Here is a 49,025-nt window from a genome sequence, read left to right on the forward strand (position 1 = left end):
TTCCCGGGCGAGGCCTCGGTGATCACGCAGGCGATCTCTGAGGGGTGGGCTTCGAACGCGGCGCGGACGGCGTCCAGGTCGTTGTAGGGCAGGACGATGGTGTCGCCGGCCTGGGCGCCGGTGACGCCCGGGGTGTCGGGCAGCGCGAACGTCGCGACCCCGGACCCGGCGGCAGCGAGCAGGGAGTCCACGTGCCCGTGATAACAACCGGCGAACTTGATCACCTTGGACCGCCGGGTGAACCCGCGTGCGAGCCGGATCGCCGACATGGTGGCTTCCGTCCCACTGGAGACGAGGCGCACCTGCTCGACGGGCTCGACCCGTGCGACGATCTCCTCGGCGAGCGCGACCTCGCCCTCACCGGGCGTACCGAAGGAGGTACCGCGCGAGACGGCCTCCTGGACGGCGGCGATCACCTCAGGGTGGGAATGCCCGAGAATCATGGGCCCCCACGAACAAACAAGATCAACATATTCGCGTCCGTCGGCATCGGTCAGATAGGGACCGTTCCCGGACACCATGAACCGGGGCGTACCGCCCACGGCGCGGAAGGCGCGCACCGGAGAGTTCACGCCGCCGGGCGTGACGGCCGCCGCGCGCTCGAAAAGAGTCTGCGAAACTGGGGCTTCGTACGGATAGCTCACACTAGCCATGGTGTCAGAGGCTGCGAAGATCCTGCGGACAGGTGTTTCAACGCACGTTTCGGCGGGCGGCCGTGGGGGAGGTCACTGGCACGATGATCGGGTTGCGCGGCGGGGGCCACGCGTCCTAGAAAAGCAGTCGGGTGGAGATATGCATCGCGGTGGCGGACTGGGCGAGGGGACCGATGATCTGGGTCCTCGGCGTGCCCGGCGGGGAAGGCACCGGCGCGACGCGGAGGAGACGACCGAGACACGTCGGGCGCCGGCGCCGCACGAGGCGCAGGGCTCGGCCTCTCAGGGTTCACAGCTTTCGCAGGGTGAGCCTGAGCGGATCGACCGTGCAGCGCGTATGGACCGTGGAGATCGTACGATCGACCGACTCGGGGCGGGGAGCGGGAATGGTGGTCGGGTGGGGGTGACGTACAAATACTTCGGCGCGCCGGACGGCGCCACGGCAGCCCGCGTCCCGATCTCGATGCGGCCCGAGGAACTCGGCGGCGACGAGCTCGGCATGGGCGGCATGTTCACCAAGATCAAGCCGGAGACGGTGGCGGCGATGGTCCTCACGGGCATCGAGGGCGTCCCGCTGCACAAGGTCCCGCCGCTGGAACTGGTGGTCCTGCACCCCGACTACGCGGTGGTCAAGCTCCCCATGACGGTCGTGGACCCCCTGCGCGGCATCGGCGAGGAGGCGGTGGGCGCGGCGGCGTTCATCTGGTCGACGGTGCCGGACCGGGGCGGTCCGCGGGACGCATTCAACGTGTACCAGCTGCTGCACGAGTGGCAGGACTTCAGTCACCGGCTGCATGAGGCGGGGCATCAGCCTTATTGCTTGGTGTGGCCCTGAGCTGAGGTCTCTCGGGCGTCGGGCGAGGCTTTCGAGTCCCGCCCTCACCAGTGCCCGAGAAAGTGCGACACCGCTGCCGGGTAAGCAATACGCCGTCACATGTCCGGAATGCCTTGGAGATTCTCCAGGATGCGCTGAAATAGGACCACTTGCTCCCAAAGGCCTCTGTTTCGAGGCAGGGCTCCGCCTTCTTTCTGCTTCCGGCGAGGAACAGGCTGTGCACGGCCATCTCCCGAGGGTGCGTCAGCAGCGAAGTGCCCGGCCCGATCCGGGCCGGGCAGCAGGGGAAGTGCCGGCGGGTGCCGCACGCCGTGACTGGTACCGAACCGTGGTGCCAGTGGGACGTCTGTGGCTCCGGTGGACATGCCAGGCGGCGCGGCGGAGCATGGGAGAGACGGCACACGTGATCAAGGGTGACCACGTGTGGATCGTGCGGCGGCAGACGCGTATCGCCCCGCGCGACCATCACGTCCGGTGCCCCGAGCCGAGGCGTGGAGCGTGGCGGAGTCCCGCCGCGGCTCCGGTCCGCGGATCGGTGGCGAGCCCCGCGAGGGTGCCCGGAGCCGCGGCACTGCTCGCGTTCGTCTCACTTCACTCGGCTCAGTGCGTAGTGCCTTCTGCAAGCAGGGCACGCCGCCCCGTCGGCCTGCCCCTTCCCGCTCACGGGAGGAAGAACATGATCCGCACTCGTCGTCTCGCGATGATCGCCCCGCTGGTCGTCTCCTCACTGGTCCTCGGACCTGCCGTCGCCGCGCACGGAGCGGCGGGGCACTCACCCGCCCTCGTCCCCGCCAAGGCGAGGTGTCTGCTCACCCAGGACAAGGCCAACTCCAAGCCGGACGCCCCGAAGTTCACCCTCCACGGGTCCGGTTTCGAACCCGGTTCCGTGTCGTTCTCCGGAGGCGGCGGAGGCGGGTCCGTGAAGACGGACGACGGATCGTTCGCCGTCAACGACCTGGGTCCCGGAAAGTACCGCGCCTCCACCGACGAGGACGGGACGGTGAACTGCGGTAGCACGCCGAAGGCCACGGAACCGAAGGAGTCAAAGGACGCGAAGGCCCAGTACAAGAAGGGCTTCGCGGACGGATTCGCACTGGTCAAGAAGGCGTGCGGCGCCAAGCAGCCGCAGGGCATCACCGTCGTGGACCCGAACTACGAGAAGGGCTTCAAGGACGGAGCAGCCTTGGCGACCAAGCGGTTCTGCAGCGAGGATTAGGAGTCGGGCACGAGAAGGGGCGCCCCGGATCCGGGGCGCCCCTCAGCCTCGTGGCGTCAGCCTCGCGGCGTCACCTCACGGTGACGATCACCGTCGGCGACATCGCGTTCTGGTGGCTCACCCGGAACCTCTCGGTGCCCTTGTTGTTGAGCTTGACGGCCGAGAAGGTGTAGGTGTCACCCGACACCACCTTGACGGACTTCACGGTGACCCACTGGCTGCCGTTGTACCGCTGGAGCGTCAGCGTGTCGCCTATCTTCAGGCCCTTGGTGTGACCCGTGAACGTCACGGACTGACCGGCCTGCAGCTCGTTCTGGGACGGCTGGACGGTGATCGAGGCCGCCGTCACGGTCGTGCGCTGCGTCGTCGAGGCGGGGTCGGCGGCGAAGGCGCCGGCCGCCCCGGTCGTCGCCAGCGCAACGGCGAGCGCACCGACGGAGAGGACACGGGCGGAGCGGGTACGAAGCGAGGATTTCACGTTTGTCTCCTGTGCTGTGACAGATCCCCCACTGACGGATTCCCCCAACTGCGCGCACCTCCGAGGCTTCCACGGAGCTGACCCGGCTGCGACCCGGCTGTCACTGGATTGCAGCAACGAGTGAGACGAAAAGCCCGCTACTCCGTGTGATTCATGCAGGTACGCGGGGTAATCGTGAGACCAGACTTCTTACCTTGTCTTCATTTCGTTCCGACCGTCCGCAACACCGTCAGCGCGAGCGTGCGCGTCACGGTGGCGACGACCGACACCCGTTCGCCGCGCCGGCGGCCGTCGACGAGGCGTCCATCGCCGGGCCCCGCAACCCATCACCCCACACCCCTGTCACCCCGGGCACCGCCCCACGACGCCCAGCACCACCCACCGACAAGTTCGGCCCCACCCGGCGACGTCCCGCCTCCAAGCGTGGCGGTCCGGTTTTCCTCCGCCGGTAGCGACGCATCCGGTCGTTGTTCCACAGGCCCCCGGATCGCCCTCTGCCTACGCTGGAATGACGGTCTCCTCGATGGCCGGGGCCGTTCGAACAGCCGTACGCCAGGAGAGCACGCCGATGGCCGCTACGGAGCACGCTCGCCCGAGCCGGTTGCGGGCGTGGATGCTGGAGGGGCTGTCCGACATGGGCAAGGGTGCCCCGGAGGGTCCCGACGCCGAGCCCGAACCCCCGCACAAGGGCCAGCGCTGGTGGCGGGTGATGTGCCTGACCGGCGTCGACTACTTCTCGACCCTCGGCTACCAGCCCGGCATCGCCGCCCTGGCCGCCGGGCTGCTCTCCCCCATCGCCACCATCGTCCTCGTGATCGTCACCCTGGCCGGCGCTCTGCCGGTCTACCGGCGGGTGGCCGAGGAGAGCCCGCACGGCCAAGGCTCCGTCGCGATGCTGGAGCGACTGCTCTCCTTCTGGAAGGGCAAGCTCTTCGTCCTGACCCTGCTGGGCTTCGCCGCCACCGACTTCCTGATCACCATCACCCTCTCGGCCGCCGACGCCTCCACCCACCTGATCGAGAACCCCCACCTCACCGGCACCCTGCACGGCCACCAGGTGCTCATCACCCTGCTCCTGATCGCCCTGCTGGGCGCGGTGTTCCTCAAGGGCTTCCTGGAGGCGATCGGTGTCGCGTTCGCCCTGGTCGGCGTCTATCTCGCGTTGAATGCCGTGGTCGTGGTCGTCGGCTTGTGGCATGTGCTGACGGCCACGCACGTGGTGACCGACTGGACCAGCGCCCTGACCACCGAGCACGGAAACGTCTTCGTCATGATCGGCCTGGCGCTGATCGTCTTCCCGAAACTGGCGCTCGGCCTGTCCGGCTTCGAGACCGGCGTCGCCGTCATGCCCCATGTGCAGGGCGACCCGCGCGACACCGAGGAGAAGCCGATCGGCCGGATCCGGGGCACCAAGAAGCTGCTGACCACCGCCGCGGTCATCATGAGCGGGTTTCTGATCACCACCAGCTTCATCACCACCCTGCTGATCCCAAAGAAGGAGTTCCAGACGGGCGGGCAGGCCAACGGCCGCGCGCTGGCCTATCTGGCGCACGAGTACCTGGGCAACGCCTTCGGCTCGGTCTACGACGTCTCGACGATCGCGATCCTGTGGTTCGCGGGCGCCTCCGCAATGGCCGGGCTGCTCAACCTGATGCCCCGCTACCTGCCCCGCTACGGCATGGCCCCGCACTGGGCCCGCGCCGTGCGGCCCATGGTCATCGTCTTCACCCTGGTCGCCTTCCTGGTCACCTGGATCTTCGACGCCAACGTCGACGCCCAGGGCGGCGCCTACGCCACCGGGGTGCTGGTGCTGATCAGCTCCGCGGCGATCGCCGTGACCATCGCCGCCCGCAAGGCCGGACAGCACAACTGGACCATCGCGTTCGCGGTGATCGCCACGGTGTTCCTGTACACGACGGTCGCGAACGTGATCGAGCGGCCGGACGGTGTGAAGATCGGTGCCTGCTTCATCGCCGGCATCATCCTTCTCTCGCTGCTGTCCCGGCTCGCCCGCGCCTTCGAACTCCGCGTGACCAGCGTGACCCTGGACACCATGGCCGAACGTTTCGTCCGGGACATCGCCAGCCGCCGCATCCGCTTCATCGCCAACGAACCCGACAGCCGGGACTTCGATGAGTACCACGACAAGATCGAGCAGATCCGGAACGACAACGACCTGCCCCCACAGGAGGACTTCGTCTTCGTGGAGGTGACGGTCCGAGACCCGTCGGAGTTCGAGTCGGGCATGAACGTACGCGGCGAGGTCATGCACGGCCGCTACCGCGTGCTCACCCTGGAGTCGTCCTCGATCCCCAACGCCCTCGCGGCCCTGCTGCTGCACGTCCGGGAGAGCACCGGCTGCATTCCGCACATCTACTTCGAATGGACCGAGGGCAACCCGTTCGCCAACTTCCTGCGTTTCTTCCTCTTCGGCCAGGGAGAGGTGGCACCGGTGACGCGGGAGGTGCTGCGGGAGGCCGAGCCCCACCGGGATCGGCGGCCACGCGTGCACGTGGGCTGAGGGAGTTCAGGCAACCATGGCCACCGCCTTGAACAGCCGCTTCGTCATGCCGATGCGCTCATAGGCGGCGACGGCCGGGGCATTGCCGGCGTCCACCATGAGGGCCGCGCGGCCGTGCTCCTGGACGAGGGCGTCGACCACGAACCGGGATACGGCGGTGCCGAGGCCGCGTCCGCGGCCCTCGGGGGCGGTGACCACCCCGGCGAGGAATCCGCACCCGGCGGCGGACCAGGCATCGGCGGCCACGGCGAGCGGTCCGGTCCCGCCCTGTACCCCGGGTCCGGTCCCCGCCCTGTACCCCGGCCCAGCGGCGCACCCCCGGCCGCCCCGGCTGGGCGTACGAATGGGGGAACCAGCGGTGGAAAAGGGGTGCCGCCTCACGCTCCTCGACCGCGTCCAGCCACCGCGCGCCTGAGGCACCGGACGCGCGGCCCGGGGCCACGGTCTCCATCCGGCACGCGCGACCGAAGGCCGCCGTCTCCATCCAGTAGGCCGTCTCCATCCAGTAGAAGGGGTCGGTGGGGACGAGCCCGGGGATCCGCCGGGCAAGCGTTTCGATCAGGTCCGCGTCCCCGAAGGGGCGGTGGCCCGACCCCAGCTCGGCGAGCAGATCCCGTACGAGGGGTACGGCGTCGTCGGCGTCCCCGCCGACCGCGATCCGGTCCCGCCCGGAGAGCCCGGTGGCGGCGACGGCAACGGCGGAGCCGTACCGTCGCACCCGGTTCCACCGCCCCTGCGCGGCCCAGGTGAGGTGGGAGTCGGCGTGGCCCGCCCGCCCGGTCACCTGCCCCCGGCCCGCGTCCCGCCGCCGACCGTGAACCCGATGACCGCTCCGCCGCCCTCGCGCTGGTACGCGAACGCCGCTCCCCCGTGTGACGTCGCCACCTCCTGAACGATCGACAGGCCGAGCCCCGAGCCGGGCAGGCTCCTCGCGTCCGCGGCGCGGTAGAAGCGGTCGAAGATGCGCATGAGGTCGCTCTCCTCGACGCCGGGCCCGCGGTCGAGGACCTCCACGCGCACGCTGCCCAGCGGCGGCCCGGTGTCCGGCTCGTCGGAGTCCTCCAGCCGGGGCGGGTGCTCCGGCCCCGTGACGGCGACCTCGATCAGCGCCTCGCCGTCGCGGTCGAACTTCGCCGCGTTCTCCAGCAGGTTGGACACCGCCCGCTGCAACGCCGAGACCCGTCCGTCGACCGTCGTGTCGCCGGTCACACGGACGACGATCTCGCGGCCCGTGCGGCGCCGAGCGATCGTCGCGGCGTCCTCGGCGATGTCCGCGAGTGTCAGCCGCTGCACCGGTTCCGTGTCCGACTGGCCGGCCGCCAGGGCGACCAGCTCGTTGACCAGGTCGGTCAGCTCGCGGGACTCCTGTGCCAGGTCGGCTACCAGTTCCTCGCGGGCGGCGGACGGCAGCTCGTCTATACGGCGCAGCAGCGAGATGTTCGTCCGCAGGGACGTCAGCGGCGTACGCAGTTCATGGCCCGCGTCCTGCACCAGTCGCCGCTGGTCCTCCTCGGACTGGGCCAGGCGCCCGAGCATACGGTCGAAGGAACGGCCCAGGCGGGCCACCTCGTCGTTGCCGGTGACCGGCACCTGGATGCCGAGCCGCCGGGTGCGCGCCACGTCCTCGGCGGCACCGGCCAGCCGCACGAGCCGCCGGGTGATCCGCCTTGCCAGCCACCAGCCGAACAGCCCGGCGGCTATCACCACCGCACCCATCAGCAGGGCCGTGCGCTGCTGGAGGCTGCGCAGCAGGTCCTCGGTACTGCTGAGTTCCTGGGCTACCTGCACCGCGCCCTGACCGTGGCCGAGCGCGACGGTCGCGACCCGGTAGACGTCACCGCCGACGTCGACGTTCTTGTGCTCCACCAGCTTGGCCGCGGTGGTGGTTTCGGCGATCTCGCGGTCGTCGGCGCCGACGGGCAGGGCCGGGTTGGAGTGGTCGACGACCGTGCCGCCGGGGCCGAGCACCTGCACGACCGTGCGGCTGGGCCGGATGATGTCGTCGCGCGGGGTGTCGTGGTCCTTGTCGGAGATGGCGAAGTCGTCCGGCATCAGCTGTTTCTGGCTGACCTGGTCCCGCAGATCGGCCACGACCTGGGCGAAGACGGTCTGCTGGTCCACGCGCACCAGGCGGGCGGCGGCGTCGTAGCTGAGGAAGCCGACGAGGACGGTGACGCCGGCGGCCACGGCCGCGAACGACACGGTGAAGGTGGTCCGTAGCGACGACATCTGCCGCAGCCTGGACCGCAGCCGCAGCCGGCGGCGCAGCCCGCGCGGCAGCCGCTGCCACAGGCGCATCCCCGGTCCGACGTCGGCCTCGGCAGCGGGAGGCGGTGACTGAGGCACTAGTCCTCCCTCAGCACGTACCCCACGCCGCGCACCGTGTGGATGAGCGCCGGGGCCCCCGGCTCGTCGAGCTTGCGCCGCAGATAGCCCACGTAGACGGCGAGGTTCTTGGATCCGGGGCCGAAGTCATAGCCCCAGATGCGGTCGTAGATGGTGGCGTGGTCGAGAACGATGCCGGAGTTGCGCACGAGCAGTTCCAGGAGGTCGAACTCGGTCCTGGTGAGCTCGAGCTCGCGCTCGCCGCGCCAGGCGCGGCGCGCGTGCACGTCCATGCGCAGCCCGGCGACGACCACCTGGCCGCTGGGGATCTTCTCCTCCTCCTTGGGGCCGTCGAGGGTGGAGGAGGTGTTGGTGCGGCGCAGCAGGGCCCGCAGCCGGGCGAAGACCTCCTCCACGTCGAACGGCTTCACGACGTAGTCGTCGGCGCCCGCGTCCAGGCCCGCGATGCGGTCCGCGGTCTCCACCAGCGCGGTGAGCATCAGGATCGGGGTCCGGTCGCCCTCGGCGCGCAGCACGCGGCACACCTGGAGGCCGTCGATGCCGGGCATCATCACATCGAGAACGAGCACGTCGGGCTGGTTGCGGTGGGCCTGGGCGAGGGCCTCCACCCCGTCGGCCACGGCGGTCACCTCGTAACCCTCCAGCGTCAGCGCGCGTTCCAGGGCATGACGGATGGCGCGGTCGTCCTCGGCGAGCAGCACTGTCTGGGTCACCCCACCAGTCTGCCAAGGCCGAAGCGGTGCACCACCGGGTGGGCCGAGCCGCAGGCGGGCTTCTTACCCGCCTCTCACCGCTCCGCACGTGGCGGTTTACCTGGTGGGGACAGTCTGTCGGCTATGTCACGTCGCCGCGCTCCCTTCCGGGGGACGCCACGGAGAGCCACGGAGGCGGGGCCGGGGACGGAGCGGTCGGGGGCACCGGCCGACGGGTTGGGGCCCGTCGCCGCGTGGTACGGACCGCCCACCGGTCCCGCCGACTCTCCACGGGGCGACGCGACCACCGTATGAACACCTGAAGACGTACGACACGGGAGCCGCGACACGGCGGTCGGGTCCGCGCCGCGAACGCGGCCCAAGGCACGCCGCCTCTCAAGCCCGCCCGGCCCGCCATCCCAGGGCGCGGCCGGGTGAGGGGCCCGCCCGGTCGGTCCCGGAATCCCCCCGGTTCGGGACGGACCGGCGCGGCACGGGTGAGCCGGTGGGCACGACGGTGGCGGCCCACCCCTCGCCCACACCCTGGACCCGCCCGGGACCCGCCCAGGAGCAGCCGGGCACCGAGCGACAGAAAGATCCAGGCGAAAGGGACCGCCCGAACGGTGCGAGCGCGTCCCGTCGCCGTCCGCCCGGACCCCGGACCGACCGGCACGTCGAGGGCCCACCGCACGGAACCGCCCGGCCGCCGCTCGGGAGCCGGCGCCACGAAGATCCGCCGACCGCCGGTAGGTCCTGTCGTCACGCCCGTCGTCCGCCCGAAGGGCCGGCCGGGCGGCGTCCGGCGCCTTGCGGGCGTGCGTGCCAGGCGTCGCCCGGCCGACGGGAGTTCGACGACGGCGCCTAGCCCCGCAGCGCAGCCAACTGCTCCTCGAAGGGGATCACCTTGAAGCCGTGCGAGTGCGTCGCGCCGTCGCCCGGCACGGGCGCACGGTGCAGCCCCGCGGGCGCGGGCCCGATCTCGGACCCGTACGCGACGGGCTCGGACACGGCCCCGGCGGGCTCCCGCACCGGCTCGGCGGTCCCCGACAGAGACACGGCCCCCTCCTCGCGGGGGGACCCCGCCCCCATCAGCCGCACCAGTTCTCCCGCGGCCCGTTCGATCCGATCGGCGAGTCCCTCGGCGCCCCAGTCCTCGGAGGCCGCGTACACACCGGTCGGGACGACCACGGCCCGCAGGTAGGAGAAGAGCGGACGCAGGGCGTGGTCCAGGACCAGCGAGTGCCGGGCGCTGCCGCCGGTCGCCGCGATCAGGACCGGCTTGCCCAACAGCGCGTCCTTTTCGAGCACGTCGAAGAACGACTTGAACAGTCCGCTGTAGGACGCCGAGAACACCGGTGTGACGACGATCAGCCCGTCGGCCTCCGTCACCGCGTCCAGCGCCTCGGCGAGCGCGCGCCCGGGGAAACCGTTGGTGAAGTTGTGCGCGATCTCCACGGCGAGGTCGCGCAGCTCGACGACCCTGATGTCGGCGGAGGTGTGCCGCTCCACCGCGGCGGCCAGCCGGTCGGCCAGCAGCCGCGTGGAGGACGGGACGCTCAGACCCGCCGAGACGACGACGAGCTTCATACGACGGTCACCTCCTCGGATCCTTCCTGGGACTCGGACTCCTTGGCGGCGAGCAGCAACTGGTGCGTCGGTGCCTCGGGCACGCTCGCCGGACGGTTCTTCGCGAACTCCTCGCGCAGCACCGGCACGACCTCCTCGCCGAGCATGTCGAGCTGTTCCAGGACGGTCTTCAGCGGCAGTCCGGCGTGGTCCATCAGGAACAGCTGGCGCTGGTAGTCACCGGCGTACTCGCGGAAGCTCAGGGTCTTCTCGATCACCTGCTGCGGCGAGCCGACGGTCAGCGGGGTCTGGTCGGTGAAGTCCTCCAGGGACGGCCCGTGGCCGTAGACCGGAGCGTTGTCGAAGTACGGGCGGAACTCGCGCACCGCGTCCTGGGAGTTCTTCCGCATGAACACCTGTCCGCCCAGGCCGACGATCGCCTGCTCGGGCGTGCCGTGCCCGTAGTGGGCGTAGCGCTCCCGGTACAGCTCGACCATCCGCTTGGTGTGGTCGGCGGGCCAGAAGATGTTGTTGTGGAAGAAGCCGTCGCCGTAGTACGCGGCCTGCTCGGCGATCTCCGGGGAGCGGATGGAGCCGTGCCAGACGAACGGGGGCACGTCGTCCAGCGGGCGCGGCGTGGAGGTGAAGCCCTGCAGCGGCGTGCGGAACTTGCCCTCCCAGTTCACCACGTCCTCGCGCCACAGCCGGTGCAGCAGCGCGTAGTTCTCGATGGCGAGGTTGATGCCCTGGCGGATGTCCTGCCCGAACCAGGGGTAGACCGGCCCGGTGTTGCCGCGCCCCATCATCAGGTCCACCCGGCCGTCCGCGAGGTGCTGGAGCATCGCGAAGTCCTCGGCGATCTTCACCGGGTCGTTGGTGGTGATGAGGGTCGTGGAGGTGGAGAGGACCAGCTTCTGAGTCCTCGCCGCTATGTAGCCGAGCATCGTGGTCGGCGACGACGGCACGAACGGCGGGTTGTGGTGCTCGCCGGTCGCGAAGACGTCGAGGCCGACCTCCTCGGCCTTCAGCGCGATGGCGACCATGGCCTTGATCCGCTCGCGCTCGGTCGGCGTCCGCCCCGTGGTCGGGTCCATGGTGACGTCGCCGACGCTGAAGATCCCGAACTGCATGCTCGCTCACCTTCCAGGTTGTTTATGATTCAACTATACCCGGGAACGGTGCCGCCTTGCCCGGTATTCCGCCCACCGTCAGTGCCCGCTCGTACGATCCGGTCATGGCCGCCCCACGCCGTGACACACGAGGCATCGTCGACGCCGCGGAGCTCTTCTCGCGCGTCGCCTTCCGTCGTCTCGAACCGGCCGAGCCCCTGCGCCCGTATCTGGAGCACTACTGGCTGATCGACTGGGACCTCCCGGAGCCGTACGCGTCCCATGTCGTCCCGCACCCGTCGGTGAACGTCGTCTTCCAGCGGTACGGCGACCAGACGCCCTGGGGCGAGGTCGCGGGCATCGGCCTGGAGCTGTTCACACAGAAGCTGGAGGGCCGGGGCCGGGTGTGCGGGATCCAGTTCCGCCCGGGCGGCTTCCGCCCCTTCGCGCCCGGGCACCCGGCGGCGGACTGGACGGGCCGCCGCGTCCCGCTGCCCGAGGTGTTCCCGGACGCGGATCCGGCGGCGGTCCTCTCCCCCGCCGACGAGCGCGACCGCGCGGCCGCCCTGGACGCCTTCCTGCTCGCCCTCGGCCCCCGCCCTGACCCGCAGGCCGACCTCGCGATGGCTCTCGCCGACCGTATCCGCACGGACCGCACGATCCGCCGCGTCGCCGACTTCGCACGGGCGGAGGGCCTGTCCGTACGGGTCATGCAACGCCTGTTCGCCGCGTACGTGGGCGTGGGCCCGAAGTGGGTCATCCTGCGCTACCGCATCCACGAGAACCTGGAGCGCGCGGAGACCGAAGATGCGGTCGACTGGGCGGGCCTGGCCGCCGACCTCGGCTACGCGGACCAGGCCCACCTGGTGCGGGACTTCACGGCGACGGTCGGGGTACCTCCCACGGCATACATCCAGCATCGCGCCCCTTAAGGGGCGCGATGCCGTGACATGGCGCGGCTCCGCCGCGTGGGCGCCCTCGGACTACGACCTCACGCCGCTCGGCCCGCAGCCTCAGCGGGCTGCTGTCCGCCGTGAAGGACTGGGCGGAAGCCCACATCCAGGAGGTCGACGAGGTGAGGGAGCGGTACGACGCGGAGAGCGGCTGGACCTCCTGACGGCGCTCAGAAGGCGTACCGGTCTCCCGTGCCCAGCGCCACCACCTGCTGGCGGTCGTTGCCCGGGTTGCGGTCCACCGCGCCGCCGCCCCACAGGGAGTCGATCTCCAGCCGCACCTCGTCGGTCGACGTGTCCGCGAGGCGTACGCGCAGATGGATCTCCTTGCCCTCGCCGTACGCGGCGATCGCCCCCGTGCGGCACAGCACCGTGCTCGCGTCGTACCGCGCACAGTTCTCCGGCAGCTGCTGCTGGTCCGCCAGCGGCTTCGACCAGCGCAGTCTCGCGGTGGCGTCCTCCAAGCCGGACGGCCCGTGGTTCGACGGGGTGAACCGTACGTTGACCTCGCCGCGACCCATCGCCACATAGCCGTGATAGGCGAGGTCGACCTCAAGACCCGCGGCCACGGCGGGCACGGCCGCCCCCACCGCCACGGCCGCGCCCAGCGCGACGGAAATCCACTTCCTCATCGTCACTTCCTCCGCATCTGCCCGGACATCACCGTATGTATCCCACGTGTACGGTGCGACAGGCGCCGCCGGGCAGGTGACCTGCGCGCGAAGCGGTCAGGCGGGCCCCTTCCGGTGCGCCGGGGGCTTCATGCGAGGGTGGCCGTATGCTGATCCTCCGCTCCGCCGCGCTCTTCGTCGTGGCCGCGCTCTTCGAGATCGGCGGCGCCTGGCTGGTGTGGCAGGGCGTGCGCGAACACCGTGGCTGGGTGTGGATCGGAGCGGGCGTGATGGCGCTCGGAGTCTACGGTTTTGTCGCCACCCTCCAGCCGGACGCCCACTTCGGCCGCATCCTCGCCGCGTACGGCGGTATCTTCGTGGCCGGTTCCCTGGCCTGGGGCATGGTCGCGGACGGCTACCGCCCGGACCGCTGGGACGTGACCGGTGTGCTGATCTGCCTCGCCGGGATGGCCGTGATCATGTGGGCGCCACGGGGTCACTGAGCACCTTCGGGCATCCGGCCGATCACGGGCGCCCCGCCGGTCGTCGGCTGCCGCGACCTATCCTGGGCGGAGGGCGCACGTACGACCGTACGCGCGACCGCAGGAACGAGCCCGCCGCCCGAGGAGCCGCCCCATGACCGCCGCCGCACCCTCCGCCGCCTCCCGCATCGCCGTCGTCACCGGCGCGAGCAGCGGCATCGGCGCCGCGACGGCCCGGCAGCTCGCCGAAGCGGGCTACCGCGTCGTCCTCACCGCCCGTCGCAAGGACCGCATCGAGGCGCTCGCGGAGGAGCTCACGGCGGCCGGGCACTCGGCGACGGCGTACGCGCTGGACGTCACGGACCGCGCGGCGGTCGACGAGTTCGCGACGGCGTTCAGGACGATCGGAGTCCTGGTGAACAACGCGGGCGGCGCGCTCGGCGCCGACCCGGTCGCGAGCGGCGACCCCGAGGACTGGCGCCGGATGTACGAGACGAACGTCCTCGGCACCCTGAACGTCACGCAGGCTCTGCTGCCCGCGCTGACGGCGAGCGGCGACGGCACGGTGGTGGTCGTCTCCTCCACCGCCGGCCACGCCACGTACGAGGGCGGCGCCGGCTATGTCGCCGCCAAGCACGCCGAGCACGTCCTCGCCGAGACCCTCCGCCTGGAGATCGTCGGCACCCCCGTCCGCGTGATCGAGGTCGCCCCCGGCATGGTGAAGACGGACGAGTTCGCGCTGACCCGCTTCGGCGGTGACGCCCAGAAGGCGTCGAAGGTGTACGAGGGCGTCGCCGAGCCACTGACGGCGGACGACGTGGCGGACACGATCAGCTGGGCGGTCACCCGCCCCAGCCACGTCAACATCGACCTCCTGGTGGTCCGCCCGCGGGCCCAGGCGTCGAACACCAAGGTCCACCGGGAGGCGTGATGTCCGAACCGGCCCCGGCGGACGAGCCCGAGACCACCGCGGAACAGGACCGCCTGTCCCTGGAGAAGAAGCGCGAACGCTACGTCTGGTACTACCTCGCTTACTTCCTCTTCGGCATCCACATCGTGGCGTTCGTGATGATCTACGCGGTGAAGCACGCGAAGTGAATCCACCGGTGGATGTGACCTCGGCGGCTGTTCGACTGCGGACGGAGCCGGGCCTTCGCTGCGTCAGCCCTTCACGCAGACCACCTGCTTGAGCTTGGCCACGACCTCCACCAGGTCGCCCTGCTGCTCGATGACCTGTTCGATGGGCTTGTACGCGCCCGGGATCTCGTCCACCACGCCGGAGTCCTTGCGGCACTCCACGCCTCGCGTCTGGTCCTCCAGGTCCTTCGCCGTGAAGCGACGCTTCGCCGCGTTGCGGCTCATGCGCCGGCCCGCGCCGTGCGACGCCGAGTGGAACGACTTCTCGTTGCCGAGGCCCTTCACTATGTACGAGCCCGTGCCCATGGAGCCCGGGATGATCCCGTACTCGCCGGAACCCGCGCGGATCGCGCCCTTGCGGGTCACAAGCAGGTCCACGCCCCCGTACCGCTCCTCCGCCACGTAGTTGTGGTGGCAGGAGATCTCCGGCTCGAAGGTCGGCTTCGCCTTCCTGAACTCCTTGCGGACCACGTCCTTCAGGAGCGCCATCATCAGCGTGCGGTTGTGCTTCGCGTACTCCTGCGCCCAGTACAGGTCGTTGCGGTACGCCGCCATCTGCGGGGTGTCCGCCACGAAGACCGCGAGGTCACGGTCGATCAGGCCCTGGTTGTGCGGGAGCCTCTGGGCCACGCCGATGTGGTACTCGGCCAGTTCCTTGCCGATGTTGCGGGAGCCGGAGTGGAGCATGAGCCACACGGCACCGGTCGTGTCCGTGCAGACCTCGATGAAGTGGTTGCCCGACCCGAGCGTGCCCATCTGCTTGGTGGCGCGCTCCTCGCGGAACTTCACCGCCTGGGCCACTCCGTCGAACCGCCCCCAGAAGTCGTCCCACCCGGAAGTGGCCACCCCGTGGAACCGGCCGGGCTCGACGGGATCGTCGTGCATCCCGCGCCCCACCGGGATGGCCTGCTCGATCTTCGAGCGCAGCCGCGTCAGGTCGCCCGGAAAATCGTTCGCCGTGAGGGACGTCCGCACCGCCGACATCCCGCAGCCGATGTCCACCCCCACCGCCGCCGGACACACCGCGTCCCGCATGGCGATGACCGAGCCGACCGTCGCCCCCTTGCCGTAGTGGACGTCCGGCATGACCGCGAGGCCCTTGATCCACGGCAGGGTCGCCACGTTCTGCAGCTGCTGCATCGCGGCGCCCTCGACCGTCGCCGGGTCCGTCCACATACGGATCGGGACCTTCGCCCCTGGCACCTCTACGTACGACATTTCTTCCCCATCCCCCGAAAAGACAACAAAAGTCCCTCATCGCAAAACCGGCGCCAAGGTCGACGTAACGGACAACGGACCGGCGTCCACGGCAGTGCGTGCGATAGACATTGTCTCCAGGGGGCCGCTCCACGCGGCAACCGAATAACCAGCGGACACACCCCACGGGACCGTCGAGAGGAGCCTCACCGTGCAGCGAAGGGCTTACGTACCGGGCGCCGTCGTGCTCCTCGCGGCACTGCTGGCCGCCTGCACCGGCAGTTCCGGCACCGGCGACTCGGCGGAGGACTCGAAGGCCGGCGGCTCCACCGCGAGCGCGGCCGCCGCCCAGCCCGGCAAGCACCGCACCCTCTCCGACGCCTGCAGCGCGGTGAGCCACGACACGCTCAACCTCCTCCTGCCCGGCATCAAGCAGATAGCGGACCAGGATCAGCGGGACAAGGTGTACGCGGGCACCGCCGCACCCACGTACAACAACGACCGCCGCTCCGGCTGCCGCTGGAAGGCGGAGTCGACCGGCGCCACGGACCATCTGTTCGTCGACTTCGAGCGCGTGGTGTCGTACGACAACGCGGTCTCCGACGACACCCGCGCCCATGAGGTGTACGCCACCAAGGAGAAGGCCGCGAACCTTCCCGAGCCCAGTGCCGCCTCCAGTTCGTCGGGCGGCGGCACCGGGACGAGCGCGAGCGCCACGCCTTCCGGCTCGGCCTCCGCCTCCGCCTCCGCTTCGACCTCCGCCTCCGCGAGCCCGTCCGCCACCGGGACCGCGGCCGACCTCCAGCCGCGCACGCTCGACAAGCTCGGCGACGAGGCGTTCCTCAACGACCAGCTGAGCACCGCCCAGCAGCGCACGGTGACTGTGGTGTTCCGCACGTCCAACGTGATCGTGACCATCGAGTACGACGAACAGCCGGCCACCGCCACGGAGGCCCCGAACAGCAAGGACATGCAGGACAACGCCCGAAAACTGGCTCAGCAGCTGGCCGGTTCACTCGGCTGACGAGCCCCCCTGGCCGCCCCCCGCAAAGGACCCGAACCTCGCACCGCATGTGTCCCCACCGCGTACCGTGGCCCCTCGGACCCGATCCGACCGCACGATCCACGAGCGTCATGAGTGAAGGAACCATGCACCGACCTGCACAGCGAGACCAGCGAGATCAGCACGATCAGGGAGAGCACCGGCCGGGCCTCCGGCTCTCCCGCCTTCGCCGACTCCTCGTCTGCGCGGCCGCCGTTCCGGCGGTGCTCGTCGCCGCCGGCTGCTCCTCCTCGGACTCCGGTTCCGCCTCGGGCGGCGACGCCAAGCAGCAGACCCCGACCGCGCAGCCTTCGAAGAGCGCCTCCGCGAACGCCGTGCAGCCGGCCGCGTACTCGACACTGCCCGAGCCCTGCGCCGTCCTGTCCGAGAAGACCCTGGGCGATTTGGTGCCCAAGGGGGCGAAGTCCGGCAAGGAGGGCACGTCGGACAACACGTCGTCGCGATCGAGCTGTTCATGGGACAGCCTGGAGAACAACGGCGTGAAGGGCTCCCAGTTCCGCTGGCTCAACGTCTCCCTGCTGCGCTTCGAGTCGAACACGCGCGGCACGGGCAACAAGCTCGCGCACGAGTACTACGCCAAGCAGGTGCAGGACGCCCAGTCTGTCGAGGGCGCGAAGAACACCAAGTCGCAACCGGTCGCCGGGGTGGGCGACGAGGCGACCGCGCTGCGCTACGACCTGAAGAAGAAGGAGGGCTCCTTCAAGCAGCAGACGGTCGTGACGCGCGTGGAGAACGTGGTCGTCACCCTCGACTACAACGGCGCGGGCCTGGCCGGCGACAAGACGCCGAACGCCGACGACCTGACGAAGGCGGCGGAGAAGGCCGCCAAGGAGGCCGTGTCCGCGGTGTCGACGGCGAACCAGGACGGCGGCAACGCGAACGCGTCCCCTTCGCAGGGAGCGTCGAAGAGCGCCTCGCCGTCGAAGTCGGCGTCGGCGAGCCCGTCCAAGGGCGCGAAGAGCGCGTCCCCGTCCGCGTCGGCATCGTCGTCGGCCGCCGAGAAAAGCTGATCGGGCCGGAGAAAGCGGGCTCGGCTGCCGCCGAATCCGTAGCGCCACCAGGACACTTGCCGGAGCCCGGTCCCGCGAGGACCGGGCTCTCGCCACACCGGGCACCCGTTCGCCACGCGTGTGTGCCACCCTGTTGCGCGCAACAACCCGCAATGGGAGGGGAGTACAGGTGGCCGCGCCACTGCAGCTGACACGGATGCACCGGGTTCTCATAGGAGTGGTCGTCACCGGTGCCGTCATCATCGCCGGGATCGGCTTCGCGGGTTCCTACGCGGCCGTGCGCGAGCTGGCCATCAAGAAGGGGTTCGGGAACTTCAGTTACGTGTTCCCGGTCGGCATCGACGCGGGCATCTGCGTCCTGCTGGCCCTGGACCTGCTGCTGACCTGGATCCGCATCCCCTTCCCCCTGCTGCGCCAGACGGCGTGGCTGCTGACGGCGGCGACGATCGCGTTCAACGGCGCGGCGGCCTGGCCGGATCCGCTGGGCGTGGGCATGCACGCGGTGATCCCGGTGCTGTTCGTGGTCGCCGTCGAGGCGGCCCGCCACGCCATCGGCCGGATCGCGGACATCACGGCGGACAAGCACATGGAGGGCGTCCGCCTGACCCGCTGGCTGCTCTCCCCCCTGCCCACGTTCCTGCTCTGGCGGCGCATGAAGCTGTGGGAGCTGCGCTCCTACGACCAGGTCATCAAGCTGGAACAGGAACGTCTCGTCTACCAGGCCCGTCTGCGCTCCCGCTTCGGCCGCGCATGGCGCCGCAAGGCCCCCGTGGAGTCGCTGATGCCTTTGAGGCTGGCGAGGTACGGCGTCCCCCTTGCGGACACGGCCGCGGCGGGCCTGGCGGCTGCGGGCATAGAACCGGCCCTGATACCCCCGCAGCCGCAGCCGCAGCCGCAGGCAGCGGTACCTCCCAACGAGCCGCGCCCCCAGCTCGAGGGCAACCAGAACCCCGCGCAGCCGGAATACATGCCGGAGCCCGAACAGAGTCCTTGGTTCAACGCCCCGCAGCAGATCGAGTACCAGGGCACCTACGACCCGACGTACGAGCCGGAGCCTTCCTACGACCCGGAGGAAGACCACTGGCAGTGGTACGAGGAGCAGCAGCACCAGGAGCAGCCGCGGGAGGCCCCCGCCCAGGAACCCTCTCCGGAGGAGACCGGCAGTTTCCCCATCCCCGTCACCGGCAACCGCACCCGCGAGCTAGGCGGGGGCGGCGGCACGGAACCGGACGAGGAGGCCTACTACCAGGTCTTCAAACAGTCGATCAACGGCAGCGGCTACCCGACCCCACGCGAGTTCAGTGACAACGTCGAGGCGACGTACGGCGTCCCCGTCCTGGACGCCGACGCCAAGCGCATGGTGATGCGCTTCCAGAACCGCCACACCGCGGAACTGGAAGAGGACCACATCGCGTGAACGCGTGAAACAAGAGGCCCCCGTACGTTGCCGTACGGGGGCCCTCTTGCGCGGGTTCACTCCCCCAGCAGCTTCCGGACCCGGTCCTGGCCCACGGCCAGCAGCAGCGTAGGCAGCCGCGGCCCCGTGTCGCGCCCCACCAGCAGGTGGTACAGGAGCGCGAAGAACGACCGCTGGGCGGTCTTGATCTCCGGCGGCAGCTCCTTGGGAGTGGCGTCGGCGGAGAACCCGGCCTGCACCTTGGGCACGCCGTACACGAGGTGGGTGAGGCCGTCCAGCGACCAGTGCTCCTCGAGACCGTCGAGCAACAGCCGCAGCGACTGCTGCGTCTGCTCGTCAAGCGACTTCAGCAGCTCCACGTCCGGCTCGTCGCGGACGATGGTGCGCTGGTCGGCCGGGACGTGGGTGTTGATCCACGCCTCGGCCCTGTCGTACCGCGGCCGCGCCTCGTCGAGCGAGGTGAGCGGGTTGGCCGGGTCGAGGTCGGACAGGATGCGCAGTGCCTGGTCCTGGTGACCGGCGGTGATGTCGGCGACGGACGCCAGCGTGCGGTACGGCAGCGGGCGCGGGGTGGCGGGCAGCGGGCCGGCGGCCGTGCCGGTCGCCCGCGTGTACGCGGCCACGTCCCCCGGGAGCGCGGAGTCATCGGCGACCTTGCCCGCCAGCTTGTCCCACTCGTCGTAGAGCCGCTGGATCTCCTGGTCGAAGGCGATCTTGAAGGACTGGTTGGGCCTGCGGCGGGCGTAGAGCCAGCGCAGCAGCTGGGGCTCCATGATCTGGAGGGCGTCGGCCGGGGTCGGCACCCCGCCCTTGCTGCTGGACATCTTGGCCATGCCGCTGATGCCCACGAAGGCGTACATCGGTCCGATGGGCTGCTTGCCGCCGAAGATCCCGACGATCTGCCCGCCGACCTGGAAGCTGGAGCCGGGCGAGGAGTGATCCACACCGCTGGGCTCGAAGACGACACCCTCATAGGCCCAGCGCATGGGCCAGTCGACCTTCCACACCAGCTTGCCGCGGTTGAACTCGCTCAGCCGCACCGTCTCGGTGAACCCGCAGGCCGAGCACGAGTACGTCATCTCGGTGGTGTCGTCGTCGTACGCGGTGACGGTGGTGAAGTCCTTGCCGCACCGCCCGCAGTACGGCTTGTACGGGAAGTACCCGGCGGAGCCGGAGCTGCCGTCGTCCTCGGCGGCGGCGCCGGAGCCCTCGGCCGCTTCCAGTTCGGCCTCGTCGACGGGCTTCTGCTGCTGCTTCGCGGCCGCCTTGGGCTTGGTCCGGTACTGCGCGAGGACGGCGTCGATCTCGCCGCGGTGCTTCATCGCGAAGAGGATCTGCTCGCGGTAGGCGCCGGAGGTGTACTGCTCCGTCTGGCTGATGCCCTCGTACTCGACGCCCAGCTGGGCGAGCGACTCGATCATCGCGGCCTTGAAGTGCTCGGCCCAGTTCGGGTACGCCGAGCCCTTGGGCGCGGGCACGGAGGTCAGCGGCTTGCCGATGTGCTCGGCCCAGGACTCGTCGACGCCCGGCACTCCGAAGGGGACCTTCCGGTACCGGTCGTAGTCGTCCCAGGACAGCACATGGCGCACCGTGTACCCACGACGCCGGATCTCGTCGGCGACGAGGTGCGGCGTCATGACCTCCCGCAGATTCCCGAGGTGGATGGGGCCCGACGGCGAGAGCCCGGACGCGACGACGACCACCGGAGCGGTAGCGACTGATGTCACTGCGCCCGGGGCCCGACGCTCCGACTCCTCGATGACCTCATCCGCGAAACGGGAGACCCAGTCGGTGGTCTCGGTGCTCTGAGCCACGATCGGCACGTCCTCTTTTTCTGAGTTTTTCTGAGTTTTTCTGAGTTTTCCGGGGATTCCTCTGAGACAGCCGGCACGGTCACACGGCTGACCGCTCCATTGTCCCTGCCGGGGCCACATCCACGAAAACCACTTTTCAAACGCTCACCCGGATCTCGTGGCCGCCGACATGGGCCCCGCCGTGGCCGAGCCCGGAAAAACCGCTTTACCCCCATGGGATACTGGCCACGTCTATCCGTACGCACGAGGAGAACGGCACCCACCCCATGGCCTCGGTCACGTCCCTCACCGCCTCCGTCCACCAGCGCCTCGCGTCCGCCGTCTCGGCCACCCTGCCGGAGGCCGCCGGCGCGGACCCGCTGCTGCGACGAAGCGACCGGGCCGACTTCCAGGCCAACGGAATCCTGGCGCTCGCGAAGAAGGCGAAGGCTAACCCCCGCGAGCTGGCGACCCAGGTCGTGGACAAGGTCGTCACCGGTGACGTGATCAAGGACATCGAGGTCTCCGGCCCCGGCTTCCTCAACATCACGGTCACCGACAAGGCGATCACCGAGAACCTCGCCGCGCGCGCCGCCGACACCGAGGGCCGCCTCGGCGTGCCGTTCGCCGAGAACCCGGGCACCACGGTCATCGACTACGCCCAGCCGAACGTGGCGAAGGAGATGCACGTCGGCCACCTGCGCTCCGCGGTGATCGGCGACTCCGTGGTCAAGCTCCTGGAGTTCGCCGGCGAGACGGTGGTCCGCCGCCACCACATCGGCGACTGGGGCACCCAGTTCGGCATGCTCATCCAGTACCTGGACGAGCACCCGCACGAGCTCGACCACAAGGCCGCCCAGGTCACCGGTGAAGAGGCGATGTCGAACCTCGACCGCCTCTACAAGGCGGCCCGCAGGCTCTTCGACTCCGACGAGGAGTTCAAGACGCGTGCCCGCCGCCGGGTGGTCGACCTCCAGGCCGGCGACCCGCACACGCTCGCCATGTGGCAGAAGTTCGTCGACGAGTCGAAGATCTACTTCTTCTCCGTCTTCGAGAAGCTGGACATGGAGATCCGCGACGCGGACATCGTCGGCGAGTCGGGCTACAACGACATGCTCGAGGAGACCTGCCGTCTGCTGGAGGAGTCCGGAGTGGCGGTCCGCTCCGAGGGCGCGCTGTGTGTCTTCTTCGACGACATCAAGGGCCCGGACGGCAACCCGGTCCCGCTGATCGTGCAGAAGTCGGACGGCGGCTACGGCTACGCCGCCACGGACCTCTCCGCGATCCGTGACCGCGTCTTCAACCTGAAGGCGAACTCGATCATCTACGTCGTGGACGCCCGCCAGTCGCTGCACTTCAAGATGGTCTTCGAGACCGCGCGGCGGGCCGGCTGGCTGAACGACGACGTGGAGGCGTACCAGCTCGCCTTCGGCACGGTGCTGGGCAAGGACGGCAAGCCGTTCAAGACCCGTGAGGGCGAGACGGTCCGGCTGGTCGACCTGCTGGACGAGGCGATCGACCGCGCCTCCGCCGTCGTACGGGAGAAGGCGCAGGACCTGTCCGAGCAGGAGATCGCCGAGCGCGGCGCCCAGGTGGGCATCGGCGCGGTGAAGTACGCGGACCTGTCGACGTCGGCGAGCCGCGACTACAAGTTCGACCTCGACCAGATGGTGTCGTTGAACGGCGACACGTCCGTCTACCTCCAGTACGCCTACGCCCGTATCCGGTCGATCCTGCGGAAGGCCGGCGAGGTACGCCCGGCGGCGCACCCCGAGGTGGAACTGGCGGACGCGGAGCGCGCCCTGGGCCTGCACGTGGACCAGTTCGCGGAGACGGTGGCGGACGCCGCGCGGGAGTACGCCCCGCACAAGCTGGCGACGTACCTGTACCAGCTGGCGTCGCTCTACACGTCCTTCTACGACAAGTGCCCGGTCCTGAAGGCCGAGACGCCCCAGCAGGTGGAGAACCGCCTCTTCCTGTGCGACGTCACGGCCCGCACGCTGCACGAGGGCATGGCCCTGCTGGGCATCAGGACGCCCGAGCGGCTCTGACCGGCCCTCACCCGTCGGCCCCGGCCTGAGTCAACAACGGGCCGGGGCCGAACGCTGCGGGCATTCAGAGGCTGAGCACCGCCCGTAGCGCGTCGCATCACGGAGCAGCTGATCTCTTATAGCTCTGGCAACGAAGGCCGACAGATTGCCGTCCGCCGCCTCGCGGGCCGCCTGCAGGAGTTCGTCCGGCACGGTCAACGGCGGGCTACCGGGCCTGTCCGTGCAGTTCCTGCCACTGACCAGTCCATCCCACGCGGGGCTCGACGGACCCTTCGTACTCCTGGAAACACCTGACCACCAGCACCTCGCTTACATCGAGGGCCAGCGGGGCAGCCAGTGGGTTTCCGACGCAGGCGAGGTGTCCATCCTGGCGCGCAAGTATGCGATGCTGCGGGCACAGGCCCTCACCCCACAGGAGTCAAAGCGCCTGCTGGACCGTCTGCTAGGAGAGCAATGAGCACCGCACTTCAGTGGTTCAAGTCGACCTACAGCGGTAGTGAAGGCGGCGAATGCCTCGAAGTCGCCTTCGCAGGACGCGAGTCCAACAACGAGACAGCAGTCCACATCCGCGACTCCAAGAACCCCGCCGGCCCCACCCTCCAGGTCACCCCGGCCACTTGGACCGCGTTCACCACCTTCGCCACCCGCTAGCGACCGGTGTCAGTGGCTGCCCCTACAGTCACTGCCATGGCGACACTTCCCAATCCGCTGCCCCAGTTGGCGGCCGATCCGAGCGGGCGCGCGCTCGGGCTTGAGCTCCCGCCCGGGAGACTGATCGATGCGACGGACGAGGGCCCGTGGCACGAGCCGTTGCTTTGGCATGCCGGGCGTCCGGCGTCGTCCGGCAACTGGGCGCGGCTGGGCGTGCCCGGCGCGCGGGCGGGGCTGCTCCCGGTGCTCGTCGATGTCGGCGGAAGCCAGGGCGGCCCCGAGGAGTGGGAGTTGATCCCCTGGGAGATGTCGTATCCCGGGGACCACGACGCCGAGGCGGTGCTGGCCGAGCTCTGGGAGGAGTGCGCGGGGGACGCACCCGGCGAGGACTGGCCCGGCCTCGCCGCCGCGCCCCGGTTGGAGGCCGACCCCGACGCGCGTGCCGCCGAGGTCGCCGATCGTCTGCTGGACGACGGCTCCTGGTTCAAGGAGCCGCGGCTCGCCCTGGTCCCGGCCCGCCGGTCCGCCGACATCCCCGCGGCCATCGGCTGGAGCGGCCCGCTGAACTACGAGAGCGACACGGCCCTCCTCTGTTCCGTGCTCCGCTCCTGGGAGGACCGTTTCGGCATACGGGTCGTCGCGCTCACCTTCGACCAGCTGGTCCTCTCGGTCGCCGCGCCGCCCACGACCACGGCCGAGGCGGAGGCGGTTGCCGCCGAGCACTTCGCGTTCTGCCCGGACAACGTCACCCAGGGGAACCACGAGACGCTGCGCTCGTACGCCGAGCACGAGGTCATGGGCCAGCGGGTGTGGTCCTTCTGGTGGGACTGACGGGTCGGCCCAGTCCCCTGCCCAGCCTCCGCAGACCCTCCGCGATCTGCTCGGGGGTGTGCGTGACGAAACACAGCCGCATCGTCGACGTGTCCGGTGCGCCCGGGTAGAAGGGCGCGCCGGGGACGTACGCCACGTCCTGCTCCACCACCCGCGGCAGCAGGGCCGCGGTGTCGTATGCCTCGGGGAGACGGGCCCACAGGAACATGCCGCCCTCGGGGCGGTTCCAGGCCGAGCCCTCCGGGAGCGCGTCCGCCAGACCGGCGAGCATGGCGTCCCGGCGCTCGCGGTACGCGGCGGCGACCCGCGCCACGTGCGCGTCGAGGTCACGGTCGGCGAGGTACTGGGCCGCGGCGAGCTGGTTGACGGTCGGCGTGTGCAGGTCGGCGGCCTGCTTGGCGACCACGCAGGCCCGCCGCAGCGCCGCCGGGGCCCGCAGCCAGCCGAGCCGCAGCCCGGGCGCCATCACCTTCGAGAAGGAGCCGAGCAGCACGGTGCGGTCGCGCGCATCCTCGAAGGAGGCGATCCACGGCACACGATCGCCTTCGAAACGGAGTTCACCGTAGGGGTCGTCCTCGACGATCCACAGTCCGCGCCGGGCGGCGACCCGGGCGATCGCGGCACGACGGTCGCCCGGCAGGGTGCGGCCCGTGGGGTTCTGGAAGGTGGGCACCGTGTAGAGCAGCTTGGGTCGCTCCCGCACCACCAGCTCCTCCAGCGCGTCCGGATCGATGCCGTCCGCGTCCCCGGGCACGGCGACGATCCGGGCGCCCGCGAAGCCGAACACCTGGAGTGCCGCGAGATAGCAGGGGCTTTCGACGAGGACGGTGTCCCCGGGCTCCAGCAGGGCGGTCGCGAGCAGGGACAGCGCCTGCTGCGAGCCGGTGGTGACGAGCAGGTCGTCGGGACCGGTCGCCAGGCCGCGCAGGGTGGTGCGGTCGGCGAGCGCCGAGCGGAGCGCGGGCTCGCCCTCCGTCGTCGAGTACTGCAGCGCCCGCCGCGGCGCGTCGGCCAGCACGGCGTGGAACGCGGCGGCGACGCCCTCGGTGTCGAAAAGCCCGGGAGCAGGCAGTCCGCCCGCGAAGTTGACGACTTCGGGACGAGCGGTGACGGCGAGGATGTCCCGTACGGGGGAACCGCCGACCGCGGCGACCCGGGCGGCGAACGCGGGCAGTGGCGGACTGCTGACCACACTGTCGGTGAAGGTCACGGCGGCGGCTCCTTGTCGGCGACGGGCGCCCGGCGGCGCGGAACGCCGTGGGTACGCCACTCGAGAACACCTCGTTCGCGCACTTTAGGGACATCAATGCCGCATGCAACAACCTTGTTTCGCCATGCGGACGGCCGTCGATGGGCCCTAGCATGCGGCCCATGCTGCCGAGCGTGGACACGATCGACGAGTTGGAAGCGATGGTCTCGGACGAGGCGGTGCTGCGCCCCGCCGCACTTGACGTGTGCAACCAACTGGGGCTCGTCGGGCTGCCGGTGCGGCGCTTCGACGAAGGCACCCTCCCGGTGTACGCGATCGGGGGGGACCTGGTGCTGAAGCTGTATCCGCGCTTCGAGACGACGGAAGCCATCAGAGAGGCACGGGTGTTGTCCCACCTGTGGGGACAATTACCCCTTCCCACACCTCGGTTGCACGCCACAGACGAGTACAGCAACGGCTGGCGGTTCGTGCTGATGTCCCGACTGCCCGGCCTGAGCGTCGCCGAGGCCTGGCCGCGGCTCACGGCGGCGGAGCAGGACCGGATCGTGACGGAGTCGGCCGAGACACTGGCCTCGCTGCACGCCATGGACTTCAAGCCGCTGACGGATGTCGTGGGGCCCTCGGACTGGAGCTCCTTCCTGCGCCATCGGCGGGCGAGGACGCTCCGGCAGCACAGCATCAACGGGGTGACCGAGCCCTGGCTGAGCCAGATCCCCGGCTTCCTGGACTCGGTACCCCTGCCGACGTCCACCGAACTCGCGTTGCTGCATACCGAGTTCATGCGAGAGCACCTGACCATCGACATGCGCGACGGCCGTCGGCTGACCGGACTCTTCGACTTCGAACCGGCGATGATCGGCGACCCGGCGTACGACTTCGTGAGCGCGGGCCTGTTCGTCACGCGCGGCGACGCGCGTCAGTTCGGTCGCTTCTATCAGGCGTACGGACGTGCCCCGCACGACCCGTATCAACTGCTCGCATACACGCTTCTGCACGTGTACAGCGACCTCCCTCTGTACTTGCAGGAGCTTCCGTCACCGGCCGAACCACGCCTCGACGCGCTCGCCGAGATGTGGTTCGGCACGGAGGGATGAGGGGGACCGGCCTCGCTAGGCCTTCCGGCCGGTGGCCGCGTACACGTTGATGTCGGCGTCGGTGACGTCGTTGATGTCGCGGTAGCGGACCTTCTCGATGTCGTCGAGGGTGGCGAGGTAGGCCGGGTCGACGTCCTCGGGAAGGGGCGCCGCGCCGTCCTGGTGCCAGTGGTGGACCGGGACGACGCCCGGCTCCTCCAGGGTGATGCCCGGGGTATCGGTGAAGAACCGGGCCACCTCGTCCTTGGAGCGCAGCACGAAGGTGAAACCGCGCTCGGTGTACGTGCGCTGGACCGCGCGGATGTTCTCCGGGTTGAGGTCCTCGGTGAGGTGGCTGAGCACGAGCCGGCTGCCCGAAGGCAGCGCATCCACCAGTTCGCGCACGATCGGGTACGCCTCCGCGTCCTCGACGAAGTGCAGGATGGCCACCAGCACGAGCGCGACCGGCTGGTCGAAGTCGAGGGTCTTCGCAGCCTGTTCGAGGATCTGCGCCGGTGCTTTGAGGTCGGCGTCGATGTAGTCCGTGCGGCCCTCGGGACCGCTGGTGAGCAGTGCGCGGGCATGCGCGAGGACGACGGGGTCGTTGTCGACGTACACGACCCGCGATCCGGGGGTGATCCGCTGGGCGATCTGGTGGACGTTCTCCCCGGTCGGCAGCCCGGTGCCGATGTCGAGGAACTGCTGGATGCCGTCCTCCTTCGCCATCCTGGTCACCGCGCGGCGCAGGAAATCGCGGTTGTGCCGGACGTCGTGGTAACCGCGCGGGTTGGCGGCGAGTGCCGCGGCGGCCGCCGCGCGGTCCACCGGGTAGTTGTCCTTGCCCCCGAGAAAGACGTCGTAGACGCGTGCCGGATGGGCCTTGGTGGTGTCGATCCGCTTTCTCAGTCCGGCCGGGTCGTGGCTGAGGGCATCGCCGGACATGGACGTCTCCCTGAAGGTCGGCGTAGGAGTGGGTCATTCAACGGGCAACCAATGTGATGGTCAACAACCTAACTCCTGAGACGAGTTGGAAGTGCCCGGACCGTGCGCGACGGCCCCACGGGACCTCCCCGGCGTCCCGTCCCGAGTTCCCACGGAACGGCGTCTCCCCAGGTCAGCACGCATCCTCAGATCCCGGCGTCCCGAAATCCGCGGCGGATGTGGCGGCCGCGCACACACACCGCCCAAACTGTCCCCAGCGAGGCTTCCGCTCCCGGTGACCGGTCGAGCGGCCGCGCCACCCCCCAGCTCGTCGACGTCGAAGGGCCGACCCATGTCCGCTCGTACCGCCGGTACCGCTCGCATCGCCCGTACCCGTCTGCTCGCCGCCACCACGGTCGTGCTCGCCGTGCTCGGACTCACGGCCTGCCAGAACGGGGAGGGCGTACGGGACGAGGGCCCGTCCTCGTCGTCGACCCTCTCCGACACCTCGCTCCGGGGCGCAGGAGGCTCCGGCACGGCGGCTCGCTGCTCGGGCGGCCACACGCGGACGACGGCGACCGGGATATCCCGCCCCGCGAACCACTGCTCCTGACGATCACCAACACGGGCGCCACGAAATGCACCCTCACCGGCTACCCGAAGACCCGCTTCGGCGGGGCGGACTCCTCACCGCCGCCCGCCGGGGAAACGAAGCCGCGCACCGCGTCACGCTCTCCCCCGGAGAATCGGCCTACGCGGGCGTGGTCCTGTCGTCGGCGGACGGCACCGGCGCACAGGGCCGTACGGTGAAGACCCTCACCGACACGCTCCCCGGCGGCTTTGCCGTCCACCCCGCGCTCCCGGCCGAAGGCGCGCACGTCGACGATCAACTGATGGTGACGTACTGGCAGTCGAGCCGGGAGGCGGTCCTGACGTACTGAGGGCTACGGCTCAGCGCAGCTTCCGGGCGACCTCGGTGGCCCAGTACGTGAGGACATTGCGGGCGCCGGCCCGCTTGATGCCGGTCAGGGTCTCGATGATCGCGCGGTCGCGGTCGACCCAGCCCTTCTCGGCGGCGGCCTCGATCATCGAGTACTCGCCGGAGATCTGGTACGCAGCGACGGGCACGTCGACCGCGTCCGCGACCCTCGCCAGGATGTCGAGGTAGGGGCCCGCCGGCTTGACCATCACCATGTCGGCTCCCTCCTCCAGGTCGAGCGCGAGTTCCCGCAGGGACTCACGCCAGTTGGCGGGGTCCTGCTGGTACGTCTTGCGGTCGCCCTTCAGGGACGAGGCGACGGCCTCCCGGAACGGCCCGTAGAAGGCGGAGGAGTACTTGGCGGTGTAGGCGAGGATGGCGACGTCCTCGCGCCCGATCTCGTCGAGGGCATCCCGGATGACCCCGATCTGGCCGTCCATCATGCCGCTGGGCCCGACGACGTGGGCACCGGCGTCGGCCTGCACCTGAGCCATCTCGGCGTACCGCTCCAGCGTGGCGTCGTTGTCGACCCGCCCCTTCGCGTCGAGCACTCCGCAGTGGCCGTGGTCGATGGTCTCGTCGAGGCACAGATCGGACATGACGAGGAGGTCGTCCCCGACCTCGGCGCGCACATCGCGGATGGCGACCTGCAGGATCCCGTCGGGGTCGGTGCCGGGCGTGCCCACGGCGTCCTTCTTCGACTCCTCCGGCACACCGAAGAGCATGATCCCGGAGATCCCGGCCTCCGCCGCCTCCGCGGCGGCCTTCTTCAGGCTGTCCCGGGTGTGCTGCACGACGCCGGGCATGGCCGCGATCGGCACGGGCTCGCTGACGCCCTCCCGCACGAACGCCGGGAGAATGAAGTCGGCCGGGTGCAGCCGGGTCTCGGCGACCATACGACGCATGGTGGGCGTGGTGCGCAGCCGCCGGGGACGGGTACCGGGGAAGGATCCGTACTTCGTCATGACATCTACGCTACGCCCGCCCCGGGAGTCCTTTTGCCGACGCGTCGTCGGCCCGGGAGCTCCCTGGGGAGCATGCCCACAGGTGATCGGGGGGTACGCCGCGCCCCCGGGAACGAGGGCCGTGTGCCGGGCCATGACAGGCGAACCCCTTCCGGCGGCCCTCACTGGGGCCGCCGGAAGGGGGCTTTCGCGGTGTCGTCCTTGCGGTCCCGTCTGTTCAGACGGTCATCGGGCGATGCCCGCGGCGCGTACGACGGTCCGCGTCACGGTGTTGCCCCGACTGTCGCTCGCCCGCACCCGCAGCGTGACGTACTCCGCCCCCGCGGGTGCGCGCAGGGAGGTGCTGACCCTACCGTTGCCCGTGCCGCTGAGCTGGGCCTTCGTCCAGGTGGCGCCGTCGTCGTAGGACAGTTCCACCTTCTGCGTCCGCAGCGCCGCGTGGGAGCCGCCCGGCAGCTGGACGGGGGTGACGAGCAGGGTCGCGGCGCGCGGCCTTGCCGTCGGCGGACGTCGCCGGACCGTAGTCCAGCTGGACGAGGGGGAGTTGCTCCGGCCCGTCGGTGTTCCTGGGGCGCGGCAGAGGTGAACGTCCACTCGGTGCGGGTGGAGGTCGAGTTCGGGAAGTCGGCCGTGGAAGTGCGAGGATGTTGACGGCCTCTCAGGCGGCAGGACCGATAGGGACGGAGTCCGCGTGAAGCCGTGCGGGCCTGCATGCAACCGAGTGACCGCCGAGCGTCGAGGCAACCGGTGCCGGACGCCGAAAGGCGCCCCTGAGACCAGGGACGCCTCCAGCCACGAACTCACGGGACAAGGGGCACGGCAGGGCGTACCCGACCCGCGATCAGGTCGTCCGCCGCCTGCGCGCTCCCGGCCGCCGCTCGCTCGGCCGCGTCACCGGGTCCCCGGCCTCCAGCGCGGCAGCACGCCGCTTGCGGCCGAAGTCGGCGAGCGCCTCCGCCAGCTTGTGGACCGACGGCTCCGGGGCCATGACGTCGACCCGCAGGCCGTGTTCCTCCGCCGTCTTCGCCGTGGCGGGGCCGATGCAGGCGATCACCGTCACGTTGTGCGGCTTGCCCGCGATGCCGACCAGGTTCCGGACCGTCGACGACGATGTGAAGAGGACCGCGTCGAACCCGCCGCCCTTGATCGCCTCCCGGGTCTCGGCCGGCGGGGGCGAGGCGCGGACCGTCCGGTAGGCCGTGACGTCGTCGACCTCCCAGCCGAGCTCGATCAGGCCGGCGACCAGGGTCTCGGTTGCGATGTCGGCGCGCGGGAGGAACACGCGGTCGATCGGGTCGAACACCGGGTCGTACGGCGGCCAGTCCTCCAGGAGGCCGGCAGCGGACTGCTCCCCGCTCGGGACCAGGTCCGGCTTGACGCCGAAGGCGACCAGCGCGCTCGCCGTCTGCTCGCCGACCGCGGCCACCTTGATGCCCGCGAAGGCCCGCGCGTCGAGGCCGTACTCCTCGAACTTCTCCCGGACCGCCTTCACCGCGTTGACCGACGTGAACGCGATCCACTCGTAGCGGCCCGTCACCAGGCCCTTGACCGCCCGCTCCATCTGCTGGGGCGTACGCGGCGGCTCGACGGCGATCGTCGGAACCTCGTGCGGCACGGCCCCGTACGAGCGCAGCTGGTCGGAAAGCGACGCCGCCTGCTCCTTCGTACGCGGGACGAGAACCTTCCAGCCGAACAGCGGCTTGTTCTCGAACCACGAGAGCTGGTCGCGCTGGGCGGCGGCGGAACGCTCACCGACCACGGCTATGACCGGGCGGCCGCCCTCGGGGGACGGCAGCACCTTCGCCTGCTTCAGCGTCTGCGCGATCGAGCCGAGCGTCGCGGTCCAGGTGCGCTGCCGGGTCGTCGTACCGGCGATGGTCACCGTCAACGGCGTGTCCGGCTTGCGGCCGGCGGCCACCAGCTCCCCGGCGGCGGCCGCCACCGAGTCCAGGGTCGTGGAGACCACGACGGTGCCGTCGGAGGCCCCGACCTCGGTCCAGCAGCGGTCCGAGGCGGTCCGCGCGTCCACGAACCGTACGTCCGCGCCCTGCGCGTCCCGCAGCGGTACACCGGCGTACGCCGGGACGCCCACGGCGGTCGCGACGCCCGGCACGACCTCGAACGGGACGCCCTCGGCGACGCACGCCAGCATCTCCTCGGCAGCGTACGCGTCCAGGCCGGGGTCCCCGGTCACCGCACGGACGACCCGCTTGCCGCCCCGCGCGGCCTCCATGACAAGATGTGCGGCATCCCTCAACGCGGGGACACCAGCGGCTGTTGACTCGCCGTCAACAACCGCTGGCTGGGGCGTGCCCGTGCCCGGATACGCACCCGTGGCGGAGTCCGGGTCCGTGTTCAGGACGGCGACGCCCGCTCTGGCATGCATGCGTACCACGTCGAGCACCTCGTGCTCGCCGACGAGGACGTCCGCGTTCGCCAGCGCCTCCACGGCGCGCAGGGTGAGAAGTCCCGGATCCCCGGGTCCGGCACCGAGGAAGGTGACGTGCCCGTGTTCGAGGCCGGCGGGAAAGGCGGTGGGGCTCAATGTGCTCGCTCCCCCATCAGACCGGCCGCGCCCTGGGCAAGCATCTCGGCGGCGAGTTCGCGACCGAGCGCCATTGCCTGGTCGTGCGTCTCGGGCACGGGACCGGTGGTGGACAGCTGCACCAACGTCCGGCCGTCGGGGGTGCCGACGACGCCGCGCAGGCGCATTTCCTTGACAATCTGCCCGTCGGCCAACAGGTCGGCCAGCGCGCCCACAGGGGCGCTGCAACCGGCCTCCAGGGCGGCGAGCAGGGACCGCTCGGCGGTCACGGCGACCCGGGTGAACGGGTCGTCGAGCTCGGCGAGCGCGGCGATCAGTTCCGCGTTGTCCGCGGCGCATTCGATCGCGAGTGCCCCCTGGCCGGGAGCGGGCAAAACCGTGTCGACCGACAGGAAGTCGGTCACTTCGTCGATCCGGCCGATGCGGTTCAGTCCGGCGGCGGCGAGCACGACGGCGTCCAGCTCACCGTCGTGGACGTATCCGATGCGGGTGTCGACGTTGCCCCGGATCGAGACCGTCTCGATGTCGAGTCCGTGGCTGCGCGCGTACGCGTTCAGCTGCGCCATGCGGCGCGGCGAACCGGTGCCGATGCGCGCGCCGCGGGGCAGGTCGGTGAACTTCAGGGCGTCGCGCGCGACGATCACGTCACGCGGGTCCTCGCGCTCCGGTACGGCCGCCAGCGCCAGCTCCTCCGGCTGCGCGGTCGGCAGGTCCTTGAGGGAGTGCACCGCGAAGTCGATCTCGCCCCGCAGGAGCGCGTCGCGCAGGGCCGTCACGAACACACCGGTGCCGCCGATCTGGGCGAGGTGCTCGCGCGAGGTGTCGCCGTACGTCGTGATCTCCACGAGCTCCACGGGCCGTCCGGTCACGCGGCTCACGGCGTGCGCGACCTGCCCGGACTGGGCCATGGCCAGCTTGCTGCGCCTGGTTCCGAGCCTCAGCGCCCCTTCTTCGTGCGTGGCGCGCCCTTGCGGCTCACGTGGCTCACTCATGCTCGCCCTCGGTTCTCGGCCTTCTCGGTGTTCTCATTGCTCTTGGCGTCCTCGGCCCGCGAGACGGAGGCGACCGTCTCGGGGTCGAGGTCGAACAGGGTGCGCAGCGCGTCCGCGTACCCGGCGCCGCCGGGCTCGGCGGCCAGCTGCTTGACCCGTACGGTCGGCGCGTGCAGCAGCTTGTCGACGACGCGCCGCACGGTCTGAGTGATCTCCGCCCGGTGCTTGTCGTCCAGCTCGGGCAGCCGCCCCTCCAGGCGCGCGATCTCGTTGGCCACCACGTCGGCGGCCATGGAGCGCAGCGCGACGACGGTCGGCGTGATGTGCGCCGCGCGCAGGGCGGCGCTGAACGCCGCGACCTCGTCGGAGACGATCCGCCGCACCTGATCGACGTCGGCGGCCATGGGCGCGTCGGCGGAGGCCTCGGCGAGCGACTCGATGTCGACCAGCCGTACCCCGGGCAGCCGGTGCACGGCCGCGTCGACGTCCCGCGGCATCGCGAGGTCGAGGAACGACAGCACGGGCGCGGGGCGGGGGGCCGGCACGACCGGTTCGGGGCGGCGGCGCTCGGGGACCCTGCCGACGGTGGCCACGGTCGCGACGAGCGCGGTGATGACCTCGGCCTCGGCCTCGGGGTCGAGCACGGCACTGCCGGCCGGACGGGCGCTGCGCTCCTGGTCGCCCTTGTCGACCCATGCCGCGTGCTGCTCCAGTTCGGCGGCCGCCATCCCGGCGACGGCGGCCTCGCCCAGCACCGAGAAACCGGCGGTGCTCTGCACTGCGGACAGGTCGAGGGGGCAGCCGTCCTCGGTGCCGAGGCTGGTGGGCGGTAGTTCGTCCCGTACGGCGGCAGGGTCGGTCGTGCGCGCGTCGGTGGTACGGGCGGGTCCGGCGCCCTGCGCCGGGGCGGCCGGGGTGACGGGGCCGAGGGGCCCGTCCACGCGCCCCTCCAGCGCCTCCGCGACCGCCTGGGCCGTCAGGACCAGACCGGTCGCGCCCGTGCAGGAGACGACGACGTCGGCACGTGTCAGCTCGTCCGGCACCGTCTCCATCGGTACCGCGCGTGCCAGCACGTCCGTGTCGTCGCCCTCCTTGAGGATCTGCGCGAGGCGCTCGGCACGCTCCAGCGTGCGGTTGGCGATCACGACCTCGGCGACCCCGGCGCGCGCGAGGGTCGCGGCGGCCAGCGAGGACATGGAGCCGGCACCGATCACGAGGGCGCGCTTGCCCGCGGCCCAGGTCTCGACCGGCGCACCGGACGACAGCTGCTCCAGACCGAAGGTCACCAGCGACTGACCTGCACGGTCGATGCCCGTCTCGGAGTGTGCGCGCTTTCCGACCCGCAGAGACTGCTGGAACAGGTCGTTCACCAGGCGTCCGGCGGTGTGCCGGTCCTGCGAGGTGGCCAGGGATTCCTTGATCTGGCCGAGGATCTGGCCCTCGCCGACGACCATCGAGTCCAGACCGCAGGCCACCGAGAACAGGTGGTGGACCGCCCGGTCCTCGTAGTGGACGTAGAGGTAGGGGGTCAGCTCGTCGAGTCCGACTCCGCTGTGCTGGGCGAGAAGCGTCGACAACTCGGCGACGCCCGCGTGGAACTTGTCCACGTCGGCGTACAGCTCGATGCGGTTGCAGGTGGCGAGCACCGCGGCCTCGGTGGCCGGCTCGGCGGCGACCGTGTCCTGGAGCAGCTTGCCCTGTGCGTCCGCGGTCAGCGCGGCCCGCTCCAGGACGCTGACCGGCGCGCTGCGGTGGCTCAGCCCGACGACGAGGAGACTCATGCCGGCATCACGGCGGGGACGTCCCCGTCGGGCCCCTTGTCGGCGGACTGCGCGCCCGCCGACGAGGCCGGAAGGCCGTCGGGCAGGGCCTCCTCGCCGGCCTTGCGCTGCTCGTGGAAGGCGAGGATCTGCAGCTCGATGGAGAGGTCGACCTTGCGCACGTCGACGCCGTCCGGGACGGAGAGCACGGTCGGCGCGAAGTTCAGGATGGAGGTCACACCCGCGGCCACGAGCCGGTCACAGACCTGCTGGGCGGCGCCGGCGGGGGTGGCGATGACGCCGATGGAGACGCCGCTGTCCTTGATGATCTTTTCCAGGTCATCGGTGTGCTGGACCGGAATGCCCGCGACCGGCTTCCCGGCCATCGCCGGATCGGCGTCGATGAGCGCCGCGACCCGGAAGCCACGGGAGGCGAACCCGCCGTAGTTGGCCAACGCCGCGCCGAGGTTACCGATACCGACGATCACGACCGGCCAGTCCTGGGTCAGGCCCAGCTCACGGGAGATCTGGTACACGAGATACTCGACGTCGTAGCCCACGCCCCGGGTCCCGTAGGAGCCCAGGTAGGAGAAGTCCTTGCGCAGCTTGGCGGAGTTGACCCCCGCGGCCGCGGCCAGCTCCTCGGAGGAGACCGTGGGTACCGAGCGCTCCGACAGCGCAGTCAGGGCTCGAAGGTACAGCGGAAGCCTGGCGACGGTGGCCTCGGGAATCCCTCGGCTGCGGGTCGCCGGTCGGTGAGTTCGGCCAGTTGCCACGGTGCTCCTGCGGGTAGAGCGGGGCTGCAGGCGGTCACACGTTCCCGGACCGCCCCGTCGAATGCAGGCTATGTCTTTGTGAACGCGTGCACAAAGATGGTGTCCGATTTGTCCGGCCAACGTGACCGGGGTCACGCGCCCCCGGCGTATGGAGACGGAACGGGCGCACAGGCACCACCGTTCCTTTTCTTCTGGGGGCAAAACCGCACACTCTCCTCTACGATCCACCCCCCCGAGGCCCGTCGCCAACGATCCTAAGCGACTTTCCGGACCACTTGGACTGATCAGTCAGGTCACGGCGGGCGCCCCGGGGCTTTGGGTCAGGGCCTTGCGCAGGCGCTCCTCGTTCACCCGCCAGAAGGTGTGCTGCGCGCCGTCGACCAGCACCACAGGGATCTGCTCCCAGTACTGACGGTTGAGCTCCTCGTCCTGGGTGATGTCCTTCTGCTCCCAGGGCACACCGAGCTCACCGCAGACCTTCTCGATGACGCTCACTGCGTCGTCGCACAGATGGCACCCGGGCTTGCGGATGAGTGTGACCAGCCGGTCGTGGGGTTCCTGAGCGGTCTTGCGCCGAAAGATGGGACTCATGTCGGCCATTCTCGCCCCGCCGGGCCGCCGAAGGAGCCGTACGCCCATAACCCGGGGCACCTGGCCGACGGCAGGACGCCACGCCGACGGGATCGCTTCTTTAACGACACGGTCGCGGAGAGTTCACAGCCTTCAAACCTCTCGACTCCGGAAGTGCCGAACAGACTGGCTATGCTCACGACATGGCCGCTCTCGGATGGCTCACTCCCCGTAGGCGCTCCGCCACGGCGCGGAGCGTGTTGGCAGGCGAGGCCTCGGCGGAGGCAGCGCGCAAGTCCTCGCAGGACGCCGTCCCGCAGGACGTCTCCGACCGGGAACCGGAGTTCCCGGTCCTCGGCGACGACAAGGCCGCGGCGTTCTTCGACCTGGACAACACCGTGATGCAGGGCGCCGCGCTGTTCCACTTCGGCCGGGGCCTGTACAAGCGGAAGTTCTTCGAGACGCGCGACCTGGCGAAGTTCGCCTGGCAGCAGGCGTGGTTCCGGCTGGCCGGGGTGGAGGACCCCGAGCACATGCAGGACGCCCGCGACTCCGCACTCTCGATCGTCAAGGGCCACCGTGTCTCCGAACTGATGTCGATCGGCGAGGAGATCTACGACGAGTACATGGCCGAGCGGATCTGGCCTGGCACGCGGGCGCTGGCGCAGGCGCACCTGGACGCGGGCCAGCGGGTGTGGCTGGTCACGGCCGCGCCGGTGGAGATCGCGACGGTGATCGCGCGCCGCCTGGGCCTGACCGGGGCCCTCGGCACGGTCGCGGAATCGGTCGACGGCGTCTACACGGGCAAGCTGGTGGGCGAGCCGTTGCACGGCCCGGCGAAGGCGGAGGCGGTCCGCGCGCTGGCGGCGGCGGAAGGGCTCGATCTGTCCCGCTGCGCGGCGTACAGCGACTCCCACAACGACATCCCGATGCTGTCGCTGGTGGGCCACCCGTACGCGATCAATCCGGACACCAAACTCCGCAAACACGCCCGCGCGCAGGACTGGCGCCTGCGCGACTACCGCACGGCCCGCAAGGCGGCGAAGGTCGGCCTCCCGGCAGCGGCCGGCGTGGGCGCGGTGGCGGGCGGCACGGCAGCAGCCATCGCCCTGCACCGCCGCCGCCGCTGACGAAACCACCGGGCGCCTGCGGCAGCGCCGGTACGCCCTGACCGGCCCGTGCCACTCCGCCGTCCGCTGAACCGAGGGCGGACCGGCGCCTGCGGCAGCGACAGGGCCGGGCACCGCGGCCGCCCATCTGGGACGAACAGGCCCTTGCGGCCGCGACAGGCCCATCGCGACGACCCTGAACGGACCAAGCCGGACGACTGCGGCACGCGCCACGCCTCCGCCGCAGAACGGGCGGACCGGCACCTGCCGCAGCGACGGGGCGAGCACAGCGGCGGCCCCACTCGAGTGGACCGCGCGCTTTGCCGCAGCGACAAAGACACCGAGGCCGCCGCCGAACCAAGACGCCTGAACCGCCACGTCGGACACCCGCGGCACGCCAGACACCCCACCACCGCCGCCACCCCCGAACCCGGGACGGACCGGCGCCTGCCGTAGCGACGGGCCCACCCGACCCAGGCGAACAGGGCGCTATGCCGCAGCGACAAGCCCAGCACACGACGCAGCCGAACCAAGACGCGCCTGAACCGCCACGTCCGACACCTGTGGCGACGGCAAGTGCGGCATACCTCCACCGCTGAACCGGGGTCCGGGCGCCTGCCGCAGCGACGGGGCTCGGACCGGCGGCCACCGGCCTGGCAAGACCGGGCACCGCCACCCACGACAAGCGCGCCACCGCTGTAGGTGACTGGCTGTGACGCCGCGTCAACATCGCCGCGCCGCACGTCGCGTTCACCTGTACGCCCCGCCCGGAGGGCACCCGCATTCTGCGGGTCTTACCCCCGTACCCTCCCCACCACTCCCCTTGTGCCCACCCGGCCACAACACGCCCCGTACCCAGACGGAAGGCGGACTCAACCGATCAACAAACGGTCACTCTACGGCACTTGAGCGAGCGTCAATCGGTTACAGAAGCGACGTAATCGATGATTTGAGCAACTCGGTGTAGCACTGCCTGTACTAAGCGTTATTCTCCTCAGACGCAATCCGGTACCCCTCCGTCGCTACGACGGGTGAACGGTCCCGTACTGCACGTGATGGAAGCTCTGCCTCTGGGAGTCCCGTGTACCCACACGTCGGGGTTGACGCCTCGGGCCTGGCTACGCTGCGCGCAACGGTCCTCGACCTGTTGCGCGGCTTCGTCCCCACCGCGTACGCCGTCCCCGCCTTCGCCACCGCCGCCCCCGTCGGCCCGTGCTACGCACTGGCCGACGGCAGCGCCGCGGTCGGCGGCCGTCGGGGCCGCTCCGGCTCGGCCGCCACCACCGCACGCCGCCCGGCTGCGGACAGTGACAGCGCCCGCATGATGGACCTCGTGGAGCGCGCCCAGGCCGGCGAGGCCGACGCCTTCGGGCGCCTGTACGACCAGTACAGCGACACCGTCTACCGCTACATCTACTACCGGGTGGGGGGCAGGGCGACCGCCGAGGACCTCACCAGTGAGACCTTTCTGCGCGCGCTGCGCCGGATCGGCACCTTCACCTGGCAGGGGCGCGACTTCGGCGCCTGGCTCGTCACGATCGCCCGCAACCTCGTCGCCGACCACTTCAAGTCGAGCCGCTTCCGGCTCGAGGTCACCACCGGGGAGATGCTCGACGCCAACGAGGTCGAGCGGTCCCCCGAGGACTCCGTCCTCGAGTCCCTCTCCAACGCCGCCCTGCTCGAGGCCGTGCGGCGACTCAACCCCCAGCAGCAGGAGTGCGTGACGCTCCGCTTCCTCCAGGGCCTCTCCGTCGCCGAGACCGCCCGCGTGATGGGCAAGAACGAGGGTGCGATCAAGACCCTCCAGTACCGGGCCGTCCGCACCCTCGCCCGGCTCCTGCCCGAAGACGCCCGCTGAACCCCGCAGAGCCGCATCGAGCCGCCCCTCCGCCCCCGGCCGAGCCGTATCGCGACCACGCCCACCCCATCCGGCCGCACACGCTCCGCTATCGTCAACTCACCTTCCGTGCAGAGTCGTTGAGTTCGCGGTCCGATCATCCATCGTCCGTAACCCAAGTGCCGAGCCGCTCGTTGTGCGGGATACAGGCTCCCTGTGGTCACCCCCTGGCCGTCCCCGACCACTCGATCGTGTGGATGTAGTCAGGGCGTGCAACCCTCAGGATCCCCTGGGGAGTCGACCGTCATGACGAGAGGAGGTGCCGCCAGTGATCGCGAACGTATCGGCCCACCGGCGGGCGAACGCCTTCGCCCAGGCCCTGGAGGATCAGTCCGACGACCGGGGCACGGCGGCCGAGCAGCCCGGAGGACCGGCTCCGGCCCCGGCTGCTGCGGAACGGACCGAGCGGGCCCGCCTGTTGGCCCTCGCGACCCGTCTCGACGAGTTGCCCAGGCCGGCGCTCGATCCCGAGGTGAAGGTCGTCCAGCGCGCGCGGCTGGTGGCCGCGATGGAGGCCATGCTGCAGGAGGGCACGGCCCCGGGAGGCGAAGCGGCGGACCCTTCGATGCCCGTTCACAAGGGGAGCGCGGCGACTTCCGCAGAAGGGTGGCGGCGAGAGACGGGCGGGCGATCCCATCGGGCCCGGGGCGCTCACCGGGCAAGCCCGCTGGGGAAGTTGCGGTCCCGCACACGGCTCACCAAGGGCCTCGCCGCGGGCGGACTCAGCGTCGGCGTGGCCGCGGCCTCGTTCGGCGGGGTGGCCGCTGCCAGTTCCGACGCCCTGCCCGGGGACTCGCTCTACGGCCTCAAACGCGGCATCGAGGACGTCAAACTCGGCATGGCCGAGGGGGACGACAACCGCGGACGGATCTACCTCGACCAGGCGTCGACCCGTCTGAACGAGGCGCGTCGGCTCATGGAGCGCGGCCGCGGCGGCCAGCTCGACCACGAGTCCCTCGGCGAGATCCGCCGCACCCTCTCCGGCATGCAGCACGACGCGGCCGAAGGCCACCGCCTGCTGCACGAGGCGTATGAACGGGACGGCTCCATCGCCCCCATTCAGACCCTCTCGGCCTTCTCCGAGTCGCATCGCGATGCCTGGGGCGCCCTGCGCGACCGGCTGCCCGTCCAGCTCGGCGACGTCAGTCAGCAGGTGACGTCGGTCTTCGACGCCATAGACCAGGAGGTCGCCCCGCTGCAGTCGCTGCTGCCGCATGCCCCGTCCCAGGGCGGCTCAGGCAGCCCCGGGAGTTCCGCTCCGGGCACCACCGACTCGCCCGGCAGCGACGGACCCGCTCCGAGCGCCACCGGCGGCTCCGCCAGCGGAAGCCACAGCAGCGGCCGGCCCCAGCCGTCCACGTCCAAGAGCGACGGCGACGGCCTGCTCGGCGGCAGCACCGGCGGTCTGCTGGACCCGCCGAAGGACAGCGCCAGTAGTTCCCCTTCGTCGAGCAAGAGCCCGTCGTCGGGACCGAACGTGACGCTGCCGCCTCTGCTCCCCGGTCTCCTGCCGGGACTGGGCATCGACAGCGAGGAGAGCAAGTAGGGCTCGCAGCAGCCCTGACGCGGAACGGGGGCGCCCCTGGTCGAAGGGGCGCCCCCGTTCCGCGTACCGGAGTCAGAAGAACACCGAGCGCCGCTGCACCAGCAGCTTGTACAGCGTGTGCTGGATCTGCTCCCTGACCTGGTCCGTCAGGTTGAACATCAGCATCGGGTCCTCGGCGGCCTCCGGCGGGTAGCCGTCCGTGGGAATCGGCTCGCCGAACTGGATCGTCCACTTCGTCGGCAGCGGGATCGCGCCCAGCGGCCCCAGCCACGGGAACGTCGGCGTGATCGGGAAGTACGGGAAACCCAGCAGCCGGGCGAGGGTCTTCGCATTGCCGATCATCGGGTAGATCTCCTCGGCCCCGACGATCGAGCACGGGACGATCGGCGTGCCTGCGCGCAGAGCCGTGGAGACGAAGCCGCCGCGGCCGAAGCGCTGCAGCTTGTAGCGCTCGCTGAACGGCTTGCCGATGCCCTTGAAGCCCTCCGGCATCACACCGACCACCTCGCCGCGCTCCAGCAGCCGCTCGGCGTCCTCCGCGCACGCGAGGGTGTGACCGGCCTTGCGGGCCAGTTCGTTGACCACCGGCAGCACGAAGACCAAGTCGGCTGCCAAGAGCCGCAGATGACGGCCCGCCGGGTGGTTGTCGTGCACGGCGACCTGCAACATCAGGCCGTCCAGCGGCAGGGTGCCGGAGTGGTTGGCGACGATCAGCGCGCCGCCCTTCGACGGGATGTTCTCGATGCCCTTCACCTCGACCCGGAAGTACCTCTCGTACACCGGCCGCAGCAGTGACATCAGGACCTGGTCGGTGAGCTCCTCGTCGTAGCCGAAGTCATCGACCTCGTACTCACCCGTCAGCCGGCGGCGCAGGAAGGCCAGACCCCCGGCGATGCGCTGCTCCAGGCTTCCCTCCCGGGGTGCGGCGGGCGGCCTCTCCTCACGTGTCACGGGAACATCATCCTGCGGGACCGCCCTGCCGGGCAGAGGCTGGACCTCGCGGACCGCCGCGGGCTCACTCCCCCGCCGGCTCCCCGCGCCCCGGCGCCGCGGCGGCCGCTGCGCGGCAGCCCCGCGGGACCGGTCGTCGTCGAACGGAATGACCTTGGCGTCCGCCATCGTTGATGCGCTCCTCAGTTGGCGCTCTGCGTCGGGGGGTGGCCACCGCCCACGAAGGGCAGCGCGGCGATCCGGTCGACGGCCCCCGCGAGGGCCTCCGGCGGCAGCAGTCCGGGCCCACGGCTGCGCGCGAAGTCCGCGAACGTCTCCGCGGTCGTGTACTTCGGCTCGTATCCAAGAGTCTCGCGCATCTGGTCCGTCTCCACGACCCGACCGTGGGTGAGCAGCCGGATCTGCTCGGGAGAGAAGTCCGTCATGCCCAGGGTGCGCATGGCCGAGCCGACCCAGGTGACCGCGGGCAGCAGCAGGGGCACGGTGGGCCGGCCCAGGCGCCGCGCGCACTGGGACAGCAGCAGCACCCCGTCCCCGGCGATGTTGAACGTGCCGCTGTTGAGCGTGCCGCGCTGCGGCTCGTGCGAGGCGATCCGCAGCACCTCGATCACGTCGTCCTCGTGCGCGAACTGCAGGCGCGGGTCGTAGCCGAAGACGGTGGGCAGCACCGGCAGCGAGAAGTACGACGCAAGGGGCGAATCGGCGCTCGGGCCGAGGATGTTGGCGAAGCGCAGCACACAGACCGCGACATCGGGCCGACGCCGTGCGAAGCCCCGTACGTACCCCTCGACCTCGACGGTGTCCTTGGCGAAGCCGCCGCTGGGCAGGGACTTGGGCGGGGTCGTCTCGGTGAAGACGGCCGGGTCACGGGGCGCGGAACCATACACGTTCGTGCTGGACTTCACGACCAGCCGTTTGACCGTCGGCGACTTCTGGCAGGCGCCGAGCAGCTGCATGGTGCCGATGACGTTGGTCTCCTTGACAGTGGCCCGGCTGCCGCTGCCCAGCGGGGTGCCGGTCACGTCCATGTGGACGACCGTGTCGACGGAGTGCTCGGCGAGCACCCGGGCGATGGTGGGCTGGCGGATGTCGGCCCGGATGAAGTCGGCGGAGCCCAGATGGTGCTCGGGCGGGACCGCGTCCACCGCGACGACGCGGTCGACCTCCGGGTCACGCTGGATCCGTCGTACGAACCGGCCGCCGAGCCGGCGGGCCACCCCGGTCACGAGCACGACCTTGCCCAAGATCAGCGCCTCTCTTCCCGTCGCGTCCAGTAGTGGACGTACCTCTGCCCGCTAGCCTGCCGCGTTCCCCGTGTGCGGCCAACTTACCGGGTCGATGTTGCGCTGTGATGACCGCCCGATGCACGAAGTGACGACACCCTCGAACGCACGATCAGACCAAGCCATTTGACCCACAGGCGTACGCACAGCGGGTTGCGACCCGGCGGCGACGGGGCGACCGCCAGACCTCGCCGGGAGCCACCACCCGGAGATGACAAGGGCCCCCCACCGGTGGGTGGGGGGCCACAGCACGCGCTCGCGCACAGAGCAAAGGTGCCCCTGGCGGGGCCGCACCTTACTTCTTGTTGCGACGCTGAACGCGAGTGCGCTTGAGCAGCTTGCGGTGCTTCTTCTTCGCCATCCGCTTGCGCCGCTTCTTGATAACAGAGCCCACGACTACCCTCGCTCACTTCTCATCACTCGGTGCTGGGCGCCATGGGCCCATACGACCTACGAGGGGCTAGCCTACCCGCCCGAGCGCTGAGGTCGTAATCGAGGTGACCCGGGAGGCCGCACAGGGCCTCGCCGGGCCGCCGTCAGGCCGTCTCGACCCCCACATAGCTCTCGCGGAGGTACTCGTGAACCGCTTGCTCCGGCACCCGGAAGGACCTTCCCACCCGGATCGCCGGCAGATGACCGCTGTGCACCAGCCGGTACACGGTCATCTTCGACACTCGCATCACCGAGGCGACTTCCGCCACGGTCAGGAACTGAACCTCGTTCAGAGGCCTCTCGCCAGCTGCAGCCATGACACACCTGAACCTTCCGCACTCGACGGCCACCGGCTTCCCCTTCCGGTGACTCTTCGTCGCTGCGTGCTCACTCCCCAATGTAGGGGCGGGTGATGCGAGTGGGGAAGAGGGGATGCCATCGGCGGCCTACTGTGACAGACACGCTCGATCGAGTACATAGCGAGTAAGCGGTCGGTAGTAATCAGACCGCACAGCGTCATCAAGTGGAACGACGACGGACACCTGCCCCTCTGCCTCCCCCACGAAGAGCGCAGGATCGTCCGTATCGGCGAGACCGATCACCTCGAACCCCAGCTGACCTGCTCCGCAGACCCAGCCGTGGTCACCGATGACGAGATCGGGCAACGGCCCGCCGGTCTCCGCCGCGGCGGCGAGCACGGTGCGAACCGGGAGCGGCGAGTGCGCATGTGCGCCGGGCTCACAACCGGCTCCTCCGGGCTCCGGGTTCCTTACGATGGCGACACCTCGTACGTAATCAAGGTTGTACGTGCGTAGACCGAACCGGGTCGTTATGTCGACACAGTGACCCTGCGCCGGGGTGAGGACAGTACATCCCGCCGCCGACAGGGCGTCCGCCAGCGCGGCGTAGAAACCGAGCAGCCGGTGCGGGTGACCGGTACCGAGAAGGACCGTAGCCCTGTCCTGCGCGGCCTTGCCGACCCGCTCGGCGAAGGCGTCGAGTCCCTCCAGGGTGCGCTCCGGGTCGATGACATCATGACCCGAGACATGCCGAGGATCGGCCGAAACTCCACACTTGTCCGCCATCAGCTCGATCACATCCCGATGCCCCCATGTCCATTCGGGATCGAGCCCGATCAGCACGCGGGGGTCGCGGGCGGCGAAGAGCCGATAGCTGCGCAGGCTCTCCTCGCGCGAGGTGGCCACGGGCCCGGCCAGCCGGGCGGCCAGCAGATGTGCACGCAGTGCTCCGGTGCTCAACACGTCAGCGATGCTGGCCCACCCGCCCCCACCGCACGTCCTGAATGCGAGAAACACCCCACAGTCGGCGTAATCGTGCGCCCCCGCGCACCACCCCTACCGCACAGGCCACGCCACGCGGCGACCGGCTACGCCAGCAACCCCCGCAGCGGAAACACCGCCTTCCGCACCGCGAGCACCGCCTGGTCGAGCCGGTCCGCCGGGTCGTACCCCGACTCCCAGCCCGCGTACGACACCGGCCACCGCCCGTCCGTCATCCGCATCGGCGCCAACTGCCGTGTACGGGCGAAGACTTCCTGCCGCCAGCTCTCCGGGATCACGGTCTCCGGCTCGATCGGCCGGCCCGCCGCGATCGCGACCAGATGCGTCCACGAACGCGGCACGACCTCCACGACCGCGTATCCGCCCCCGCCCAGCGCGACCCAGCGCCCGTCGGCGTACTCGTGCGCCAGGTCGTGACACGCCACCTGCACGGCCCTTTGCGCGTCCAGAGACACGGCCAGGTGCGCGAGCGGGTCCTCGAAGTGGGTGTCGGCGCCGTGCTGGGTGACCAGCACCTGCGGCCGGAAGTCGGCGAGCAGCTCCGGCACGACGGCGTGGAAGGCACGAACCCACCCCGCGTCCCCCGTCCCGGCCGGCAGCGCCAGGTTCACCGCGCTGCCCTCCGCGCTCGGGGCGCCCGTCTCCTCCGGCCAGCCGGTCTGCGGGAAGAGGGTGCGCGGATGCTCGTGCAGCGAGATGGTCAGGACTCGCGCATCGTCCCAGAACGCGGCCTGCACCCCGTCCCCGTGGTGCACGTCCACATCCACGTACGCGATCCGCTCGGCGCCCAGCTCCAGCAGCCGGGCGATGGCGAGCGAGGCGTCGTTGTAGATGCAGAACCCGGACGCGCCGCCCGGCATCGCATGGTGCAGCCCGCCGGCGAAGTTCACGGCGTGCAGGGCGTCCCCCCGCCACACGGCCTCGGCCGCCCCTACCGATTGCCCGGCGATCAGGGCGGACACCTCGTGCATCCCGGCGAAGGCGGGATCGTCCAGGGTCCCGAGCCCGTACGACCCGTCGGCGGACGCCGGGTGCGCGGACGCGACCTTCACGGCCGCCACGTAGTCCTCGCGGTGCACGAGCCGCAGCGTGGAGTCACCCGCGGGCTTCGCCGCGACCACCTCGACGTTCCTGTCGAGCCCGAAGGCGTCGACGAGTCTCCTGGTCAGCGCGAGCCTGACCGGATCCATCGGATGGTCCGGACCGAAGTCATAGCCCGTTACTGCCTCGTCCCACATCAGCTGTGCGCGGCCGCTCATGCCCGTCACGGTATCGGTCCGGTCCAGGCTTGAACGAACGGGCGTACACCAGTGTCACCAGGACCAACGCCATCGGCACGAGCATGGCGCCCCGGTAGCTCCAGGCGTCCCCGAGCGCGCCCACCAACGGCGAGCCGATGAGAAAACCCACGTAGTTGAAGATGTTGAGGCGCGCGATAGCCGTGTCCGAAGCCCCGGGGAAGAGCCGCCCGGCGGCAGCGAAGGTCTGCGGTACGAGGACACACAGCCCGAGACCCAGCAGGGTGAACCCGAGCATCCCGACCCACGCTCCCGGCGCCCCCGCCACCACGGCGAACCCGAGCGCCGCCACCAGCGCACCCAGCCGTACGACCACCGCGGCCCCGAACCGCCGCACGCCGAAGTCCCCGATGGACCGCCCGAGCAGCGTGGTGACCATGTAGACGTTGTACGGAACCGTCGCCAACTGCTCCGAACCTCCCAGCGTGTCCTGCAGGTACTTGGCGCTCCAGTTGGAGACGGTCGAGTCCCCGATGTACGCGAAGGTCATCACCAGACAGAGCGGCAACAGCAGCCGGAAGACGACGGGGCCGGCCGTCGCCTCCTGCGCGTCCGCATCGGGCCCGCTGCCGTCGACGTACCACCGGCTGCCCACGAGCGTCGCCGGAAGCAGGACCACGAACAGCGGCAGATACGACACCCACAGCGCAAGATGCCAGTGCGCACCCACCCAGGCGAGCGAGGCGCCGACGATCCCTCCGAGGCTGTACGCGGCGTGGAAACCGAGCATGATGCTGCGCCCGTACGTCCGCTGGAGGCTCACCCCGAGCATGTTCATGGAGGTGTCCAGGGCGCCCACGGTCAGCCCGAACGCGGCAAGCGCGACGCCAAGTTCGGCCATGTGGTCCCCGGTCCCCACACCGAGGAGGGCGAGCAGCACGACGGGTTGCGACCAGCGGAGCAGCCGGCTCGGCCGTACGCGCTTGACGAGCTGCTCGGTCGTCACACTGCCCACACCCGCGAGGATCGGCACGGCGGCGAGGAAGACGGGGAGCAGCGCGTCGGAGACCCCGTACCGGTCCTGGATGGCCGGGATACGGGTCACCAGCAGGGCGAAGGTGGCGCCTTGAGCGAAGAAGCTGAACGCCAGAGAGGCCCTACCGCGCCGCAGCACATCTGTCATGGCGGCGAGAGTAGGGCCCCGATCTACCGGTGGGTAGATCCAGCCGAAGATGAATTTTGCTCAGTTTCACCGTGCGGCAGCGACAACCGCGGTGGGCGCGGCGGCACCCTCGGCCTTCACCTCGGCGATGAGCATCTGCGCCATCGGACCGGCGGCGAGACCACCGCTGATGACGAACCCCAGCGCCATCGCGACCATCAGGATGACCGAACCCAGCCAGACCATGGTGTCCACCGGAAGCGTGTAGGCGCCCACGACCCGCACCACGCACTCGGCGAGCAGCACCACACCCCACACGACCGAGAACACCCGCTCGGCTCGCCGGAAGGCGGCGGAACCACTCTGCAGCCGCGCCCAGGCGGCCTCCCGGCCCGCGTCCCCCTTCACGAGCCAGGGCTTCATGCCCACCGTCATCATCGGCTTCCCCATGGCCACGGAGACCAGGATCCCGATTCCGATCACGCTGCTCACCCCGCTGTCCTTGGCGAGCATCAGCCGTGGGTCGCCGGCCACGAAGCTGAGAAGCAGCCCCACGAGGTTCACGAAGAGGATGAGCCCGGCGAGTGCGTTGATCTTCCGCTCTCCGACCACGCCCCACACGGTGCGCACGGCCGGCACGACGCTGCTGAGGCCGAGGGCCATGAGCGTGCTCATCCCGAACCCGTCCTTGAACAGATAGTACGAACCGACCGGCACCGCGACGTCCATGATCAGCGGCATGAAGTTCTGCTTCTTGCTCTGGCCCTGGGAAACCGTGTTCGTCGTCATGCCCCCAGCTTCGCCGCCGGGACGGGCCCACCAGTAGAAACGATCGTCCGGAGCTCGGCATGACAAATGTCAGTGCAGCTCCGGTTCGCCCGGGTCACGGGCGAGGTCATACCAGCAGGTCAGCCAACTCCCCCATGGAGGAGAAGAGTTGGGTCGCACCTATGAGCTTGGCGGCCGGTGTCATCGCGGTGAACCCGTACACGTCCATCCCGGCGGCGACGGCGGCCTGCACGCCGAGCGGACTGTCCTCCACGACGACACAGTTGTCCGGCGCGACCCCCATCCGCTCAGCGGCGTACAGGAACAGATCCGGCGCCGGCTTCCCCCGTCCGACGTCCTGCGAACTGAAGACCTGCCCGTCGTCGAACCACCGGGCGAGCCCGGTCGTACGGTGCCCGACCCGGATCCGCTCGTGACTCCCGGACGACGCCACGCAGTACGGCACCCCGTCGGCGGACAGCTTCTCCAGTACGTCCACGACCCCGGCCACGGGCTTCAACTCCCGCTCGAAGGCGGCAAAGACGCGGGTGTGGAAGAGGTCGTCGAAGTCCGCCGGCAGCCGCTGTCCCGTGCGCTCGTGGACGAGGTCGTGGACCCGGTGCATCGCGGACCCCATGTAGTCACGGATGGAGTCCTCGTACGTCGTCGGGTGCCCGAGCTCGGTGAGGTAGGCGGCCAGGAGCCGATTGGAGATGGGCTCGCTGTCGACGAGGACGCCGTCGTTGTCAAAGATCACGAGGTCGTAGCGCATGGGTACGAGCCTAAACGAGCCGGAAATGCCCGAAAACGCAGAAAACCCCGCACCATACGGTGCGGGGTTTCCTCAAGATTTGTTCGGCGGTGTCCTACTCTCCCACAGGGTCCCCCCTGCAGTACCATCGGCGCTGTAAGGCTTAGCTTCCGGGTTCGGAATG

General features: G+C 70.3%; 46 protein-coding genes, 1 rRNA gene and 2 pseudogenes (1 of these 49 only partly in view). 20 read left to right on the forward strand and 29 right to left on the reverse strand.

The annotated features are described in order from the left end of the window. A protein-coding gene (hemL, locus tag ACZ3TS_RS17180) for a glutamate-1-semialdehyde 2,1-aminomutase (RefSeq protein ID WP_467618543.1) crosses the window boundary here: on the reverse strand, positions 1–653 show its 5' end (the start). It extends 667 nt beyond the left edge of the window; the window shows 653 of its 1,320 coding nt (coding positions 1–653); it begins with the start codon at positions 651–653; its stop codon lies beyond the left edge, outside the window. Positions 654–792: 139 nt separating this feature from the next. Here hemL and ACZ3TS_RS17185 point away from each other — a divergent pair, with 139 nt between their 5' ends. Next, positions 793–1,488: a hypothetical protein gene (locus ACZ3TS_RS17185; RefSeq protein ID WP_467618545.1), complete on the forward strand. Its 696-nt coding sequence runs from the start codon at positions 793–795 to the stop codon at positions 1,486–1,488. A gap of 676 nt (positions 1,489–2,164) precedes the next feature. Further along, the gene (locus tag ACZ3TS_RS17190) at positions 2,165–2,704 is read left to right on the forward strand and encodes a hypothetical protein (protein WP_467618547.1); all 540 of its coding nucleotides are present in this window, start codon (positions 2,165–2,167) and stop codon (positions 2,702–2,704) included. 70 nt (positions 2,705–2,774) lie between these two features. On the opposite strand, the gene ACZ3TS_RS17195 is transcribed toward ACZ3TS_RS17190, so the two are convergent. Then, entirely contained in the window at positions 2,775–3,182 is a 408-nt protein-coding gene (locus ACZ3TS_RS17195) for a hypothetical protein (protein ID WP_467618550.1), read from the reverse strand. Positions 3,183–3,750: 568 nt separating this feature from the next. On the opposite strand from ACZ3TS_RS17195, the gene ACZ3TS_RS17200 reads away from it, so the two are divergent. Continuing rightward, positions 3,751–5,703 (forward strand): APC family permease, encoded by a 1,953-nt coding sequence (locus tag ACZ3TS_RS17200; protein ID WP_467618552.1) that lies wholly within the window; start codon positions 3,751–3,753, stop codon positions 5,701–5,703. 6 nt (positions 5,704–5,709) lie between these two features. Here ACZ3TS_RS17200 and ACZ3TS_RS17205 read toward each other — a convergent pair whose 3' ends face one another. The 5 genes from ACZ3TS_RS17205 to ACZ3TS_RS17225 form a co-directional block, all read right to left on the reverse strand. Further along, on the reverse strand, positions 5,710–5,949 hold the full coding sequence (locus ACZ3TS_RS17205; RefSeq protein WP_467618554.1) for a GNAT family N-acetyltransferase: 240 nt from the start codon (positions 5,947–5,949) through the stop codon (positions 5,710–5,712). A 534-nt stretch (positions 5,950–6,483) separates the two neighbouring features. After that, a complete protein-coding gene (locus ACZ3TS_RS17210) occupies positions 6,484–8,001 on the reverse strand; it encodes a HAMP domain-containing sensor histidine kinase (protein ID WP_467618645.1) in 1,518 nt (505 codons plus the stop codon). A 47-nt stretch (positions 8,002–8,048) separates the two neighbouring features. After that, the gene (locus ACZ3TS_RS17215; protein WP_467618647.1) at positions 8,049–8,750 is read right to left on the reverse strand and encodes a response regulator transcription factor; all 702 of its coding nucleotides are present in this window, start codon (positions 8,748–8,750) and stop codon (positions 8,049–8,051) included. 852 nt (positions 8,751–9,602) lie between these two features. Further along, positions 9,603–10,328 (reverse strand): FMN reductase, encoded by a 726-nt coding sequence (locus tag ACZ3TS_RS17220; protein ID WP_467618555.1) that lies wholly within the window; start codon positions 10,326–10,328, stop codon positions 9,603–9,605. Continuing rightward, the gene (locus ACZ3TS_RS17225; protein WP_467618557.1) at positions 10,325–11,437 is read right to left on the reverse strand and encodes an LLM class flavin-dependent oxidoreductase; all 1,113 of its coding nucleotides are present in this window, start codon (positions 11,435–11,437) and stop codon (positions 10,325–10,327) included. The genes ACZ3TS_RS17220 and ACZ3TS_RS17225 overlap by 4 nt, the downstream gene beginning before the upstream one ends. Before the next feature lie 104 nt (positions 11,438–11,541). Here ACZ3TS_RS17225 and ACZ3TS_RS17230 point away from each other — a divergent pair, with 104 nt between their 5' ends. After that, on the forward strand, positions 11,542–12,348 hold the full coding sequence (locus ACZ3TS_RS17230) for a DUF6597 domain-containing transcriptional factor (protein ID WP_467618558.1): 807 nt from the start codon (positions 11,542–11,544) through the stop codon (positions 12,346–12,348). A 191-nt stretch (positions 12,349–12,539) separates the two neighbouring features. Here ACZ3TS_RS17230 and ACZ3TS_RS17235 read toward each other — a convergent pair whose 3' ends face one another. Beyond that, positions 12,540–13,001, reverse strand: coding sequence for a hypothetical protein (locus tag ACZ3TS_RS17235; protein ID WP_467618561.1), 462 nt, complete (start codon positions 12,999–13,001; stop codon positions 12,540–12,542). 146 nt (positions 13,002–13,147) lie between these two features. Between ACZ3TS_RS17235 and ACZ3TS_RS17240 the strand changes: the two genes are divergently transcribed. From ACZ3TS_RS17240 to ACZ3TS_RS17250, 3 genes are all read left to right on the forward strand, one after another. Continuing rightward, positions 13,148–13,483 carry a YnfA family protein gene (locus ACZ3TS_RS17240; RefSeq protein ID WP_467618562.1) on the forward strand — a complete coding sequence of 112 codons (336 nt, stop codon included), beginning with the start codon at positions 13,148–13,150 and terminating at the stop codon, positions 13,481–13,483. A 133-nt stretch (positions 13,484–13,616) separates the two neighbouring features. After that, complete coding sequence (locus ACZ3TS_RS17245) at positions 13,617–14,393, forward strand: SDR family NAD(P)-dependent oxidoreductase (RefSeq protein ID WP_467618564.1); 777 nt, start codon at positions 13,617–13,619, stop codon at positions 14,391–14,393. Further along, positions 14,393–14,560, forward strand: a complete 168-nt coding sequence (locus ACZ3TS_RS17250) for a hypothetical protein (RefSeq protein WP_467618566.1) — start codon at positions 14,393–14,395, stop codon at positions 14,558–14,560. Before ACZ3TS_RS17245 ends, ACZ3TS_RS17250 begins: the two co-directional genes overlap by 1 nt. A gap of 63 nt (positions 14,561–14,623) precedes the next feature. On the opposite strand, the gene ACZ3TS_RS17255 is transcribed toward ACZ3TS_RS17250, so the two are convergent. After that, the gene (locus ACZ3TS_RS17255) at positions 14,624–15,817 is read right to left on the reverse strand and encodes an RtcB family protein (RefSeq protein WP_467618569.1); all 1,194 of its coding nucleotides are present in this window, start codon (positions 15,815–15,817) and stop codon (positions 14,624–14,626) included. Between the two features lie 190 nt (positions 15,818–16,007). Between ACZ3TS_RS17255 and ACZ3TS_RS17260 the strand changes: the two genes are divergently transcribed. The 3 genes from ACZ3TS_RS17260 (at position 16,008) to ACZ3TS_RS17270 (ending at position 19,286) form a co-directional block, all read left to right on the forward strand. Continuing rightward, entirely contained in the window at positions 16,008–16,820 is an 813-nt protein-coding gene (locus tag ACZ3TS_RS17260; protein ID WP_467618570.1) for a DUF3558 domain-containing protein, read from the forward strand. A 125-nt stretch (positions 16,821–16,945) separates the two neighbouring features. Then, positions 16,946–17,869, forward strand: a complete 924-nt coding sequence (locus ACZ3TS_RS17265; protein ID WP_467618572.1) for a DUF3558 family protein — start codon at positions 16,946–16,948, stop codon at positions 17,867–17,869. A gap of 169 nt (positions 17,870–18,038) precedes the next feature. After that, complete coding sequence (locus tag ACZ3TS_RS17270) at positions 18,039–19,286, forward strand: DUF2637 domain-containing protein (RefSeq protein WP_467618575.1); 1,248 nt, start codon at positions 18,039–18,041, stop codon at positions 19,284–19,286. Positions 19,287–19,342: 56 nt separating this feature from the next. Here ACZ3TS_RS17270 and lysS read toward each other — a convergent pair whose 3' ends face one another. Continuing rightward, the gene (gene lysS, locus ACZ3TS_RS17275; RefSeq protein WP_467618578.1) at positions 19,343–21,109 is read right to left on the reverse strand and encodes a lysine--tRNA ligase; all 1,767 of its coding nucleotides are present in this window, start codon (positions 21,107–21,109) and stop codon (positions 19,343–19,345) included. A 257-nt stretch (positions 21,110–21,366) separates the two neighbouring features. Here lysS and argS point away from each other — a divergent pair, with 257 nt between their 5' ends. From argS to ACZ3TS_RS17295, 4 genes and pseudogenes are all read left to right on the forward strand, one after another. After that, positions 21,367–23,130 carry an arginine--tRNA ligase gene (argS, locus tag ACZ3TS_RS17280; RefSeq protein WP_467618581.1) on the forward strand — a complete coding sequence of 588 codons (1,764 nt, stop codon included), beginning with the start codon at positions 21,367–21,369 and terminating at the stop codon, positions 23,128–23,130. A gap of 205 nt (positions 23,131–23,335) precedes the next feature. Beyond that, positions 23,336–23,587, forward strand: a pseudogene (locus ACZ3TS_RS17285) (Scr1 family TA system antitoxin-like transcriptional regulator); the annotation flags it as partial. Then, positions 23,584–23,781: a DUF397 domain-containing protein gene (locus ACZ3TS_RS17290; RefSeq protein ID WP_467618583.1), complete on the forward strand. Its 198-nt coding sequence runs from the start codon at positions 23,584–23,586 to the stop codon at positions 23,779–23,781. The pseudogene ACZ3TS_RS17285 and the gene ACZ3TS_RS17290, both read left to right, overlap by 4 nt. Positions 23,782–23,817: 36 nt before the next feature. Next, positions 23,818–24,612 carry a DUF4253 domain-containing protein gene (locus ACZ3TS_RS17295; protein WP_467618586.1) on the forward strand — a complete coding sequence of 265 codons (795 nt, stop codon included), beginning with the start codon at positions 23,818–23,820 and terminating at the stop codon, positions 24,610–24,612. Here ACZ3TS_RS17295 and ACZ3TS_RS17300 read toward each other — a convergent pair. After that, on the reverse strand, positions 24,575–25,822 hold the full coding sequence (locus ACZ3TS_RS17300; RefSeq protein WP_467618588.1) for an aminotransferase-like domain-containing protein: 1,248 nt from the start codon (positions 25,820–25,822) through the stop codon (positions 24,575–24,577). The two genes, ACZ3TS_RS17295 and ACZ3TS_RS17300, sit on opposite strands and share 38 nt — an antisense overlap. A gap of 161 nt (positions 25,823–25,983) precedes the next feature. On the opposite strand from ACZ3TS_RS17300, the gene ACZ3TS_RS17305 reads away from it, so the two are divergent. Next, positions 25,984–26,916: a phosphotransferase family protein gene (locus ACZ3TS_RS17305; protein WP_467618591.1), complete on the forward strand. Its 933-nt coding sequence runs from the start codon at positions 25,984–25,986 to the stop codon at positions 26,914–26,916. A 15-nt stretch (positions 26,917–26,931) separates the two neighbouring features. On the opposite strand, the gene ACZ3TS_RS17310 is transcribed toward ACZ3TS_RS17305, so the two are convergent. Next, a complete protein-coding gene (locus tag ACZ3TS_RS17310; RefSeq protein WP_467618593.1) occupies positions 26,932–27,837 on the reverse strand; it encodes an SAM-dependent methyltransferase in 906 nt (301 codons plus the stop codon). A 331-nt stretch (positions 27,838–28,168) separates the two neighbouring features. Here ACZ3TS_RS17310 and ACZ3TS_RS17315 point away from each other — a divergent pair, with 331 nt between their 5' ends. Beyond that, positions 28,169–28,429 (forward strand): hypothetical protein, encoded by a 261-nt coding sequence (locus ACZ3TS_RS17315; RefSeq protein WP_467618651.1) that lies wholly within the window; start codon positions 28,169–28,171, stop codon positions 28,427–28,429. 2 nt (positions 28,430–28,431) lie between these two features. Continuing rightward, a pseudogene (locus ACZ3TS_RS17320) lies at positions 28,432–28,757 on the forward strand (DUF4232 domain-containing protein). A 10-nt stretch (positions 28,758–28,767) separates the two neighbouring features. Here ACZ3TS_RS17320 and hemB read toward each other — a convergent pair. From hemB to ACZ3TS_RS17355, 7 genes are all read right to left on the reverse strand, one after another. After that, positions 28,768–29,760, reverse strand: coding sequence for a porphobilinogen synthase (gene hemB, locus ACZ3TS_RS17325; protein WP_467618595.1), 993 nt, complete (start codon positions 29,758–29,760; stop codon positions 28,768–28,770). Positions 29,761–29,985: 225 nt separating this feature from the next. Then, a complete protein-coding gene (locus tag ACZ3TS_RS17330; RefSeq protein ID WP_467618598.1) occupies positions 29,986–30,354 on the reverse strand; it encodes a hypothetical protein in 369 nt (122 codons plus the stop codon). Positions 30,355–30,601: 247 nt separating this feature from the next. Next, positions 30,602–32,305 carry a bifunctional uroporphyrinogen-III C-methyltransferase/uroporphyrinogen-III synthase gene (locus ACZ3TS_RS17335; protein WP_467618600.1) on the reverse strand — a complete coding sequence of 568 codons (1,704 nt, stop codon included), beginning with the start codon at positions 32,303–32,305 and terminating at the stop codon, positions 30,602–30,604. Beyond that, positions 32,302–33,297 carry a hydroxymethylbilane synthase gene (gene hemC, locus ACZ3TS_RS17340; RefSeq protein ID WP_467618602.1) on the reverse strand — a complete coding sequence of 332 codons (996 nt, stop codon included), beginning with the start codon at positions 33,295–33,297 and terminating at the stop codon, positions 32,302–32,304. The genes ACZ3TS_RS17335 and hemC overlap by 4 nt, the downstream gene beginning before the upstream one ends. After that, positions 33,294–35,078, reverse strand: a complete 1,785-nt coding sequence (locus tag ACZ3TS_RS17345) for a glutamyl-tRNA reductase (RefSeq protein WP_467618604.1) — start codon at positions 35,076–35,078, stop codon at positions 33,294–33,296. Before ACZ3TS_RS17345 ends, hemC begins: the two co-directional genes overlap by 4 nt. Further along, entirely contained in the window at positions 35,075–35,833 is a 759-nt protein-coding gene (locus ACZ3TS_RS17350) for a redox-sensing transcriptional repressor Rex (RefSeq protein ID WP_467618606.1), read from the reverse strand. Before ACZ3TS_RS17350 ends, ACZ3TS_RS17345 begins: the two co-directional genes overlap by 4 nt. Positions 35,834–36,121: 288 nt before the next feature. Further along, positions 36,122–36,433, reverse strand: coding sequence for a glutaredoxin family protein (locus tag ACZ3TS_RS17355; protein ID WP_467618608.1), 312 nt, complete (start codon positions 36,431–36,433; stop codon positions 36,122–36,124). 173 nt (positions 36,434–36,606) lie between these two features. On the opposite strand from ACZ3TS_RS17355, the gene ACZ3TS_RS17360 reads away from it, so the two are divergent. The 3 genes from ACZ3TS_RS17360 to ACZ3TS_RS17370 all read left to right on the forward strand — a co-directional run bounded on the left by ACZ3TS_RS17360 (position 36,607) and on the right by ACZ3TS_RS17370 (position 40,955). Continuing rightward, positions 36,607–37,533 carry an HAD family hydrolase gene (locus tag ACZ3TS_RS17360; RefSeq protein WP_467618610.1) on the forward strand — a complete coding sequence of 309 codons (927 nt, stop codon included), beginning with the start codon at positions 36,607–36,609 and terminating at the stop codon, positions 37,531–37,533. A 1,060-nt stretch (positions 37,534–38,593) separates the two neighbouring features. Next, positions 38,594–39,370: an ECF subfamily RNA polymerase sigma factor, BldN family gene (locus tag ACZ3TS_RS17365; RefSeq protein ID WP_467618611.1), complete on the forward strand. Its 777-nt coding sequence runs from the start codon at positions 38,594–38,596 to the stop codon at positions 39,368–39,370. Between the two features lie 307 nt (positions 39,371–39,677). Beyond that, positions 39,678–40,955, forward strand: coding sequence for a DUF5667 domain-containing protein (locus ACZ3TS_RS17370; protein WP_467618614.1), 1,278 nt, complete (start codon positions 39,678–39,680; stop codon positions 40,953–40,955). A 72-nt stretch (positions 40,956–41,027) separates the two neighbouring features. On the opposite strand, the gene ACZ3TS_RS17375 is transcribed toward ACZ3TS_RS17370, so the two are convergent. The 10 genes from ACZ3TS_RS17375 to rrf all read right to left on the reverse strand — a co-directional run. After that, complete coding sequence (locus ACZ3TS_RS17375; RefSeq protein WP_467618616.1) at positions 41,028–42,074, reverse strand: lysophospholipid acyltransferase family protein; 1,047 nt, start codon at positions 42,072–42,074, stop codon at positions 41,028–41,030. 14 nt (positions 42,075–42,088) lie between these two features. Beyond that, the gene (locus ACZ3TS_RS17380) at positions 42,089–43,150 is read right to left on the reverse strand and encodes an NAD-dependent epimerase/dehydratase family protein (RefSeq protein WP_467618619.1); all 1,062 of its coding nucleotides are present in this window, start codon (positions 43,148–43,150) and stop codon (positions 42,089–42,091) included. 334 nt (positions 43,151–43,484) lie between these two features. Next, the gene (locus tag ACZ3TS_RS17385; RefSeq protein WP_003948845.1) at positions 43,485–43,583 is read right to left on the reverse strand and encodes a 30S ribosomal protein bS22; all 99 of its coding nucleotides are present in this window, start codon (positions 43,581–43,583) and stop codon (positions 43,485–43,487) included. A 142-nt stretch (positions 43,584–43,725) separates the two neighbouring features. Then, entirely contained in the window at positions 43,726–43,938 is a 213-nt protein-coding gene (locus ACZ3TS_RS17390; RefSeq protein WP_004984898.1) for a helix-turn-helix domain-containing protein, read from the reverse strand. Between the two features lie 129 nt (positions 43,939–44,067). Then, positions 44,068–44,883 carry a phosphatase gene (locus ACZ3TS_RS17395; RefSeq protein ID WP_467618622.1) on the reverse strand — a complete coding sequence of 272 codons (816 nt, stop codon included), beginning with the start codon at positions 44,881–44,883 and terminating at the stop codon, positions 44,068–44,070. 125 nt (positions 44,884–45,008) lie between these two features. Continuing rightward, the gene (locus ACZ3TS_RS17400) at positions 45,009–46,181 is read right to left on the reverse strand and encodes an acetoin utilization protein AcuC (protein WP_467618624.1); all 1,173 of its coding nucleotides are present in this window, start codon (positions 46,179–46,181) and stop codon (positions 45,009–45,011) included. Further along, positions 46,132–47,343, reverse strand: coding sequence for an MFS transporter (locus tag ACZ3TS_RS17405; protein WP_467618627.1), 1,212 nt, complete (start codon positions 47,341–47,343; stop codon positions 46,132–46,134). Before ACZ3TS_RS17405 ends, ACZ3TS_RS17400 begins: the two co-directional genes overlap by 50 nt. 66 nt (positions 47,344–47,409) lie before the next feature. Beyond that, positions 47,410–48,111 (reverse strand): VC0807 family protein, encoded by a 702-nt coding sequence (locus ACZ3TS_RS17410; protein WP_467618629.1) that lies wholly within the window; start codon positions 48,109–48,111, stop codon positions 47,410–47,412. Between the two features lie 106 nt (positions 48,112–48,217). After that, on the reverse strand, positions 48,218–48,862 hold the full coding sequence (locus ACZ3TS_RS17415; protein ID WP_467618631.1) for an HAD family hydrolase: 645 nt from the start codon (positions 48,860–48,862) through the stop codon (positions 48,218–48,220). An 81-nt stretch (positions 48,863–48,943) separates the two neighbouring features. Beyond that, positions 48,944–49,025: ribosomal RNA gene (rrf, locus tag ACZ3TS_RS17420) — 5S ribosomal RNA — on the reverse strand; the annotation flags it as partial.

The organism is Streptomyces sp. NPDC022910 (assembly GCF_055561075.1).

What these genes read in the sequence shown, in the direction of transcription:
- ACZ3TS_RS17360 (WP_467618610.1), top strand. Translation starts at nt 36,607, where the DNA reads ATGGCCGCTCTCGGATGGCTCACTCCCCGTAGGCGCTCCGCCACGGCG.
- ACZ3TS_RS17355 (WP_467618608.1), bottom strand. Translation starts at nt 36,433, where the DNA reads ATGGCCGACATGAGTCCCATCTTTCGGCGCAAGACCGCTCAGGAACCC.
- hemC (WP_467618602.1), bottom strand. Translation starts at nt 33,297, where the DNA reads ATGAGTGAGCCACGTGAGCCGCAAGGGCGCGCCACGCACGAAGAAGGG.
- ACZ3TS_RS17240 (WP_467618562.1), top strand. Translation starts at nt 13,148, where the DNA reads ATGCTGATCCTCCGCTCCGCCGCGCTCTTCGTCGTGGCCGCGCTCTTC.
- ACZ3TS_RS17315 (WP_467618651.1), top strand. Translation starts at nt 28,169, where the DNA reads ATGTCCGCTCGTACCGCCGGTACCGCTCGCATCGCCCGTACCCGTCTG.
- ACZ3TS_RS17310 (WP_467618593.1), bottom strand. Translation starts at nt 27,837, where the DNA reads ATGTCCGGCGATGCCCTCAGCCACGACCCGGCCGGACTGAGAAAGCGG.
- ACZ3TS_RS17210 (WP_467618645.1), bottom strand. Translation starts at nt 8,001, where the DNA reads ATGCGCCTGTGGCAGCGGCTGCCGCGCGGGCTGCGCCGCCGGCTGCGG.
- ACZ3TS_RS17225 (WP_467618557.1), bottom strand. Translation starts at nt 11,437, where the DNA reads ATGCAGTTCGGGATCTTCAGCGTCGGCGACGTCACCATGGACCCGACC.
- ACZ3TS_RS17250 (WP_467618566.1), top strand. Translation starts at nt 14,393, where the DNA reads ATGTCCGAACCGGCCCCGGCGGACGAGCCCGAGACCACCGCGGAACAG.
- ACZ3TS_RS17295 (WP_467618586.1), top strand. Translation starts at nt 23,818, where the DNA reads ATGGCGACACTTCCCAATCCGCTGCCCCAGTTGGCGGCCGATCCGAGC.
- argS (WP_467618581.1), top strand. Translation starts at nt 21,367, where the DNA reads ATGGCCTCGGTCACGTCCCTCACCGCCTCCGTCCACCAGCGCCTCGCG.
- ACZ3TS_RS17410 (WP_467618629.1), bottom strand. Translation starts at nt 48,111, where the DNA reads ATGACGACGAACACGGTTTCCCAGGGCCAGAGCAAGAAGCAGAACTTC.
- ACZ3TS_RS17235 (WP_467618561.1), bottom strand. Translation starts at nt 13,001, where the DNA reads ATGAGGAAGTGGATTTCCGTCGCGCTGGGCGCGGCCGTGGCGGTGGGG.
- ACZ3TS_RS17265 (WP_467618572.1), top strand. Translation starts at nt 16,946, where the DNA reads ATGCACCGACCTGCACAGCGAGACCAGCGAGATCAGCACGATCAGGGA.
- ACZ3TS_RS17415 (WP_467618631.1), bottom strand. Translation starts at nt 48,862, where the DNA reads ATGCGCTACGACCTCGTGATCTTTGACAACGACGGCGTCCTCGTCGAC.
- ACZ3TS_RS17190 (WP_467618547.1), top strand. Translation starts at nt 2,165, where the DNA reads ATGATCCGCACTCGTCGTCTCGCGATGATCGCCCCGCTGGTCGTCTCC.
- ACZ3TS_RS17185 (WP_467618545.1), top strand. Translation starts at nt 793, where the DNA reads ATGCATCGCGGTGGCGGACTGGGCGAGGGGACCGATGATCTGGGTCCT.
- ACZ3TS_RS17405 (WP_467618627.1), bottom strand. Translation starts at nt 47,343, where the DNA reads ATGACAGATGTGCTGCGGCGCGGTAGGGCCTCTCTGGCGTTCAGCTTC.
- ACZ3TS_RS17245 (WP_467618564.1), top strand. Translation starts at nt 13,617, where the DNA reads ATGACCGCCGCCGCACCCTCCGCCGCCTCCCGCATCGCCGTCGTCACC.
- ACZ3TS_RS17220 (WP_467618555.1), bottom strand. Translation starts at nt 10,328, where the DNA reads ATGAAGCTCGTCGTCGTCTCGGCGGGTCTGAGCGTCCCGTCCTCCACG.
- ACZ3TS_RS17200 (WP_467618552.1), top strand. Translation starts at nt 3,751, where the DNA reads ATGGCCGCTACGGAGCACGCTCGCCCGAGCCGGTTGCGGGCGTGGATG.
- ACZ3TS_RS17400 (WP_467618624.1), bottom strand. Translation starts at nt 46,181, where the DNA reads ATGAGCGGCCGCGCACAGCTGATGTGGGACGAGGCAGTAACGGGCTAT.
- ACZ3TS_RS17390 (WP_004984898.1), bottom strand. Translation starts at nt 43,938, where the DNA reads ATGGCTGCAGCTGGCGAGAGGCCTCTGAACGAGGTTCAGTTCCTGACC.
- ACZ3TS_RS17305 (WP_467618591.1), top strand. Translation starts at nt 25,984, where the DNA reads ATGCTGCCGAGCGTGGACACGATCGACGAGTTGGAAGCGATGGTCTCG.
- ACZ3TS_RS17290 (WP_467618583.1), top strand. Translation starts at nt 23,584, where the DNA reads ATGAGCACCGCACTTCAGTGGTTCAAGTCGACCTACAGCGGTAGTGAA.
- ACZ3TS_RS17255 (WP_467618569.1), bottom strand. Translation starts at nt 15,817, where the DNA reads ATGTCGTACGTAGAGGTGCCAGGGGCGAAGGTCCCGATCCGTATGTGG.
- ACZ3TS_RS17345 (WP_467618604.1), bottom strand. Translation starts at nt 35,078, where the DNA reads ATGAGTCTCCTCGTCGTCGGGCTGAGCCACCGCAGCGCGCCGGTCAGC.
- hemB (WP_467618595.1), bottom strand. Translation starts at nt 29,760, where the DNA reads ATGACGAAGTACGGATCCTTCCCCGGTACCCGTCCCCGGCGGCTGCGC.
- ACZ3TS_RS17230 (WP_467618558.1), top strand. Translation starts at nt 11,542, where the DNA reads ATGGCCGCCCCACGCCGTGACACACGAGGCATCGTCGACGCCGCGGAG.
- ACZ3TS_RS17375 (WP_467618616.1), bottom strand. Translation starts at nt 42,074, where the DNA reads ATGGCGGACGCCAAGGTCATTCCGTTCGACGACGACCGGTCCCGCGGG.